Annotated in this window: 38 protein-coding genes and 1 pseudogene; 22 read left to right on the forward strand and 17 right to left on the reverse strand. The window is 66.0% G+C overall.

From position 1 onward, the window contains the following. Together RTU05_RS04360 and RTU05_RS04365 are read right to left on the reverse strand one after the other, a co-directional pair. A partial coding sequence (locus RTU05_RS04360; RefSeq protein ID WP_312596057.1) for a biotin/lipoyl-binding protein occupies nucleotides 1-310 on the reverse strand: 310 nt, incomplete at its 3' end. Then, nucleotides 307-942 carry a TetR/AcrR family transcriptional regulator gene (locus RTU05_RS04365; RefSeq protein ID WP_287105043.1) on the reverse strand — a complete coding sequence of 212 codons (636 nt, stop codon included), beginning with the start codon at nucleotides 940-942 and terminating at the stop codon, nucleotides 307-309. The genes RTU05_RS04360 and RTU05_RS04365, both read right to left, overlap by 4 nt. 237 nt (nucleotides 943-1,179) lie before the next feature. Here RTU05_RS04365 and RTU05_RS04370 point away from each other — a divergent pair, with 237 nt between their 5' ends. Beyond that, nucleotides 1,180-2,553 (forward strand): IS1182 family transposase, encoded by a 1,374-nt coding sequence (locus tag RTU05_RS04370; RefSeq protein ID WP_312596062.1) that lies wholly within the window; start codon nucleotides 1,180-1,182, stop codon nucleotides 2,551-2,553. 250 nt (nucleotides 2,554-2,803) lie between these two features. Further along, on the forward strand, nucleotides 2,804-3,772 hold the full coding sequence (locus RTU05_RS04375; RefSeq protein ID WP_312596064.1) for a caspase family protein: 969 nt from the start codon (nucleotides 2,804-2,806) through the stop codon (nucleotides 3,770-3,772). On the opposite strand, the gene RTU05_RS04380 is transcribed toward RTU05_RS04375, so the two are convergent. After that, nucleotides 3,718-4,965, reverse strand: coding sequence for a hypothetical protein (locus RTU05_RS04380; protein ID WP_312596066.1), 1,248 nt, complete (start codon nucleotides 4,963-4,965; stop codon nucleotides 3,718-3,720). The genes RTU05_RS04375 and RTU05_RS04380 overlap by 55 nt on opposite strands. Nucleotides 4,966-5,857: 892 nt before the next feature. Between RTU05_RS04380 and RTU05_RS04385 the strand changes: the two genes are divergently transcribed. After that, complete coding sequence (locus RTU05_RS04385) at nucleotides 5,858-6,037, forward strand: hypothetical protein (protein WP_312596068.1); 180 nt, start codon at nucleotides 5,858-5,860, stop codon at nucleotides 6,035-6,037. Further along, nucleotides 6,034-6,672 (forward strand): hypothetical protein, encoded by a 639-nt coding sequence (locus RTU05_RS04390; RefSeq protein WP_312596070.1) that lies wholly within the window; start codon nucleotides 6,034-6,036, stop codon nucleotides 6,670-6,672. The genes RTU05_RS04385 and RTU05_RS04390 overlap by 4 nt, the downstream gene beginning before the upstream one ends. A gap of 363 nt (nucleotides 6,673-7,035) precedes the next feature. On the opposite strand, the pseudogene RTU05_RS04395 reads toward RTU05_RS04390, so the two are convergent. The 3 genes and pseudogenes from RTU05_RS04395 to RTU05_RS04405 all read right to left on the reverse strand — a co-directional run. Beyond that, nucleotides 7,036-7,892, reverse strand: a pseudogene (locus RTU05_RS04395) (IS3 family transposase); the annotation flags it as partial. Nucleotides 7,893-7,971: 79 nt separating this feature from the next. Further along, nucleotides 7,972-8,430 (reverse strand): hypothetical protein, encoded by a 459-nt coding sequence (locus RTU05_RS04400; protein WP_312596071.1) that lies wholly within the window; start codon nucleotides 8,428-8,430, stop codon nucleotides 7,972-7,974. A gap of 335 nt (nucleotides 8,431-8,765) precedes the next feature. Next, complete coding sequence (locus tag RTU05_RS04405; protein ID WP_312596073.1) at nucleotides 8,766-8,912, reverse strand: hypothetical protein; 147 nt, start codon at nucleotides 8,910-8,912, stop codon at nucleotides 8,766-8,768. A 147-nt stretch (nucleotides 8,913-9,059) separates the two neighbouring features. On the opposite strand from RTU05_RS04405, the gene RTU05_RS04410 reads away from it, so the two are divergent. Both RTU05_RS04410 and RTU05_RS04415 read left to right on the forward strand, forming a co-directional pair. After that, nucleotides 9,060-9,788 (forward strand): Crp/Fnr family transcriptional regulator, encoded by a 729-nt coding sequence (locus RTU05_RS04410; protein ID WP_312596075.1) that lies wholly within the window; start codon nucleotides 9,060-9,062, stop codon nucleotides 9,786-9,788. A gap of 1 nt (nucleotide 9,789) precedes the next feature. After that, complete coding sequence (locus RTU05_RS04415; protein WP_312596077.1) at nucleotides 9,790-10,011, forward strand: DUF6894 family protein; 222 nt, start codon at nucleotides 9,790-9,792, stop codon at nucleotides 10,009-10,011. Between the two features lie 91 nt (nucleotides 10,012-10,102). On the opposite strand, the gene RTU05_RS04420 is transcribed toward RTU05_RS04415, so the two are convergent. Genes RTU05_RS04420 through RTU05_RS04430 form a run of 3 tightly spaced genes read right to left on the reverse strand, consistent with a single transcriptional unit; the run spans nucleotide 10,103 to nucleotide 12,445 of the window. Beyond that, the gene (locus RTU05_RS04420) at nucleotides 10,103-11,281 is read right to left on the reverse strand and encodes a zinc-dependent alcohol dehydrogenase (RefSeq protein ID WP_312596079.1); all 1,179 of its coding nucleotides are present in this window, start codon (nucleotides 11,279-11,281) and stop codon (nucleotides 10,103-10,105) included. Between the two features lie 18 nt (nucleotides 11,282-11,299). Continuing rightward, nucleotides 11,300-11,866, reverse strand: a complete 567-nt coding sequence (locus tag RTU05_RS04425) for an SRPBCC family protein (RefSeq protein WP_312596081.1) — start codon at nucleotides 11,864-11,866, stop codon at nucleotides 11,300-11,302. 33 nt (nucleotides 11,867-11,899) lie between these two features. After that, nucleotides 11,900-12,445 carry a hemerythrin domain-containing protein gene (locus tag RTU05_RS04430; protein WP_312596083.1) on the reverse strand — a complete coding sequence of 182 codons (546 nt, stop codon included), beginning with the start codon at nucleotides 12,443-12,445 and terminating at the stop codon, nucleotides 11,900-11,902. Nucleotides 12,446-12,639: 194 nt separating this feature from the next. Between RTU05_RS04430 and RTU05_RS04435 the strand changes: the two genes are divergently transcribed. Both RTU05_RS04435 and RTU05_RS04440 read left to right on the forward strand, forming a co-directional pair. Next, the gene (locus RTU05_RS04435) at nucleotides 12,640-13,542 is read left to right on the forward strand and encodes a manganese catalase family protein (RefSeq protein WP_312596085.1); all 903 of its coding nucleotides are present in this window, start codon (nucleotides 12,640-12,642) and stop codon (nucleotides 13,540-13,542) included. A gap of 121 nt (nucleotides 13,543-13,663) precedes the next feature. Further along, nucleotides 13,664-14,332 (forward strand): helix-turn-helix domain-containing protein, encoded by a 669-nt coding sequence (locus RTU05_RS04440; protein WP_312596087.1) that lies wholly within the window; start codon nucleotides 13,664-13,666, stop codon nucleotides 14,330-14,332. 37 nt (nucleotides 14,333-14,369) lie between these two features. Here RTU05_RS04440 and RTU05_RS04445 read toward each other — a convergent pair whose 3' ends face one another. From RTU05_RS04445 to RTU05_RS04465, 5 genes are all read right to left on the reverse strand, one after another. Continuing rightward, nucleotides 14,370-15,617: a hypothetical protein gene (locus tag RTU05_RS04445; RefSeq protein ID WP_312596089.1), complete on the reverse strand. Its 1,248-nt coding sequence runs from the start codon at nucleotides 15,615-15,617 to the stop codon at nucleotides 14,370-14,372. Next, nucleotides 15,566-16,312, reverse strand: coding sequence for a hypothetical protein (locus RTU05_RS04450; protein ID WP_312596091.1), 747 nt, complete (start codon nucleotides 16,310-16,312; stop codon nucleotides 15,566-15,568). Before RTU05_RS04450 ends, RTU05_RS04445 begins: the two co-directional genes overlap by 52 nt. Nucleotides 16,313-16,449: 137 nt before the next feature. Continuing rightward, a complete protein-coding gene (locus RTU05_RS04455) occupies nucleotides 16,450-16,734 on the reverse strand; it encodes a hypothetical protein (protein WP_312596093.1) in 285 nt (94 codons plus the stop codon). After that, the gene (locus RTU05_RS04460) at nucleotides 16,731-17,336 is read right to left on the reverse strand and encodes an isochorismatase family cysteine hydrolase (protein ID WP_312596095.1); all 606 of its coding nucleotides are present in this window, start codon (nucleotides 17,334-17,336) and stop codon (nucleotides 16,731-16,733) included. Before RTU05_RS04460 ends, RTU05_RS04455 begins: the two co-directional genes overlap by 4 nt. A 437-nt stretch (nucleotides 17,337-17,773) precedes the next feature. Beyond that, nucleotides 17,774-18,316, reverse strand: coding sequence for a DUF1826 domain-containing protein (locus RTU05_RS04465; RefSeq protein ID WP_312596097.1), 543 nt, complete (start codon nucleotides 18,314-18,316; stop codon nucleotides 17,774-17,776). 107 nt (nucleotides 18,317-18,423) lie between these two features. On the opposite strand from RTU05_RS04465, the gene zigA reads away from it, so the two are divergent. Continuing rightward, nucleotides 18,424-19,641, forward strand: coding sequence for a zinc metallochaperone GTPase ZigA (gene zigA, locus RTU05_RS04470; protein ID WP_312596099.1), 1,218 nt, complete (start codon nucleotides 18,424-18,426; stop codon nucleotides 19,639-19,641). Between the two features lie 436 nt (nucleotides 19,642-20,077). Here the strand turns inward: zigA and RTU05_RS04475 are convergent, their stop codons facing one another. Together RTU05_RS04475 and RTU05_RS04480 are read right to left on the reverse strand one after the other, a co-directional pair. Beyond that, nucleotides 20,078-24,121, reverse strand: a complete 4,044-nt coding sequence (locus RTU05_RS04475; RefSeq protein ID WP_312596101.1) for a YadA-like family protein — start codon at nucleotides 24,119-24,121, stop codon at nucleotides 20,078-20,080. Nucleotides 24,122-24,444: 323 nt separating this feature from the next. After that, nucleotides 24,445-26,211 carry a PAS domain-containing protein gene (locus RTU05_RS04480; protein ID WP_312596103.1) on the reverse strand — a complete coding sequence of 589 codons (1,767 nt, stop codon included), beginning with the start codon at nucleotides 26,209-26,211 and terminating at the stop codon, nucleotides 24,445-24,447. Between the two features lie 309 nt (nucleotides 26,212-26,520). Here RTU05_RS04480 and RTU05_RS04485 point away from each other — a divergent pair, with 309 nt between their 5' ends. The 13 genes from RTU05_RS04485 to RTU05_RS04545 all read left to right on the forward strand — a co-directional run bounded on the left by RTU05_RS04485 (nucleotide 26,521) and on the right by RTU05_RS04545 (nucleotide 44,439). Next, the gene (locus RTU05_RS04485; RefSeq protein ID WP_312596105.1) at nucleotides 26,521-27,666 is read left to right on the forward strand and encodes a DUF3182 family protein; all 1,146 of its coding nucleotides are present in this window, start codon (nucleotides 26,521-26,523) and stop codon (nucleotides 27,664-27,666) included. After that, a complete protein-coding gene (locus RTU05_RS04490; protein WP_312596107.1) occupies nucleotides 27,663-28,421 on the forward strand; it encodes an alpha/beta fold hydrolase in 759 nt (252 codons plus the stop codon). Before RTU05_RS04485 ends, RTU05_RS04490 begins: the two co-directional genes overlap by 4 nt. 280 nt (nucleotides 28,422-28,701) lie before the next feature. After that, nucleotides 28,702-31,212, forward strand: a complete 2,511-nt coding sequence (locus RTU05_RS04495; protein WP_312596109.1) for a TonB-dependent receptor domain-containing protein — start codon at nucleotides 28,702-28,704, stop codon at nucleotides 31,210-31,212. Between the two features lie 30 nt (nucleotides 31,213-31,242). Continuing rightward, nucleotides 31,243-33,285: a M14 family zinc carboxypeptidase gene (locus tag RTU05_RS04500; protein WP_312596111.1), complete on the forward strand. Its 2,043-nt coding sequence runs from the start codon at nucleotides 31,243-31,245 to the stop codon at nucleotides 33,283-33,285. A gap of 45 nt (nucleotides 33,286-33,330) precedes the next feature. Next, complete coding sequence (locus RTU05_RS04505) at nucleotides 33,331-33,834, forward strand: hypothetical protein (protein WP_312596113.1); 504 nt, start codon at nucleotides 33,331-33,333, stop codon at nucleotides 33,832-33,834. 326 nt (nucleotides 33,835-34,160) lie between these two features. Then, on the forward strand, nucleotides 34,161-35,321 hold the full coding sequence (locus tag RTU05_RS04510; RefSeq protein ID WP_312596115.1) for an aminotransferase: 1,161 nt from the start codon (nucleotides 34,161-34,163) through the stop codon (nucleotides 35,319-35,321). A gap of 307 nt (nucleotides 35,322-35,628) precedes the next feature. After that, complete coding sequence (locus RTU05_RS04515) at nucleotides 35,629-36,564, forward strand: LysR substrate-binding domain-containing protein (RefSeq protein WP_312596117.1); 936 nt, start codon at nucleotides 35,629-35,631, stop codon at nucleotides 36,562-36,564. Continuing rightward, nucleotides 36,561-36,797, forward strand: a complete 237-nt coding sequence (locus tag RTU05_RS04520; RefSeq protein ID WP_312596119.1) for a DUF6356 family protein — start codon at nucleotides 36,561-36,563, stop codon at nucleotides 36,795-36,797. Before RTU05_RS04515 ends, RTU05_RS04520 begins: the two co-directional genes overlap by 4 nt. A gap of 96 nt (nucleotides 36,798-36,893) precedes the next feature. After that, nucleotides 36,894-37,883: an ATP-binding cassette domain-containing protein gene (locus RTU05_RS04525; protein ID WP_312596120.1), complete on the forward strand. Its 990-nt coding sequence runs from the start codon at nucleotides 36,894-36,896 to the stop codon at nucleotides 37,881-37,883. Beyond that, nucleotides 37,883-38,542, forward strand: coding sequence for a methionine ABC transporter permease (locus tag RTU05_RS04530; protein ID WP_312596122.1), 660 nt, complete (start codon nucleotides 37,883-37,885; stop codon nucleotides 38,540-38,542). The genes RTU05_RS04525 and RTU05_RS04530 overlap by 1 nt, the downstream gene beginning before the upstream one ends. Nucleotides 38,543-38,558: 16 nt before the next feature. Continuing rightward, a complete protein-coding gene (locus RTU05_RS04535) occupies nucleotides 38,559-39,353 on the forward strand; it encodes a MetQ/NlpA family ABC transporter substrate-binding protein (protein WP_312596124.1) in 795 nt (264 codons plus the stop codon). A gap of 311 nt (nucleotides 39,354-39,664) precedes the next feature. Beyond that, nucleotides 39,665-41,170 carry a tryptophan halogenase family protein gene (locus tag RTU05_RS04540; RefSeq protein WP_312596126.1) on the forward strand — a complete coding sequence of 502 codons (1,506 nt, stop codon included), beginning with the start codon at nucleotides 39,665-39,667 and terminating at the stop codon, nucleotides 41,168-41,170. Nucleotides 41,171-41,343: 173 nt separating this feature from the next. Beyond that, nucleotides 41,344-44,439: a TonB-dependent receptor gene (locus RTU05_RS04545; RefSeq protein ID WP_312596127.1), complete on the forward strand. Its 3,096-nt coding sequence runs from the start codon at nucleotides 41,344-41,346 to the stop codon at nucleotides 44,437-44,439. Between the two features lie 62 nt (nucleotides 44,440-44,501). On the opposite strand, the gene RTU05_RS04550 is transcribed toward RTU05_RS04545, so the two are convergent. Continuing rightward, on the reverse strand, nucleotides 44,502-45,855 hold a 1,354-nt coding region (locus tag RTU05_RS04550; RefSeq protein WP_312596129.1), incomplete at its 5' end, for a tryptophan 7-halogenase.

Genomic DNA, 45,855 nt, shown 5'->3' on the forward strand with positions numbered 1-45,855 from the left:
TGGGGCCGGCGCGCAGCAGCGCCAGGCGGGCCTCGGCGGCAGACAGGGTGCCTTGCGCCTCCGCCAGTTCGGCATCGACGCTGTCGGCGTCCAGCCGCCCCAGTTCCTGACCCGCCGCGACACGGGCGCCCTCGTCCACGGCCAGGGCCTCGACCCGACCCGGGATTTCGAAGCCGATGGCGGCCTCGCGGATGTCGATGTTGCCGTAAAGCTGAAGGCTCTCGCCGTCGGGGCGCAGCAGCAGCCAGACGCCCCACCCGGCCAGCGCGACGACGAGCACGGCGGCCACGCCGATGAGTCTGCGGTTCACGATCCGGTCTCCCTTGAGATGAGCAGGCCCTGTGTCAGGGTGCGCAGGTGCTCGCGCGCGACCTCGGCGAGGTCGAAGGGCTCCGCGCCGACGGGCACGAAGGTCTCGCGCCACAGGACGCTGAGCATGAACGGCGCGACCAGCTGGGTCGTCAGCAACCGGGCGTTCCCGGCCCGGACCTCGCCGCGCGCCTGGGCCCGTTCGACGGCGGCCTGGAGCAGGGCGAAGGTCGGCTGGACCGCGCTGGCGTACCAGGCCTCGGTCAGATGGGGGAAGTTTCGACCCTCGCTGATGACCATCTTGGCGACCCCGCCGATCGGCGAGGCGGACGCCATGAAGGCGAAGCCGGCGAAGAACCGCTCGATCAGTTCGGCGAAGGGCAGACCGTCGGCCTCCAGCACCCATCGCACCCGGTCCAGCGACGGCGTGATCCGCGTCCGCATCACCTCCGCGAAGAGGGTCTCTTTGTCCGCGAAGTAGAGGTACAGGGTGCCCTTGCTGACGCCCGCGCGCCTGGCGATGTCCTCCAGCCGCGTGGCCGCAAAGCCCTTGTCGACGAACGCCTCAAGCGCCGCCTCGCAGATCTCTTCCGGTCGCGCATCGCTGCGCCTTTGCCATCTGGGCTCGCTCATGACCTACAAATAACTGACCGGTCAGTTAGATGCAAGGGTCAGCGTTGGTCTGCTCAGCGGACGCGGGGACGGCCGAGCTGTTCAACGATGCGAGGCAAAGATGTCGACCAGGGTCCGCTGAGCGCCAGCAACCCAATGTCCGCTAACGGTGGATTTCGTTGAAAAAGGCGGGCTCGGGCAATTGGCATAATGGGACGTCGCTGATTCACTCTGGTTGTTGAGACGGGAGGTTCAGCGATGATGGGCGAGCGGCGGGTCGATCAGTCGGCCCTGTTCTACGAGTTCTCGCTGGAGCGGCATGTGCCGGCGGATCACATGCTGCGCGCGATCGACCGCTTCGTGGAACTGGACGGGCTGCGGGCGCATCTGGCGCCGTTCTACAGCGCCATCGGCCGACCTTCGATCGATCCGGAGCTTCTGATCCGCATGCTGCTGGTCGGCTACTGCTTCGGCATCCGCTCGGAGCGGCGGCTGTGCGAGGAGGTCCACCTCAACCTGGCCTATCGCTGGTTCTGCCGGTTAGGCCTGGACGGCGACGTGCCGGACCACTCGACCTTTTCGAAGAACCGCCACGGGCGTTTCCGCGACAGCGATCTGTTGCGCGAGCTGTTCGAGACGGTGCTACGGCGCTGCATGGCCGAGGGTCTGGTCGGCGGCGAAGGCTTCGCGGTCGACGCCAGCCTGATCAAGGCCGACGCCAACCGACAGCGCTGCGTGCCCGGGGACCAAGGCTTGCCGCGCGAGGCCGCTAGCCGCGCCATCGACGAGTATCTGGCTGTGCTGGACGATGCGGCATTCGGCGGCGCGACCCCGGTGACGCCCAAGTTCATCTCGCCGGCCGATCCGGCCTCACGCTGGACCGGCGCCAACAAGGGCCTGGCTTTCTTCGCCTATGCGACCAACTACCTGATCGACCTGGACCACGCGATCATCGTCGATGTCGAGCCGTCCACGGCGGTGCGTCAGGCCGAGGTGACGGCGGCCCGTACCATGATCGAGCGTGCGCGCGAGCATCATGATCTGTGGCCCGCCCGGCTGGCGGCGGACACGGCCTATGGCTCGGCCGAGATGCTCGACTGGCTGGTTCACGACCAGGGCATCGAGCCGCACATCCCCGTCATCGACAAAGCCGAGCGGATCGACGGGACCTTCTCGCGCAGCGATTTCGCCTATGACCACGCCGCCGACGTCTACCATTGTCCGGGCGGCAAGGAACTGAAGCAGTATCGGCGAGCCTTCCGCGCGGACCATCCCGATACTCCGCCGGACAACACCTATCGGTATCGCGCCAGCAAAATGGATTGCGACGCCTGCGCGCTAAAGAGCCGCTGCTGCCCCAATACCCCGGCGCGGAAAGTGACCCGCTCCATTCACGAAGGCGCACGGGACTTCGCCCGCGACATTGCCAAGACCGACGCCTACGTCGTCTCCCGGCGCGAACGGAAGAAGGTCGAGATGCTGTTTGCCCACCTCAAGCGCATCCTGAAGCTGGACCGACTGCGCCTGCGAGGACCAAACGGCGCCAAAGACGAGTTCCTCCTCGCCGCCACCGCCCAGAACCTGCGCAAACTGGCCAAGCTGATCCCGCCACCAACGCCGGCGACCGCATGAGGCGGGAGCAAACCGCAGCGTCCGATATTGGCGGCGATCTCAGAAGCGGCCTTTTTCAACGAAATCGGCTCAAAGGGGACGTTGAGAAGGTCCGGTCAGCGGAAATAAGCCCGAAGAGCCATGAGACCCTGGTGTTCCCCATCTGCAAGGCCGGTACAGGGCAGTCCCTTTCAGATGGAAGGCCGTGTATCGTTGATTGTGCAGCCGATGCGGCCGCGGCCTTAGGAGGGCACGACAGTTGAAGCGGAGCATGGTGGCGCTGGTGATCGGCAATGGTGCCTACCCGGACGGTGACGATCTCGCCAACCCGCTGAACGATGCGACGGACCTTGGAGCGAAGCTTAACGGCTACGGCTTCGAGGTCATTGTGGCACTCGACTGCACGGCAAAGGAGATGGAGAAGCAGCTCAAGGCCTTCCGGAAGTTGCTCGAATCCCACGAGGTGGGGCTCTTCTTCTTCGCTGGCCACGGCATGCAGATCGAGGGGAGCAACTACCTCTTAGCGCTCGATACCGACATGGACAGCGAGACCGACGCCAAACACAGCTCGCTGTCCCTCGACAAGGTTGTCGACGTGATGGCGAAGTCCCAGGCGTCAACGAAGATCATCATCCTCGACGCCTGCCGCAACAACCCGTGGGAACAAGCTTGGCATCGTGGGCCAGGCACTCGAGGCTTGGCCTCAGTCTACGCGCCGAAGGGCACGATCATCGGTTTCGCGACGTCGCCAGGCGAGGTCGCGTCCGACGGTGCGGGCCGGAACGGGACATACACCGAGGCCCTCCTGCAGCACATAGAAGCGCCCGATTGCTCAATCGAGACGATGTTCAAACGGGTGCGGAACACGGTCGCGGCGGCTACCAAGGGCAAGCAAACCTCCTGGGAGCACACATCGCTGTCGGGCGAATTCTACTTCAACATGAGCCTCGGCAACCTCATCGAGGAGTACGATGGCACGGCCCTGGCCGACAGCCTGTTCGTCATCGACCCGGCGAAAAAGTCGCACCAAGTCATCCAGGGCCTGAAGACTTACGACTGGTATCGCCAAAATCCCGCTGTTGGGCTCCTAGACGCCGCAGCGGTCAACAAGATGGCGAAGAACAGCCTCTTCGTGGTCGGGCGCAACCTCTACCAAGCCGCCTGCGGGTCCTCGAATTCGGCCGCCTACTTCGCTGAAAACTTCATGACGGCGACCTGCCCGCCGTCCGACAGGCGATGACGCAAACGAACGACCAGGCTGAACAGGCGCGGCGTCCGGGCCAGCTCCAGCAGGTCTCCCGGAAGATCGTCGCGCCTGAGGTCCTCGCGGGCGAGACGCTGGTCGAGCTCCCCACCCGGGGACGCATCATAGGCACCAACCTCGATCTCCACGGGCCTCACATGGAGACCCTGAAGTCTGTGGAGACGTTCGGTGAAGTGGAGCGGACGGGTCGTGGCGATCACCCGAATGCGTCCCGCGAAAGCCGGATGCTGGAGGGTCTTCAGCAGAGCGAGCCAATGGACCGAGGGCTCCTGGTTCATGCCGTCAAGCACGAGGGTTAGGACCGGTCCTTCTTCCGGCGGCCGCTGCATCAGGCGATCGAGGCGCAGCCGCCAGTGGTCCCGGTCGCGGCTCTCCGTGATCTCGTACAACCGGTCGCCGATGAAGCGCCTCACGCCCGCCGACGTCATGTCCGCCGGGCCGGCGACGGCGCTCGAGGGCGCGACGATCACGACCGGCTGTCTGTCCGACTCCTGGATGAGCCACTGGACCGCCGCCCAGGTCTTGCCAACGCCTTCGCTTCCGAGAACCAGCGCCGGGGCGTCCTCGGCCGCACGGCCATACCACCAGCCATTGAAGGCCTCCTTCAGCGCCGGCCGGTCGATGGTGGTGGACACCGCACCACCCGCCACGTCCTGTCCAAGGACCGCCTGCGCCGTCCGGGGATCCATCCAGGCCGCGTCGAGATAATCATGGCTCAGCGTCCGCAGCCGGTCGAAGCCGAGGTTCCAAGTCTCCATCTCGCGCTTCAGGCGGGCCAGCGCGGATGCGCCGTCCGACGTCAAAGCACGAGCTAGATCCCCGGCCTCGGTGTTGACCAGGCTGTCGAGGACGTCCGGAGCGCAGGTGCACAAGGCGGCCAGCGCCGGGAAGGTATCCGGCTTCCAGTCGATCACCACGACAGGGAGGCCAAGCTCATCGCTCTTGCCCAGCAGATCCTGTTCCAGCTGTTCGGACGCCTTGCGGGTGGCGGCGAGGAACCAGCCTTCGAGCGCCCTGTCCCGCGTCAGGGCGTGATCGATCTCGCCCAGCAGCTCGCGATTGCTGATGTCCGTCCCGTCCGCATAGCGCTTCGTCTCGATCCGGAACCGTCGTCCCTGACGCCCCGCGGACCCCGCATCCCCTCCGTGCTGGAATCCGCTCTTGGCCATGGCGATGCCGACGTCGAGCAGCTCCGAGATCAGGGCGGCCGCGACCTCCTCGAACGCCTTGGGCGTAACGCCCTGAAGGATGGTCTTCAGCCGGGCGAGGCGGGCGGAAGTATCGGCGGGTATCGTGGCTGGCATTCCAGATCAGATAGGCTCGAGGGCGTCGCCCGGCCAGCCGTCGACGGACGAAGCGGTCAGCGATCAGCAGCTATGTCCTTTTGGGATTCGACCGCACGCGCTCTGGCGCGCGCAGAACGACGTGTACGGGGTCACCAATCCTCGGCCGTATGTCATGGCCGGGTCTACCCTTAGAGCGTCAGACCAAGCGGCGCGTTCGCCGCGGCGGGCGAGCTGACGCCGTATGGGGTCCTCTTCGATACCTCCGTTGAGCCCCTTCTCATACGTGGACTGATCTGCGCGATCCTACACTCGTTTCGGTAGGGAACAGATGATTTCCGGATGTCTGCAACTGTCTCAAGCCGGCGCGCACACGACTTGGAACGCCGGACGTGCTAGGATATTTCGAGATGTTGGAAGCGATCCGCGTTGCTGGCCGTTTCCTTTCTCTGGTGACCATATGGTGACCAATCGCCGCTGAGATTTTTCAAATCCCGGAAAATTTCAGCATTATCAGGATGATAGGGCGAGAATAAGCGGTATCGAATTTCCTTTACTGGGACATAGAGCTCGAACCTTAGGGTTCTTTCCAGTTGCTCGAAATGGCTCAAACGCCCTTGTGGTGGGCAGGTTCAGGGTTCGTCCTTTTGCCGCTGATTTCTCGATTATCCTCCGAAATCCTCCCGGCTGATGACAATGTGGTGACCGCTGAGGAAGCGCGGGAAAGAGCCGCCAGGACAACCTTGTCGGCATTTTCGGCGGCGCCAATCATCTGATCATGGACTACTATCTGAGACAGATCGGCAGTTCCAATCCCACCGTAATCCGCGCGGCGCCGGACGCCCAGCAGATCGCCGATGGGACGTCGGCGGCGGGCCTAGCCCCGGTGGGCACGCTGCTGTCTATCAAGGACGAATATATGAATCTGCACAGCATCAGATTCTGCTGGACGCCTTGACCGTCGGCGCGATCGCTGGCGTCAACGTGGGCGGCGTGGAGGACCTAGTTCTTGGCAACGGTCGGCCGGAAGGGAAGGTGACCGCGTCCCTGACCTGGAATCTGGGGCGTTCGACGTCCGGTTGGTATTCCAGCGACGTCTCCGACTTTTACGACACCAACGCGACCTTCTTAGATTCCGACCGGTACTGGATCGTGGACGGGTGGCTGACCCACAATCTCTGCGTCCAGTACCAACTGCCTCGCAGCGGCCTGTTCGGCGGCACGCGCATTCGCGTCGGCGCACGCAACATCTTCAACGAGGATCCGTCGCTGGCCGACGACCGCTTCGGCTTCTCAGGCAGCGTGCACTCCAACCGGGGGCGCTGGTGGCACGCCAGCATCCGCAAATCCTTCCGATCCAGGCCGTTCGGGGAAGGCGATGAGGAAACGCATAGCGCCTGCGGCGATCGCTGCGGCTCTGCTGGGGGGTGCGACCCCGGTCTGGGCGATGCAGGACGCGGCCGTCGCGCCGGCTCCTGTCCCCGCCGCCGAGCGCGTGACGTTCCGCAGCATGGATACGCCGCGCACGCTGGTCGGGGTGTCCTGCAGCGATCTGTCGGCCTTCTCGCCGGTCACGACGATCTCCTCCAGTGACGTCGTCTGGTCCTGGGACTGGGCGCTCGAGGCCCCGGCGGCGAACAAGGTCAACAGTCCGGCCGCAGCCGAAGTGAGAAGATGTTTACGCGGCATTAAGCCCCCTCCACCAGACGATTTAAGGCGGAGCTAATGATGAAGCGGATGCGAGTCAATCGCATTTGCAAGAGTGCGATGGGGGCGTGGTCAACGACCCCCTCGACCGAGGCCCCGCTTTATTCGCCGCCCCCGATCTCGCCATCCGGCGAGACGTCGATGACGCCCCCGTTTGTGTCCCCGAGCGCATCGATCCCGCGCGATCGGATATCGGGACGGGCCTTCTCCCAAGCCGGAAACCGGCTGATCGTGCGCCGGGTGCAGACGGCTCTCGTTGAAGCCGTTCTGCTGGGGCTTGCCCGGCGCGATGTAATGCCAGCCGACGCCGGTGTCGTCGGCCCAGGCCAGGACAGCGTTCGAGGTGTACTCCATGCCGTTATCGCTGACGATGGTGTCGGGCCGGCCCCGCCCCGCTGCCGGATGACGGCGTCCAACTCCCGCACGACCCTTGCGCCCGACAGCGAGGTATCGGCCGCCAGCGCCAGGCATTCGCGGGTGCAGTTATCGATCACCGTCAAGATGCGGAAGGGCCGCCCGTCCATCATCTGGTCTGAGGCGAAGTCCAATGACCAGCGCTGGTTGGCCACCATCGGCAGGTCCAGTGGTCGCCGCGTGCCCATCGCTCGCTTCCGACCGCCGCGCCGGCGCACCGTCAGTCGCTCCTCGCGATAGATCCGCTGAACCTGCTTCCTGTTGACCGTATGGCCCTCGCGCCGCAGCAGGACGTGCAGGCGGCGATAGCCGAACCGGCGACGCTGCTGGGCCAGGGCCTTCAGCCGGTCGCGCAGGGCGCCGTCGCCCGGGCGCGTCGCCTGATGGCGCACGCTCGTCCGATCAACGCCTAGGATACGGCGTCACCACTTTTTTCCCAGCAGGTCCTTCAGCGCCACGTTGTCCAGCATCGCGTCCGGCAGCATCCGCTTAAGCCGAGCATTCTCATCCTCAAGCGCCTTCAGCCGCCGAGCCTCAGACACGTCGAGCCCGCCGAACTTGGCCTTCCATTTGTAAAAGGTCGCAGAGCTGACCCCGTGACGCCGGCACACCTCCGCCGTTCCCACACCGGCCTCCTGCTCCCGCAGGATCCTGATGATCTGTTTACGGCTGTCGTATACGCCAGCCTTCAATCCGTGAACCTTGATCGCTTCATTCTGTCCGTCCTTCGTTAGGGCGGACTCTAGCTATTCCTGGAGGAGTTTCAGGGGGTCACGTCAGGGCCGAGGCCCTGACCGCCTCCAAATCCGCCAACAGGGTTTGGCGATCCGTCGCGTGGCGGGCCTCCGCCTTTCGTCGCGCTGCATCAAGCGCGGTCTGTTGAGCGTCGAAATCGGCCATCGCCGCCTGGTGGCTCTGGTCCAGATCGGCGAGCGCGGCTTGCAGCGTTTTGATCCTGGCGGCCTTCGCCCTTGACGGCCCGCGCGTCCTGGATCGCCTGGCCTTGCCGATCTTGCCGACATCGATCGCCAGACCGCGCGTGATCACCTCGCCCGGGGCGGCCAGGGCGGCGTCATGGTCGGGACCGCCCGTGAGCGGGCGGGCCAGACCGGTCGCGAAAAGGTCCTGCTTGGAGCCCCAGGCTGCAAGCGCCTTCGGTCGCGACGTCGTGGCGACGGTGAAGGCGTGAAAGCCGTCGGACCAGGTGAAGACCTTCAGCTTAGCGGCCATATCAGGCGATCGCCTCCTTGTCGAAGGCCTGCCCGGCCTCGGCCTTGATCGCGCCAGCGAAGGTGCGTGCGGGTTTCCGGCGCCGCGTCGAGAGCCGCCAGGATGACCGCAAGACCTGTCGTCGGGCGAGCGGCTCTAAGGGCTGGAGGCGGACCCTGGTCCGCGCTTTGATGAGAGTCTTCCGCGTCGCCATCTTCAGTCCTCCGGGCGCCAAGGCTGACACGGCGACGACGGTTTGTGGAGTCGGACGGCGCTTCAACGGGGCGGCCTTCGCGCCGAGCGGCCCCGTGCGGATGCGGCGCGCAAGACGCGTTCGGCGGCGATCCGTCGGGCCGTCAGCCTTGAAGCCGTATCAGCGTATCGACGACCAGGGCCGTCGCGACACCGGCGCAGACCAGCGCGATGAGCCAGGCCGTCAGGCGGTCGAAACGGCCGTTCGAGGACCGCGCGCGTCGAAGTTTCGGGCCGGAGAACATCGCCATTCGACAGGCATGACTCAAGTCCGTCTTCGTCTCACTAACCTGCGTTAAGCTCCGACGCTTTGATGGATCGCCGTTCGGGGGCGCGATCAAAGGTGCAATCCCCGCGTGCCCCGGTTAAGGTCGGGCAGGAACGATGAGGCGAGCCTTATGATCGACCCCTTCATCCGCAAGCTCGAGCACGGCGCAGACCTAACCGAGGACGATCGGGCCGAGCTGCGCGCCGCGGTCCAGGACGTTTGCGCGTTCAAGGCCGGAGAGGATGTGTCGCCGCAAGGCGAGGTCCCCCGCAACGTGCATGTCGTGCTCGAGGGCTGGGGATGCCGCTACAAGCTTCTGGACGGGGGAGAGCGCCAGGTGATGGCGATCTTCGTTCCCGGAGACATGTGCGATCTGCATGTCCAGATCCTGACCGAAATGGATCATGGCATCGGGGTCCTGACCAACGCCAAGGTGGCGCAGATCTCTCCGGCGCGCATCAACCGCCTGACGGACAATCCGAGGATCAATCTCGCCTTCAACTGGGCGACCCTGGCGGACGAGGGCACGCTCCGCGAATGGCTGGTCAACATCGGCCAGCGGCCTGCCGATAAGCGGCTGGCGCATCTGATCTGCAAACTCCACGCCCGTCTTCGCGCCGTCGGCGCCGCGGATGCGGACGGCTTGGACCTGCCGCTGACCCAGACGCAGCTGGCCGACATGACGGCGATGAGCCCGGTCCATGTCAACCGCACGCTCATGGCGTTGCGGGGAGAGGATCTGATCCAGACCGCGGGGCGATACGTAAGAATTCCGAACGTCGAGCGCCTTGCGGCGTTTGCGGGTTTCGACCCGACCTATCTTCACCTTGGAGGCACGAAGCCGAACGCCCAGGTATGAGATGCGGTATTTCTTCGATGCGATCGATCAGGCCGGCGCCCGACACGACCCGATCGGCGTCGACTGTCCGACCGTGAGGGCGGCGCGCCGGTTGGCCCGACAGGCGCTCGCGGAGATGTTTATCGACGCGCGCGATCGCGGCGACGCGACCCTCGTGATCGCTGTCCGCGACGCCGAAGGCGTCCCCGTCTTCGAGGGACGTCTCGTCTACGCCGAACATTGACGACCGCGCCGCCCTTGTCCCGGGTGGCGACGGCGGTGCAGACGCAGGCCGCCCAGGCCGAGTGGAGCTCGGCGGGCGGTCCTGGTGATCGTCAGCCGTGCGGCGTCAGCACGACCTTGGTCCATTCGTTCGGATTGTCGTGAAAATTCTTGTAGGCCTCGGGCGCCTGCTCGAGCGGCAGCCGGTGGCTGATGAGGTCGGTCGTGTCGATCCTGCCGTCCAGGATGAGCTGCAAAAGCGCGGGCAGATATTTCTGAACATGGGTCTGGCCGGTCTTGATGGTCAGGCCCTTCTGCATGAGCGCGCCGATCGGCAGTTTGTCGCCGATGCCGCCGTAGACGCCGGGGATCGAGACACGTCCGCCCTTCCGACAGGCCAACAGGGTTTCGCGCAGCACATGCTGGCGATCGGTGCCCAGTTTGGTCTCCTGCTTGACCGCATCGATGAGGTTGTCGGGGGCGAAGCCGTGCGCCTCCATCCCAACCGCGTCGATGCAGGCGTCCGGTCCGATGCCCGCGGTCATCTCCACCAGGGCTTCGCGCACCTTCACCTCGTGATAGTTGAGGACCTCCGCGCCATTGGCTCGGGCCAGTTCCAGCCGGCGGGGATGGTGGTCGATGGCGATGATCCGGCCTGCGCCCATCAGTCTGGCGCTCTTGATCGCGAACAGGCCGACCGGGCCGCATCCCCAGATCGCCACCGTATCGCCGGGCTCGATCTCGGCGTTCTCCGCCGCCATCCAGCCGGTCGGGAAGATGTCCGACAGGAACAGGACCCGCTCGTCCTCGATCCCCTCCGGCACAACGATCGGGCCGATATCGGAATAGGGAACGCGCACATATTCCGCCTGGCCGCCGGCATAGCCGCCGGTCAGATGGGAGTAGCCGAACAGGCCGGCGGCGGGATAGCCGTAGGCGATCTCCGAGGCGTCGGACTTGTCGGCCGGATTGGAGTTGTCGCAGGCTGAGAACTGCTGCTTGCCGCAGTGGAAACACGATCCACAGGCGATCACGAACGGAACGACCACCTTCTGCCCGACCTGCAGGCGGGTGTTTCCCCGGCCGATCTCGACGACTTCGCCCATGAACTCGTGGCCCAGGATGTCGCCATTGGACATGCCGGGAATGACGCTGTCGTAGAGGTGAAGGTCAGAACCGCAGATGGCCGTCGCCGTGATCTTGATGATCGCGTCGCGGGGGTTGACGATCTGCGGATCGGGAACCGTGTCCACCTGAACATTGTGTTTGCCGTGCCAGGTCAAGGCGCGCATGGGATTTCCTTCCGGGGATCAGAAATGACGGTCGGCGCGCGGCGCCGCGTTGGGGGCCTTGGACGTCGAGATTTCACCCGTCTCCATCAGCTGTTTGAAGCGCCGCAGCTCGCGCCGAGCCTGAACCCGAGGCTCGCGCTGCATCACCTTGGCGACCAGTTTGCCGACGGCGCCGGCGGGCGGATCGTAGCTGATCAGAACACGGACTTCCGTGCCGCGCCCGAAGGCGTTGTCGCGAAACGCGATCCAGCCTTCGTGATCGACGTCGCTGTCCTCGGTCGAGCGCCAGGCGATGTACTCGCCGGGCCGGTCCTCGGTGATCTCGCTGACCAGTTCGATCTCAGCCCCGGCGGGACCGGCGACCGTCCAGGTCGAACGGGCATCGCCCAGCACCTCGACCGCCTTCACGTTTTCCATGAAGCTGGGCAGGTTTCGGAAGTCGCGCCAGTAGTCGTACAGGTCCTGACGCGGCCGGTTGATCATGACGGCGCGGACGCTGGTGGCGTCATAGGCGCCCTCCACCTCGTCCTTGTCGTTGAAGGCCGGCGATTGAACATCGGCGTCGGTCGATAGGGGTTCGGCCATGGTCGATGCCTCCTTTTCGTTGAACAGTCGGAATCAGGCGGCTTGGGACTTCGGCGCGCCGACATAGCGGCCGAACTCCTCGGCGTAGCGGGCTCCTAGACGCGGCTGATGCTCGCCCTTGGCTTTCAGCGTCGGGAACCAATCGCTCTCTTCTTCGAACATGTGGGTCAGGACAGCGCCTTCGATATGCTCCCACTTGTCCAGCCAGGCCTGTTTGGACGGCGCGATGTTCTCAAGCTCGGCCATCTGCGCCTTGGCGGTGGTCTGTTCCAGATAGGCGTGGGCGGCGTGCATCTTTTCGCCGGCCTGACCCATGGCAGGATACAGAACCAACTCCTCGGCCAGCGAATGGCCGTTCAGCACCAGAGCGAGCGCCTTGAACGCCGCCGTGCGATCCGCCGCGCCCGTCGCTGCGCGCCCGGCGGCGAAAGCTGACCGGATTTCGTCATGGTGATCCAGCACCATCGACAGCCAGTCCCCGGGCGAGGCGGCGGCCCGGGCTTCCGCCGTCGCCTGGGCGCGTTTTTCTTCGCTGGGTTGCGGCGTGACGGCGGCGAGCGCCTTGTCGACAATAGACATGGAGACCTCCTCGAAAAGAAGGTTCAAGGCCGCCTTTCGGCGGCCCGTTCCGAGTGTCCAATTCCGTGCATGGCTTATGGGAGCGGCGAACAAGCCTCGCTGTTCAGGGGCTAAAGCCCAACAAGCGACCTTCGGAACAGGCGATCCGAGGCCCGGTTACCTCGACTGAATCGAGAGGACCCTCCCCAATGTTCATGCACAACAAGAAACTGATGTACACCGTCCGCGTCTCCGAGCCGAACCCCGGCCTGGCGACGCTGATGCTCGAACAGTTCGGCGGGCCGCAGGGCGAGCTGGCCGCCGCCATGCGCTATTTCACCCAGGCGCTGGCGGACGAAGATCCCGGCCGCAAGGACATGCTCCTGGACATCGCCACCGAAGAACTCAGCCACCTGGAAGTGATCGGATCGATCGTGTCGATGCTGAACCGAGGCATCAAGGGCCAGCTGGCCGAGGCGGCGATGGAGGAGGCCGATCTCTACGCTTCTCTGAACGCGGGCGGCGAAAGCCACACCACCTCGATCTTCTACGGCGGCGCGCCCGCTCTGGTGAACTCGGCCGGCGTGCCGTGGACGGCGGCCTACATCGACTCCATCGGCGATCCGGCCTGCGACCTGCGCTCCAACATCGCCGCCGAGTCGCGGGCCAAGATCGTCTATGAGCGGCTGATCAACTGCACCGACGATCCCGGGGTGAAGGACGCCCTGGCCTTTCTGATGACCCGCGAGGTCGCCCACCAAAAGTCGTTCGAAAAGGCCCTGTACGCGATGGAGCCGAACTTCCCGGCTGGCAAGCTGGGCGGTCTGCCGGACTTCGCCGACAAATACTATGACATGTCCCAGGGCGAGGGCGATGCGCGCGGCCCCTGGAATCAGGGCGAACAGTGGGAGTTCGTCGACGATCGCGACGCCCAGTCCGCCGTCGACGGCGGAGACGGGTCGGCCAGCGTGGCCTTATCGGCCGCGCAAACCGACAGTGTGACGGCGTTCGCGCTTCGCACCACGTCCGATCCGGACAGCAATCCGGTCACCGGCGCCGATCTGGGGGCCGGGCCGGGCGCGGGGTCCACCACGCGTTTCGAAGACGACGAAGACTGAATGACGTTATTCTGACAAGACGCGGCTTAACGCATGTGAATGCGGCGGTTCGTCAGGGACGTATTGTTGAGGGATGGCCGTTCTCTCGACATCCGACGATACGCCGACCGACTCCCAGCCCTTGCGCGAAGACGTCCTAAGCCTGTGGCGCGCGTTTGAACCCCTGTCGTTCGAACGGCGCAGCCGCGCTCTTCGCCTGGGCGAAATCCGCGCGCCGGGCGCTGGCGATCCGTTCACACCCGACGGTGAGATCGGTGTGGTCCTGTCCGGTTGTCTGCTGCTGCGAGTGGATCAGAGCAGGGTCAACGCCGGGGTCGCGGCGGCGGGTGATCTGGTTGACCTGGGCGGCGGCGCGTCCGGGCGCTGGTTGACGGGGGGAACGCTGTATCGGGCGCCGCTCGTCGGCTTCCTGCGAGAGGCGGGCGACGAGGGGCTGCGGTTCCTGCTGTCCGCAGGCGTTCGGCGAACGCGCATCCTGGAGAGGCGCCTGGCCTGCGCCATGGCGCATCCGGCCGTATCGCGTGTGGCCAGCCTGCTGCTGGAAATGGATGCCGCCTGCGATGGGGCCGATGTGCCCCTGTGTCAGGCCGATGTCGGCCAAATGCTGAGCCTGCGCCGAAGCAGCGTCAACGGCGCGTGCCAGACCCTGCGGACGGCGGGCGCGATCCGCACGGTGCGCGGCCGAACCATTGTGCTGGATCGCACCGTGCTGGCTGCCCACGCCTGCTGCTTGCGGCACGCGCCGGAGGTCGAGGGGGAGGCGGTCTCGACGTCCTCCAGGGCGGCCTGAGGGGATCGCGGCCGTCGGGGCCTCCCTGTCCTGCCGGTCAGAGCGAGGTGAGGGTGGCCCGCGCCCCATGCTCGGCGTTCAGGCGAACGCATCGGTCGCCCAGCCATATCCGCTCAATCGTGATGGCCTTCCAGCCCGACGGCAATATGGCGGCCCGCGTCGGCCAGGCCGTCGGCTCGCCTCGCGCCTCCAGGCCCGTCAGACCATAGATCAGCCCCATCAGCATGCCGCCCAGATTGGCGAAAAAGGGGCCTGCCGCCGTTTCGCTGTCCGGATGGTCCGGACGGTATTCCAGGCATTGGTGGAAACGGCCGGCGTCATAGGCGGCGTATCCGGCTTCGAACAGCTCAAGGGCCGACGCCCGGTCCCCCGCCATCGCGGCCCAGGCGGCATAGAGCGCCGGGAACATCGGCGCGCCGACATAGGCCTGCCAGTGAGACAGATAGAGTTCGAGCGTCCGGCGCGCCGTCGCTGGCTCGGCTCGGTGTCCGTCGGGAAACAGACCCGCCAACGGCGAGGGCGTCGCGCCCTTGGGCTCGTCGACGCGGAAGTCGTCGTGGGCCGCGATCGCTCCGTCCGACCGGATCGGAAGATACAGGTTTTCGCGAATGGCTTGCCATGATGCGGGCGGGGTTCGTCCCAGGGACCGCGCGGCGTCGATGGCTCGCGACAGCACATCGTCGGCCAACATCAAGGTGAAGGCGTCGTTGTCCGGTGGATCGGAAACCTCCGCCGGTCCCGTGGCGCGTTTCAGTTCGTAGCCGCGGCCCGTCAGGGTCAATCGACTGACGATCCAGTCCCCGACGCCTTCCAACACGGGCCAGGCCTGTTCGCGCAAGAAGGCCTCGTCCCCGGTGGCGTCGGCGAACAGGCCGAAGGCGCGCGCCACGTGTAGAGAGCCGTGATCCTCATGCGCGGCCCCCGAACCGCCGCCGGGCGTCGCCTCCTGCCCCGTCAAAGGCGCCGCTTCCCACGGGGACTGAAGACCCTGACGACCGGACAGCCGCGCATTAGACGCCGCCGCCGCTAGGCCGCGCGATCGAAAGTCCAGCAAGGCGCGCGCCGCATCAGGTTGGCTCAGGATCAAAGGCGGCACGCAGAAGGCGTCGATGTCCCACATCACATGGCCGAAATAGTAGGAGTAGTCGCGCCAGGCGGCCAGGCCGAAGATCGAGGTCGCGGCGGGCGAGGCGGCGTGGACCGAGCTGTTCAGATAGAAGAAGGCCGCGTCGATCAGGGCTGATGCGTCGGCTCTGCGCCCGTCACGACGATCCGAGCCCGCCACAGCTCACGCCAGGCGTTGCGGTTGCGGGAACGCAGCAGCTCGAACCCGGTCTGCGCCGCGCGCGAGACCCGACGCACCGCCTCTTCGTCGGGTCGCGCATGGATCAGGGATGGAACCAGGGCCGCCATCTGCCGCAGGCGCGCGCCGAGCTTGCCTACCCGGCCCAAATCGTAGGTGGTTTGCAGCGGGCCTGACGCATCCCAGCGCGTCACGTCACGTCCGGCCGCCGGCTCCGCCTCCGTCCACAGCGCGATCCCGCAGGTCGACAGGTCGCCTTCGGTCGACCACAGCAGAGAGCCGTCGCAGGCGGGTTCTGTCTCTCCGGGCGTGTCGGTTCGGCGCCGAACAATCCGCCCTCGCAGATCAGCGGTCGAGGTTCGGGCGCGCAGGCGGATGTGGCATGGCGCGTCTGGCCGCACGGAGACCTCCTGCATGACCACGGCCGGCGCCGTGCGGCTGGCGAAGGTGACGACCTCGATATCGGCGATCACGCCGGCCATATGGGCGCGCCAGCGGCTGGTCAGTTCGGCGGTCGCGAAATCATAGGTTTGGCGCAGGTCGCCCACGCACCAGGGCTGGTCCGACAGCCAGACGCCATTGATGCAAACATCGGCTTCCAGCGGATAGGGGACGGGCGCGCCGGCCTCGATACGGCGTTCCGGGTCTTCGCCGACGACGCCGTTGACAATGGTCATGCCCGGGGCGAGCGCCATCTCCCGTACGCGCAATCCGATCATGCCGTTGGCCACATAGGCGGGAAGTGCGCCATCTCGGGCGCCGCGCTCTTCCGGCGGACTGATCGGTCGCCAGTCCGGAACGGATTTGCCGGTCGTCATTCCCGCCGCGCTTGCGCTGGGGCGGGGAAGACATCGACTCCCGCCTCGACTAGCTGGGCGATAAGGTCGGATGGTCCGTCATTGACCGAGGCGGTCGTTGAAGGCGGGCATTCAGCGATCAGCACACCGTCGCGCCACAGGGCGAGGGCCGCGCCATTAAGTTCGGCGCGCTGGCGGGCTTGGTGCATGGCGTCGGTGATGTCGGCCGCGATCAGCGTCTCGGGATCCTCGCCCTCAACGTAGCGAATCTGGTAGCCGAGAATGGACGGGCCGGACTTCATCCGCGCCAGCTCGACAGCACCTCTTGGCTGTCCGCAGTTTCCACCTGCTGGCTGAATCGGTCGCTGTAGAGGGCGAGCAGGTTGTCGTGCGGCCCATCGGCCGAACTGCAAACTGCATCCGTGATCACGACCACGCGATAGCCGAGATCGACGGCCCCCAGCACGGCGGCGAGAACGCACACATCGGTTTCGGCGCCGGTGATCAGGATCGTGTCGACGCCGGCGTGCTGCAATTTTTCGTGCAGCGCGGCACCGAACCAGGGCGAATAGGCGCGCTTGTCCACCACACGCTCGTGCCGCGCAAATCGCTGAAGGGGCGGGGCGAGGTCGATCAGGCCCGGGTCAAGCGCTTCGAGCGTCATCGACGACCAGTGTTCCCAGTAGCCGACCCATGCGCCGACGGCGTCGGCTGGGTTGGCGGCGGGAATGAAGCGGGTGAACCAGACGCGATCCGGTCGGGCTTCGCAAAGCTCGACAATGACCGGCAGAATGCATTCCGCCCACGGCGCTCGCCATTCTGTGGTTTCCACGAACAGTCGCTGCATATCGATACAGAGATGCGCGGCGTTGGAAGGTATCGGTTTTTTCAGACCGGCGGTCATGATCGCAAATTGTCGGGGCAGGGCGGTTCACCGGAGTGGTGTTCGATCGCGCCGTTTTCGACCTCCGCGCGAGAAAACACTTCTTCCTGACCGTCTTCGAGAAGTTCGTCCTCCAAGCCTCCCAAGCCCCCTTGGGCCAAGCTGCGTCGAGAGTCGGCTTTGATCGGGCGGGCAGGCGGATTCGAGGTCATGATCCAAGTCTCGCGGCGAGCGTCGATGTGATGAAAACCGCAACGCCAAGTCGCGGTTTCCTGTGTCCGTTTCCGGCCTCAAGGTTGCGGAGCGTTGATCCATGTGAAAGCGGCCGCCGGCCAGGCGTCGCTGGAAGCGAAGGCGCTTCTTTGGATCGCCCATTCTAGCGCGGGCGAAATCCTCACCCTGATTGATATTCCGCCTAAGTGGAGGCGACGAAGCTCACTCTGACACCACCGAAGCCGCTAACCCTCAGGCTGCAAGACGTCGATGGTCAGCACCCGCCGGATCGCCTTGCGGCTGGCCGGCGGGGAGCGATGCAGCACGACAGGAAACTCGGGCCAGCACTCCCAGCCTGGCGCCGAACCTTTCAGGATGGCGATATCGCCGGGGTGCAGGGTGCGGATACGACCCCGTGTTTCGGCGCGGCGGGCGTCCATATCCTCGCCGAGATCGCTAGCGAAAGCCCATTCCGTGCCCGGTCCTTCGTAGGTCGCGATCAGTCGCACGGAGATCGCATCCTGGTGAAACCGGGGGCAGACGCGCGTGGTCGCCGTGCCGAAGCGCGCCCGCCATGTCCGGCCGCCGCTGACGGCGGACAGGATGTCGCCCAGCCCCAGGATGTCGTTCATCAGCCAGCCGGGCGCCGGTCCCGACGAAGCGATCCGCAGGCCGTTCCACACGGCCTCGAAGTCGTCCGGTCCGTCGACCTCGGCTGGCGCCGGACGAGACCAGACCGCCATCCTGACCTGGGGTTCGACCAGGGTGGTGAAGACCGTGGGACTCATCCCCTGAACGACAGCGCCAACCGCCATAAAAACCTTGATGTCTATATATGTTATAACATAACATTCGCTTCTAGCCGCCTCGCTGTCAGGCTTCAAGAGAGATCGTCATGTCCGCCTTTCCCAAATTGCCCGTCACAGTCCTGTCCGGCTTTCTCGGGGCCGGGAAGACGACCCTGTTGAACCACGTGCTGGCCAATCGCGACGGCTTGAGGGTCGCGGTGATCGTCAACGACATGAGCGAGGTGAACATCGACGCGGCCCTGGTGCGCGACGGCGGCGGCGCGGACCTGTCGCGCACCGAGGAGCGGCTGGTGGAGATGTCGAACGGCTGCATTTGCTGCACCCTGCGCGAGGATCTGCTGATCGAGGTGGGTAAGCTGGCGCGCGAGAGGCGGTTCGACCACCTGCTTATCGAATCCACCGGAATCTCCGAGCCGATGCCGGTCGCCGCCACCTTCGACTTCCGCGACGAGGGCGGCTTCAGCCTGTCGGATCTGGCGCGGATCGACACCATGGCGACGGTGGTGGACGCCTTCAACTTCCACCGCGACTATCCCTCCACCGACCGGCTGAAGGCCCGCGGCGAACACATGGGCGAGGACGACGAGCGCACGGTCGCCAATCTGCTGATCGACCAGATCGAGTTCGCCGACGTCATCGTGCTGAACAAGGTCGACCTGCTGGACGAGACGCAGAAGGGCGTGCTGCGGGCCATGCTGGGCCAGTTCAACCCCCGCGCCCGGATCGTAGAGGCGGTGCGCGGCGCCGTCCCGTTGAGGGCGGTGATCGGTACGGGCCTGTTCGACATGGCGCGCGCCGAACAGGCGGCCGGCTGGTCTCAGGCCCTGCGCGGGGAGGTCACGCCCGAGACCCAGGAATATGGCGTCTCCACCTTTGTCTATCGGGCGCGCAGGCCCTTCCACCCGCGCCGTTTCCATGACCTTCTGCACCGGGAATGGCCGGGCGTCTGGCGCTCCAAGGGCTTCTTCTGGCTGGCCAGCCGCATGGATTATGTGGGGTCCTGGAGTCAGGCCGGCGCCGTGACCGAACATGAGTGGGGCGGCCTGTGGTGGGCCTCGGCGCCGCGCGACCGCTGGCCCGACGACGACGCGGACTGGTTGAAATCGATCGAAGCGATCTGGCGCCGCCCCTATGGCGACCGGCGTCAGGAGATCGTGCTGATCGGCAAGGACATGAATCGCGACCTGCTGACCTCGATGTTCGACGCGGCCCTTCTGACCCGGTTCGAGATGGAGCGCGGGCCCAAGGGCTGGGCCAAGTTCGACGACCCCTTCCCCCACTGGGGACCGCGCGCCGCCGCTTGATAAAAGCCCCGGTCGTGCCGTTGCCGCTCTCGTCGGCGGATCGGCAGGTGAAAGTTCCCAGCCCGATTGTTTCCGCTTCGGAGCGGTCGTTTTCGTCTTCTGGATCTGGGGCATCTCGCAGATCGGGATCGCCGCCGCGAGACATCGTCGGCCGTCAGAAGGTCCGAGGTTCAGCTGCGATCCGATCTCGGTCAGAGGAGCCAAACGACGGCTGATGTCTGCGACCGGTCCGGCGTTGCCTGAGCATCTCATGGTAGCAGTCAGCCAGTTCCAGGAGCTGAAGATCTGTCAGCCTGTCGCCTGCCGCAATGAAGCGGACCTTCATCGCTGCGAAATCGTCGTCGTTCATCGCGGAAAAGCGAGGGGATGCGTGCTGTCTCTAATCCGTTGCGTTGACGAAAAGGAGCGGGGGAAGCCTCCATTTCCCCGCCCCGTGTCAGAACCGCCAGCCGACGCCGGCGTTGGCGCCGACGTGGTTCTGGGTGTCGAAGGTGGCGCCGGCCCGGAAGACCATGGAGCCGTCGCCCAGGGCGCGGGAATAGCCCATGGCCATGGCCGACTGGCCCTCGTAGGTTCCGTAGCCGACCGCGAACATCGACTTTCCGCGCTCGGCGATCTGCGGCATCCCGGCCGCCGCCAGGGCGCCCGCCGTGCCGGCGAAGGCCAGCTTGCGAACTTCCTGAACGTTGTAGTTGACCGCCGCCAGCCGCATGTCGGTGTAGGTGTTCGACTGCTGGATCGCTTCGTTCATGCTCTCCCGCAGTTGGAGCACATTGACGGCGTCGGTGTCGACGACCCCAGCCGCGACGTTGCTTACGGTGACGGCAGGTCCGTTGCTGCGGCCCAGGACGACACGGGTCTGGCCTTGATCGGCGTACTGAAGCGAGTTCTGACCCAGAGCGAGCGCGTTGTCGGCCGTCGTCTGGGCCGTCGCGACGGCCTGGTTGGTCTGGAAAAGCTGTGATCCGTTGATCGCCTCTGTAGAGGTGGCTGTAACCGCGCCGGCCGCGACATTGTTTAGCGTCACCGGGGCGGTGGCGTCGCCGCCCTGGAAGGTGATGCTGTTCGTGCGACCGCCGTTCGCGTCGGTGTCGTACTGGACCGCATTGGTCGCCGCGAAGGCCAGTTGATAGATTTGGCCGCCGTTGACGGCGTCGGTGGAGCCGGCGGCGATACGGCCGTTGGCGACATTATGCAGGCCCACCGCGCCGCCGCTGGCGCCGACCAGGGTCAGGTCGTCGGAGCGGACGCCGCCGTTCGGCGTCTCGGGATCATCGCCGTCGCTATATTGCACGGGGCCCAGGCCGCCGTTGGCGATGTTGTTGGTCAGATTGGTGATCGCCGTGGTGTTGAGCGCGACCTGCGTGTTGGTGGCGTGCAGTTGCGATCCGTTGACCGCGTCCGTCGAGGTCGCGTTGACCTGCCCTGCGGCGACATTGGTGATGGTCGTGCCGTTGGCCCCTGCAAGGGTCAGGGTGTCGCGGGTGGTCGTGTCGTAGGACACGGCGGTCCCCGCCAAGGCATCTACGCGGTTCGAGACGCCTTGAAGTTGGGCGACATTGACCGCATCGGTCGCCGCCGTGCCCGCGGCGACGTTGGTCAGCTGCCGTTCGGCGCCCGCCGAGCCGAACGACACCGACCCGACCGAGGATTGCAAGCCCGTGACACCCAGGGCGACGTAATCGGTCTGGGCGGTGCGATCCGCAAGGCTGCCTGCGCCAAGAGCGATGCTGTTGTCGGCGACAGCCTGGGCTTCAGGGCCGACGGCGACGCCGTCCTGACCTTGAGCAGTCGCCGGAGCCAGGTTGGAGTTGACGGCCAGATAGGCGCTGGAGCCGCCGCCGACCGGAGCCGCCGACAGGGCGTTCAGGAAGGCCTGGATGCTGGCGTATCGGACGCCTTGGTAGGTGATGGCGACGTCCAGGGTGTTGGTCAGCGGATTGAAGGCGGAGCCGCCGCCGAAGCCGGTGGCGAGGCTCTGGCCGAGCGCGAAGGCCTGGCCTCCGTTCACCGCATCGGTTGACCCGGTCGCAATCAGGCCGGCCGCGACGTTATGCAGGCCCACCGGACCGGTCAGGGCGCCGACGAGCGTTACGTCGTTGGTGGCGACGCCGCCGTTCGGAACCGTCGGATCGGCGGCGTTCGAATACTGCACCACGCCGACCGCGCCATTGTTCAGATTGTTGGTGATCGTCGTGATGGCGGTCGTATTGGTGACGATGTCGGCGGTGTTGTCCGCCACCTGGGCGTTGGTCGCGAACAGCTGGGCGCCGTTGACCGCTTCGGTCGAGGCCGCGCTGAGCTCGCCGGCCGCCACGTTGCTGATAGTGGTGCCGGCGGCGCCGGCCAGCGTCAGGGTGTCGAAGCTGGGATCGTCGTAGACGACCGCCAATGCCGACACCGCGGCGATATTTGCGATGGCGTCGGTATTCAGGGCCACCTGGGTGTTTGTGGCGAACAGTTGGGCGCCGTTGACGGCCTCGTCGGAGTTGGCGTCCAGGGCGCCTGCGGCGACATTGGCGAGCACGGTCCCGTTGACGCCGGCCAAGGTCACGCGACCGGCAAGTAGGTCGTCATACATCACGGCCGTGTCGGACAGGGAGCCGAGATTGGTGGTCAGATTGGTGATGGCGCTCGTATTGATGTCGACCTGGGCGTTGGTGGCGAACAGTTGGGCGCCGTTCACGGCCTCGTCGGAGTTGGCGTTCAGCGCGCCGGCTGCGACATTGGCGAGAACCGTGCCGTTGACGCCGGCCAGGGTCACGCGACCGGCCAGCAGGTCGTCATACATCACAGCCGTGTCGGACAGGGCGCTGAGATCCGTCCCTATATTGCTGATGGCCGTGGTGTTCAGCGACACCTGGGCGTTGGTGGCGAACAGTTGGGCGCCGTTGACGGCCTCGGTCGAGGTCGCGTTCAGGGCGCCGGCTGCGACATTGGCGAGAACCGTGCCGTTGACGCCGGCCAGGGTCACGCGACCGGCCAGCAGGTCGTCATACATCACAGCCGTGTCGGACAGGGCGCTGAGATCCGTCCCTAGATTGGTGATGGCCGTGGTGTTCAGCGAAACCTGGGTGTTGGTCGCGAACAGCTGGGCGCCGTTGACGGCCTGGGTGGAGCCGGCGGCGAGGTCGCCCGCCGACACATTGGAAATGACCGTGCCCCCGACGCCGGCCAACGTCAGGCTGGCCGCCGTGGGATCGTCATAGGCGACGGCGATGTCGGCCAAGACCTGCAGGTCGTTCGAGACGCCAAGCAGCTGGCCGACATTCACCGCGTCTGTCAGCTCTGAGCCGGCCGCGACATGCGTTAGCTGACGCTCCGAACCGACGCCGCCAAGCGACACTTCGCCAGCGGAGGTCTGTAGCGCATTGAGACCAAGGGCGGCATAGCCAGCCAGGGCCCCGCGATCGGCGAGGCTGGCGGCGCCCAGGGCCACGCTGTTGTCGGCGGCGGCAGAGGCGGCCGGTCCGACGGCTGTGGCGTTGACGCCCGCGGCAAGCGCCCCGCCCAGGGCGGAGTTGACCGCCAGGAAGGGCGTTCCGCCGCCGGGCGCGGCGAGGATTGCATCAAGCGCCTGTTGCACCGTGCTGTAGACCACGCCGTCGTAGGTCAGGCCGATGTTGATCGTGCTCGTCGCGGGATCGAAGGCGGTGCTTCCGCCGATTTCCGCGGCCAAGCTGGATCCCAGGCCGAACAATTGGCCGCCCGTCACGGCGTCGGTCGAGCCGGCGGCCAGCTGGCCCAGCGTCAGATTGGTGATCCGCGTTCCGCCAAGCCCCCCAAGCGTCAGGACCGAGGCGCTGAGATCGTCATAGGTGACAGCCAAGTCGGCCAGAGCCTGAAGGTTGGTCGACACCCCACGCAACTGGCCGACGTTGACCGCATCTGTGTCGTCTGAGCCGGCGGCGATGTTGGTAAGCTGACGTTCCGCCCCGGCCGCGCCGAAAGACACCTCGCCGACCGAGGTCTGAAGCGTGGACAGTCCCGTCGCCGCATAGTCGGCGAGTGCGCCCCTCAGGGCGGCGCTGCTGGCGCCCAGCGCCAGGCTGTTGGACACGCCGACAGAGGCGTCGGCGCCCAGGGCGACGGACCGCCCCGCATTAGCGAGCACGCGCGCCGTGCGACCCAGGGCGATTGCGTCGGCCGAAGTGGCCGCAGTGCGAGAGCCGTTGCCGAAGGCGATGGAGTTGAGCTCGCCGGCGATGGCGACCGCGCCGCCAGAGCCCAGCCCGGTGATCCGGTTGCCGCCGATGGAAATCCCCGCCTCGTTGGAGAGGGTGAAGGCGTCGGCCTGGTTAATGCAGCTATTGGCTGCATCGACGACATTGCCGTTCACGTCGAGCACGCGCAACGTGATGTCCCGCCCGCGGGCGGCGTCGTCGAGCAGCGTGGTCGCGTTGAGCGCCAGGCGCGGGGCCAAAACCGACAATAGGCCGTTGACGCTGTTTTCGATGGGGCTGGCGATGCCCGTGATCACAGGGCGTATAACGTCGGTGACCGCGGACCTTGGGAGCGCGACGCCCGTGCAGATGTCCACGATGCTTGTCTGCGCCCGTGCCGGCGCGGCGGCGAATACGCCAAGAGGCAAGACTGCGCCCAAGGCGTAGAGGGCGGCGACCAGCAGCCGCGTCGCCAAGTTTGCGCCCCTCAATGTCGGCAGTCTGTCGAGCGTCGAATGAGTTTGCATTCCTAACCTCCCAGCGTCGGAAGGCGCAGAGGCGGCTCCCGACTGGAGAGGCTAATGCCCGCTCGGACACAATCGTGACGTGTTTTCGAATCCCTAGATGTCGCGCGAGGGTTCTACTTTCGAACAGTCTTCGATTTGATCGGGTAGGGCCGTTCCGGCGTGAAAAGGTCTGTCGCCTGGCTGACCGTGCGCAGTCCCAGTTTGTCCAAAGCCTTTCCGCGATGATAGTCGACCGTCCTGGGACTAAGCTTTAATGCGCGCCCGATCGTCTTGGACGTACCGCCCCCGACGGCCAGGGACAGGATCTCCTGCTCGCGGTCCGAAAGCCTGGAAATCGCCTCCCTGGCAGCTCTACTAGGCAGGTCGTCGAGCGCGTTGAAATCGTGATATTTTTCGGTGTGTTTCAGGATCGCCGAGACGTTGCTGTCGTCATTATCCGAATAGGACATCAGATCGGTCACTCCGGCTTGATGCAGGGTGATGATGGCGCTCGGCGACGCCGCAGGATCTCCGAGTACGACCAGCGGAACGGGGGGCCATGTCCGCTTGACGCGGTCAGCCATCTCCAGGATGTCCGCGACGGTCGAGGACGAGCAGTAGAGGATCGCGTTCGTCGTCTTTCGGGTGCGGGGTGCGGATGGAAGGCTCACAACCGTCTGGACTGTGATCCCGGCATCTTGCAAGCGACGCGCGAGCGGCTGGCCGCGATCCGTAGGGTCGATCATGAGGATTTCGGTGCGGGGAAGCGCTCGGATCGCGCTTTCACCGACGAACATCCGGATTGCGCCATCGCCTTGGATCACCGGATGGGCCACATCGTCGACGGCGAGAACATCCCCGTTTCGGGCGAGAACGCGGTAGCTCAACGCCATGGGCTGACCGGCTTGAAGCATCCGACGCGCCGACTCGTAAGCGGGGCGATCCACTTCGAAAACGGCGGCGAGCTGATCGGACCAGGTCACGCGAGCGCTCCGTTCATCCGGCCAGCCCGCCTGAGCATTCGCACCGAGGTAGTCGCGTGCGCCATCGGCGGCGTCGGCGGTCCAGAGGAAACGCCGCGGTGAGGGCGAAGATGTCGCCTCGAGCAGTTCCGTGGCCGCTGAGTGCCATTCGGTCAGCGCTCTCGATTCGTCGAACTGGGGCGACGCCCGGATATCGAACCATCGGTAGTCGCCGGCGACGTCCCTCAGGCGGTGCCGGCTTTCGAAGGGCTCGGCGAGGGCGACCGATCTGCCCCAGGTCGCCACCACCTGGTCGCGCTCTGTCGGGTGGAGCCAGCCGACCCATCCTTGCGCCTTGGCCTGCGCCAGACCCACGCCGAGATAGGTTTGTGCGCGGGTGTTCATCCAGCGGACGACGCCACGGGCGTCCAGACGCCAGAGAAAGAGCGGCGCAATATCCGCCAGGGATTGGAGGCGGCTTTCCGCTGTGTTCAGTCGCGCGCGCAGAGACCTTTCCTCGGTCACGTCGCGACAGACGCCGAGAAGGGCGAGGGGTTTGCCGCCGCGAGAGACCGGCGTGATCGCTACGGTCAACCAGGTTTCTTGAGCGCCGCCTGGACGATCGACGTGAAGGTGGAGATCGGTCGCCGATGTCTGCTCGTCCGCCCATCCCCGTTCGAATGCGGCGGAAAGCTGTGCGGCGAGAGACGGCGCGACGTCCTCAACCTTCGCGCCCTGAATGGCGGATGGGGAGAGCAGGAGGTCCCGGAAGCCCGCATTGAAGTAGGTCGCTTCACCGCGCCCGACGACGATGAAGGTTGGAAAGGCTTGCCGGAGCAGCAGTTCGACCGATCGGATCAGCCAACTTTGCTCGTCGGGGTTCGGACCGTCGGTCCTGCCGGCCGCCTGTTCGAATCCTTCCGCCATCGCGTTTATCATTCGCCGTCTCCGTGGATCAGCGTTACCCATGTTATTGTGCAACTTGAGGTAATCGACGTCCGGCCGACAAGTTCCTGCGCGGCGTCACAGCGGCGGGATCGATGTCGAACGTGCCGAAACGTAATCCGACACCGGTACGATATCGAACATCGCCCCCGCCCGTCCGCCTGCCGTCGGCCCGCTTGAGCGACTATCCAGCCGCGTGCTGCCAGAGGCTGATCAGTTTCAGCGTCCACAAAAAGAATGGTCCGGCGTTCTGAACCGTTGAGGCGTGTTCGGGTTGACCTTCGACAGGAGGCGCCAACCGCCATGACCTTCGTCGATTCGCTCGGCATCGCCCCGATGCCTTCCTTCACGAACGCCGCGGCGCTTGCGGCCATCGCGCTCTTCGATCCGGCTGGGCACAATCCGGGAAACCTGCACGACCAGGCGTCGAGACAGATGCTTGTCTCACGCCTCGCGGCCCTTCTGCGGCTCCCTGTCGTCGACCTCGTTTCGGAGGCCGAAGACATCGGCCCCGACGTCCTGCTGGTTCCACGTGACACCTTGATCGGCGAGGACATGGCGTCGCGGACCGCCTTCACATCGGCCAATCTGCTGGGGGGCAAGGTCCCTCTTAGGTTTATCGCCACCAAGGCGATCACGCATGGTCTGATCCACCGGGACGCGGCTTGCCCGGCGGGTTGGTCCGCCGCCATGGCCGATCGTCTGGGCGACGCTGCTTTGGACGGCTACACCGCCTTCACCGCCGCGGACGCGATGGAAGCTGGCCGCCGCCTTCTGGAGACCGGACCCGTCCGCATCAAGGACGTGCTGGCCAAGGCCGGTCTGGGCCAGACCGTCGTGGAGACCCCGCAGGCGCTCGCCTCTGTCATCGCCGAACAGGACGAAGCGCAGATCGGCGCCTTCGGCGTCGTGCTCGAGGAAAACCTGGTCGGCGCGGAGACCTACAGCGTTGGAACCCTCTCAGTCGGCGGATTGCGCATCAGCTACGTGGGCGACCAACGCGAAACCACGGACCACAAGGGACGCGAGGTTTACGGCGGGTCCAGGCTCAAATGCGTCAGAGGCGATCTCGACCGTCTGACCCACCTCGGATTGTCGCGTGAAGCGGTCGAAGCGGTGCGTTGCGCGGCCGTGTTCGACGACGCGGCCCAGCGCGCCTATCCGGATCTGATCCTGACCCGGCGGAACTACGACGTCCTCGCCGGCAAGGACGCGCGAGGCCGCAGGCGCGTCGGCGTGCTTGAGCAGTCCTGGCGTGTCGGCGGCGCGACCGGCGCCGAGATCGCCGCCCTTGAAGCCTTTGCGGCCTCCCCGGAACTTACGGCGGTCGAAACCGCAACGGTGGAGGTCTATGGCCTCGAAGAGGTCGGCCCGGACGATGTGATCTATTTCCGGGGGGTCGATCCAAAGGTCGGGCCGATGACGAAATATGTGACGAGGACAGCGTGATCGCGCCTGAAGAGGTCGATGAAGGGCGCGTTCGACTTTCGGTCGACGGACAGCGGTTGACGGGCACGCTCCTGACGCCCGAAGCGCCCGTGCCGGGCTTTCTGTTCGTCCACGGATGGGGCGGCGACCAGGATGAAGACCTCGGCCTCGCCGAGGAACTCGCGCGCCTGGGCTGCATCTGTTTCACATTCGACCTCAGGGGCCATGCCGACAGCGATGCGAGCCGAGACGAGGTCACTCGGCAGAATGGTCTGGACGACGTGACGGCCGCCTATGATTATCTGGCTTCTCGGCCGCTGATCGATCCGGGCGCGATCGGCGTGATCGGCACAAGCTACGGGGGCTATCTGTCGACTCTGCTGACGAAGACGAGGGCGGTGCGTTGGTTGGCGCTGCGTGTCCCGGCCCTCTATCCGGATCAGCACTGGAACGTGCCCAAGGCCAAGCTCGATAAGGCGGCGGTGCGCGCCTACAGACAACAGCGCCGGACTCCGGGAGAAGACAGGGCGCTCGCCGCCTGCGCGGCGTTCCAGGGCGATGTCCTGATCGTGCAGTCGGGCAAGGATGATCGTATTCCGCCAGAAGTGATCGCGTCCTACCAGGCCGCTTTCAAGGACGTGAATTCCTTCAGCCACAGGATCATGCCCGATGCCACCCATGCGATGCGGGACCCGGCCGATCAGCGGTTGTACGCCACCCTGCTGATCAACTGGGTGGAGGAAATGGTGCGCGCGAGCCGCAGGTCATACCGGTGAGTATGGCGCCACCCTTCTGACGAGAGTGGGTCAACGCCAGGTAGAGACGCCTGTGTCGTTTTGAATTTCTAACGTTCAGTCAGCCGAACTCACAGGGCTTGCGGCGAAAATACGGCTTAGGTCGCGGTCCCTCCGCAGCTTCTCACATAGTCTCTACATGTCGAAATACGCCACGGCGCTTCTCTCCAGCGCCGCGATCCTAGGTTTGCCCGCGCTTGCGCATGCTCAGTCCGCTGCTCCCGCTCAGGCGACCACTGAAAGTGCGACTGTGGCCGATGTCGTGGTCACTGGATCCAACATCAGACGCGCGGCGGCGGAGGGCATAAATCCTGTGCAGGTCATCGGGCGTGAGGAACTGGACACGTCCGGCAAGGTCACGGTCGCCGATCTGCTGCGTTCGATCTCGGCCAACACCGGCAACTCGTCGAACGAGACCAGCAATAGCGGCTGGGCCTCGGGTTCGGCGGGCATCGGTTTGCGCGGCCTGTCGCAGAAGAACACCCTGGTGCTGCTGAACGGCCGCCGGGTGGCCAACTACGGCTTTCCATCAGGCGGCCTTTCGGACACCTTCGTCAATCTGAACGCCCTGCCCATGGTCGCAACCCAGAGGCTTGAGGTGCTGAAGGACGGGGCCTCGGCGGTCTATGGTTCTGACGCGGTGGCCGGGGTGGTCAATGTCATCACCCGCCAGGACTTCCAGGGACTGGAAGTCGGCGGCAGTTATGGCACGTCCGACGCCGGGGGGCTGGACACCTGGCAGGGCAAGATCGTCGGCGGCTATGGCGATCTGGAGGACGATGGTTTCAATGTTCTGGTGAGCCTGGAAGCCTATACCCGCCAGCGGCTGGATCAGGACGAACGGGATCTGACCCGGTCGGGCGTCTATTCCGGCCCCGGCGGCCGCTGGAACGGCTGGAGCGCCAAGGGCACGCGCTTCCTTATCAACGGCGCATCCGTTCCGTTCGTCGATCCCGAGGGCGCCTGCCCGCAGGGCATGGTCCTGACCGCCAGCGCGCCCATCGATGGCCTGGCGGGGAACACCTGCGCCATCAATCTGGCGCCCTATACGACACTGATCCCGTCGACCGACCGCTATCAGGCCTACGTCCATGCGACCGCCCGTGTCGCGCCGGGAATCGAGGCCTTCGGCGAACTGCTCTACAGCCATATCGAGGGGACATCGATATTCGGCTCCAGTCCCTATTTCACGCTGGAGGCCGGGCGGTTCGCGCTGAACGCCCGGACCGGTCTGGCCGAGCCGGTTTCGAACCTGCTGCCGGCGAACAACCTCTACAATCCTTATGGCCGCGCCGTGCCGATCGAATACACCTTCTTCGACCTGGGTCAGTCGTTGAAGACCAATACGTCGCAGGCCTATCGCGCATTGGGCGGTTTGCGCGGGACCGGCGACCGCTTCGATTGGGAGGTGGCCGTCTTCGCCAGCGCCAGCCGCGAACGTGGGCGCGTCGCGGCCGGTTTCGCCAATCGTTTCACCTTGGCCGACTCGCTGGCGGACGGCACGCTGAACCTGTGGGAGCCAAACGCGACGCCGCAGGCCGTCCTGGACGGCATCCGATTGAGCACCCTGCGTCCGGCGGATTCGACGCTCTATGGGGCGGACTTCAAGATTTCAGGCGAGGTGTTGGCGTTGCCGGCTGGCCCAATCGGCTATGCGGCGGGGATCGAGTACCGGCACGAATCTCTGGAATCGCGCAATCCGCGCGAGATCGACGCAGGCCTTCAGGTGCGCCCTGCGATTGCGGCGGTGGATGGCGAACGCGATGTGGCGGCCGTCTATGTCGAGGCCAACGTTCCCGTGCTGTCGAACCTGGACGTCCAGATCGCGGGTCGTGGCGACCATTACAGCGACTTCGGCGAGGCCTTCTCGCCCAAGGTCGGGTTGCGCTGGCGGGCGCATGACGCCGTGTTGGTGCGCGCCTCCGCGTCGCGGGGTTTCCGGGCGCCTTCGCTGTCGGAGAACTCGGCCTCGACCAACATCTCCTATGGTTCGGTCGTCGACCCGTTCGATCCCGACATTCCCGGCTCGCGCCAAAGCCCGACCTTCTTCACCGTCGGCAACACTGATCTGGAGCCGGAAAAGACGCGGTCCTTCAACATCGGCGTGGTGTTCACGCCGACGCGCGACACCATCCTGAGCGTGGACTGGTATCTGGTCGAGCTGGACCATCTTGTCGGGACCAACAACACCACCAGCATCGTTCAGGCCAACAATCCCGCCGATGTCGTTCGTGATGGGCGCGGCAAGCTGGTGGCGGTTTACAACCGCTATCAGAACCTGAGCGAACTGAAGACCTCGGGCGTTGATGTCGAGTTTAGCCAGCGCTGGCGCACCGACCGTTGGGGCGATTTCGCCCTGCAGACGGCCTATACCCATGTCATCGACTATCGCCGTCCGGTCACCGTCGGCGGGCCGCTGGTCGACTATGCGGGCACGAACCGGGGCGCCAGCCTGCCCGCGGACAAGGCCACGACCCGCGCCGGATGGTCCAGGGGTGATCTGGAAGCGGATCTGACCTGGTACTACACCAGCGGCTATGACCTGGTTCCGGTCGTGGCGGGCCAGTCCAGCGTCGACGCCTATAATCAGTTCGACCTCTACCTCTGCTGGTCCGGGCTCGAGAACGCCAAGCTCTACCTCAAGGTCGAGAACATCGCCGACGAACAGCCGCCTTATGACGGCTCATTCCCCGGTATTCGTGCGCCCTACGACTTCAGCCAGTACGACCTGCGCGGCCGCCAATTCCGTATCGGCTTCGACTACCGGTTCTGATCGTCTCTCATTTTTTCTTTATAGGTTCTCATGTTGAAAGCCCTGATGGGCGGCGTCGCCTCGGTGGTTCTGGCCGGTGTCGTCCTGTCTGCTGTTCCGGCGCCGGTCCTGGCCCAGTCCGACTATTACTTCCCGGCCGTCTCTTCTGCGGATCTGGATCAAGCCATCCCCAGCCCGGAGCAGTTTCTCGGCTATCCGATCGGCTCGCGCTATACGCGGCACGACCGGGTGGTCGAGTATCTGCGCGAACTCGACCGCCTGTCCGACCGGATCACGGTGCGCGAGATCGGTCGGTCTTATGAGGATCGGCCGCTGTTGGAGGTTATTGTCACCTCGGAGGCCAATCAGGCCCGGATCGAGACCCTGAAGGCCGCGCACGCGCGTGCGGCGGATCCCTCAGCGGCGCCGGATGCGACTGCGCCGGTGGTGGTCGGCCTCTATTACGGCGTCCACGGCAACGAGACCTCCAGCGGGGAGGCGGCGCTGCTTACGGCCTATTTTCTGGTTGCGGGGCGAAGTGCGGAGACGCGGGATTGGCTCGACAAGGCCGTCATCCTGATCGATCCGGTGCAGAACCCGGATGGTCGCGACCGCGCCGCCAACTGGCACAATGCCTGGGCCAGCAATCCGCCGGTCAGCGACCCCGCCGACAAGGAGCATGTCGAGCCGTTCCCGGCAGGCCGGACCAACCACTATTTCACAGATCTGAACCGCGACTGGCTGGCGGTCACCCAGCGTGAGACGGCGGCCAAGCTGGAGGTGTTTCACCAGTGGCTGCCCAACGTCCAGATCGACTTTCACGAGATGGGCGCCGGCAGCACCTATTATTTCGAACCCTCGCCGGCCAGCATGGAAAGCCCGCTGCTGCCCCGCGCGTCGTATGAGGCCAATGTGGTGTTGGCCCGGTATCACGCCCAGGCGCTGGATCGCCTAGGGTCGCTCTACTACACCAAGGAGAATTTCGACAATTTCTCCCCGGTGTACGGTTCGACCTACCCCGACTTCCATGGCGGGGTCGGGGTCACGGTCGAGCAGGCCAGTTCGCGCGGCCTGGTGCAGGACACCGACAACGGCCCGCTGGCGTTCCGCTTCACCATCCGCAACCAGACCGCCGTCGGCCTGGCCGCCATCCGCGGCGCGGTCGAGCAGCGCGACTATCTGCGCAACCTTCAACGCGACTTCTTCCGCTCGGCGGTGGAGCAGGGGCGCAGGCACGATCACGCGGCCTTCGTCTTCGGCGATCCCGCCAATCTTGGGCTTACCGCGCAGACGCTGGAGCTGCTGCAGCGGCACCGGATCCGAGTCTATCGTCTGGCCTCGGCGGTGAACCTGGATGGCCGCACCTTCCGGCCCGACAGCGCCTACGTCGTGCCTTCGGCCCAGTCGCAGTTTCGCCTGATCCATTCGATCTTCGAGCCGACGCCGGAGGTGAAGGGCGGCGTCTACGGCAGCACCTCTTACGGCATCGCCGACGCCTATGGTCTGGTGGTCGGACGTGCGCGCCGGGCGCCAGCCCTGGGCGAACAGGTCGCGGCGATCCCGCGCCACGTCGGCGGGGTGAAAGGGGCGGAGGCGGCCTATGCCTACGCCATCGACTGGCGCGACCTGAATGCGCCCGCCGTCCTGTCGGCCCTCCTGCGACAGGGGGTGTCGGTGCGCGCCGCCTTCCAGCCCTTCACCGCGCGTACGGCCGAAGGCGAGACGACCTTCGAGCGCGGCAGCCTGGTGGTGACCACGACAGGTCAGGAAAAGGACGCCGCGACCCTGAGGTCTCTGGTCGATGCGGCGTCGCGTCAGGCCGGCGTCGACGCCTGGAGCCTGGCGACCGGTCAGAGCCTTTCGGGTGTCGATCTGGGCAGCGACAGCGTGCGCCGCATTCGCACGCCGAAGATCGCCTTGATCATGGGTCAGGGTGTGAATGCGACCGAGATCGGCTCGACCTGGTTCGCGCTCAGCGAACGCCTGGCCTGGCCGGCGACCCGCCTGGACCCGTCGCAGATCGGCGGGGTCCCGCTTGACGATTATACGAGCATCGTCCTGGCCGGCGGTTCCTATGACGACTGGAGCGATTAGCGCATCGCCGCTCTCAAGGCCTGGGTCGAGGGTGGCGGGTCGCTGGTGACCTACGGCTCGGCCTCGGCCTGGGCTGTCGACAAGGGACTGGTCAAGACGAGGCCGAAGCCAGAAGCGGGCGCCCCGGCGGCCGCGACCCCGGCCGACCGTCTCAGCTTCGCCGATCAGCGCGACTGTCTGTCGGAGCAACGCACGTCCGGCAACGCCCTGTCGGCCGATGTGGACGTGACCCTTCCGCTCGCCTTCGGTCTGGCCGGCCGGTCGCTGGTGGTGAACAAGGAGACGGACGTCGTCTTGCGGCCGGTCGATGATCCCTTCGCCAACGTCGTGCGCATCGACGATCAGCCGCGCGTGAACGGCTATCTGGCCGAGGGTCTGCGCCGCGCAGTCGCTGGGTCGGTCTGGGCCCAGACGGTGCGCGCCGGGCGGGGCAATGTCGTGCTGTTCGCCGACGATCCGGCTCATCGCAAATATTGGTTGGGCACCGAGCGTCTTCTGATCAACGCCCTGTTCCTGTCCAACTATCTGACCCCCGCCGAGCGGCGGTGAGGCGCGCCGCCCGGACCGTCTATCGGTCCGGGCGGGTTGTCGTCTCGATTCGCCGGGGCTTATGGATCGTCCAACCGCCATGCGGCGCGCAGGCCGCGGCGACGCGCACACGGTCGAACGACACGGCGCCGCTGGAACGAGGGGACGGGCCGAAAGGCTTGGCGGACATGAGGGGCTCCTGTGACGTACCCACCCCGGCATCAGGCGCGCGCGGCGGTCGCCTCGCAATCCAGATCGACTGAAGCGGGCGGCAGGAAACCTAAAGCGTCGCTTTGCTTCGACGGGTCGGACTTGTCACCCCGTCCACGACAGGCTTGGGTGACGTCATGAGCGCTCATACCGTCTTCGCCGGCATGCCGGTCACCGTCTTCGAGACCATGTCGGGGCTTGCCCGCCAACACGGGGCGATCAATCAGGGGCAGGGGTTTCCGGACGCGCCCGGACCCGAGGCGCTGCGGCGCCTTGCAGCCGAAGCGGTGCTGAACGGGTCGAACCAGTATCCGCCGTCGCGCGGCGATCCAATTTTGCGCGAGGCTGTGATCGAGCATTATCGGCGCCTGCAGGGCGTGGACTTGGCGTTGGACGGCGTGGTCATAACCTCGGGCGCCACCGAGGCCCTGGCCGCGACTTTGCTGGCCCATGTCCGGCCCGGCGACGAGGTGATCATCTTGGAGCCGGCCTATGACGCCTATCGCCCCCTGATCGTGCGGGCGGGCGGGGTGGTGCGGGCCGTGACGCTGCAGCCGCCGGCGTGGCGGTTGACCGAGGCCGCGCTGGAGGCGGCGGTGGGCCCTCGCACGCGAATGGTGCTTGTCAACAACCCCCTGAACCCGGCTGCGCGGGTTTTCGACGCCGAGGAGATCGCGGCCCTGGCCCGCGTCTGCGTGCGGCGGGATCTGGTCGTCGTCAGCGATGAGGTGTGGGAGCATGTCGTCTTCGACGGGCGGCTTCATCGGCCGCTGCTCGCCGCGCCCGGTATGGCGGACCGGGTCGTCAAGATTGGCTCGGCAGGCAAGATGTTCGGCCTGACCGGATGGAAGGTCGGATTCGCTTGCGGTTCGCCCGACCTGATCGCGCCCTTGGCCAAGGCGCACCAGTTTTTGACCTTCTCCACCCCTCCCAATCTTCAGACCGCCGTGGCGGCGGGACTGGCCTGGCCACGGTCGTGGTTCGAGGACATGCGGGCCGGCCTGGGACGGTCGCGCGACCGGCTTTCGGCGGTCCTGACAGCCGAGGGCTATGTCGTCACGCCCAGCGAGGGCGCCTATTTCCTGTGTCTGGACCTGGCGGCGCCAGGGCTGGCGCTCGACGACACGGTTTTCTGTCGGCGGATCGTCGAGGAGTTCGGCGTCGCGGCCATTCCGTTGTCCGCTTTCGAGAATGAGCCCGTGACCCGCACCGTGACGCGCTTGTGTTTCGCCAAGGGCGACGCCGTGCTGGATGAAGCCGCCGAACGATTGGGGCGGGCAAGACGCGCCCTTCTCTGAATAGAAATTCTGGGCAGCGCGGCAATCGTTCTGCGATGGACGACGGACGGCCGGGCGCTATGACGGGGGCGTGGGCGCCTCGCAGCCGCACATTCTCGCACTAGGCCGCGCCCTTTTATCCCGGGGCGCGGTCTTTTTGATTTCAGGGGTCTGTCGCTGATAGCTGATCTTTACTCCAGGTCTTTGTCGGATCGGAAGAGCTTAGAGACTTCTCATTCGGTCGTAGTTTTTCTACAGGTTCGTCCATGGCGAACCCCTTTCTTTTCCCGCTCCCCGCGCGCACCGTGTCGGCGCCATCGAGCGCGTCATGAACCCGGCGTCCGACACCCGGCGTCTGCCGCCGCTGAATGCGCTGAAAGCCTTCGAGGCGGTGGCCAGGCTGTCCAGCGTATCGCTGGCCGCTCAGGAGTTGGGCGTCACGCCGGGGGCCGTCAGCCAGCAGGTCCGTTTGCTCGAGGATCACGCGGGCGCGCCCCTTATCCGTCGCGAGGCCGGGGGTCTCGCCCTGACCGATCTGGGCGAGCGGCTTCTGCCGGACTTGCGCGACGCCTTCGAACATCTGAAGCGCGCGGCGGATGTGGTCTATGGGCCGATGCAGCGGCAGTCCTTGGCGGTCAGCGTGCCGCCGTCCTTCGCCGTGCGCTGGCTGGTGCCGCGCATGGCGCGGTTCTCGGCCGAACACCCAGAGATCGAAATCTGGATATCGGCGGACATGAAACTGGCCGACATCGCCGGGGGACGCGCTGACGTCGCCGTGCGCTACGGACGGGGCGACTATGCGGGCGTGCGCAGCGAAGTTCTCATTGAAGCCGGGGTGATTCCGGTCTGCAGTCCCGCTCTGCTGGGGACCCTGCGCGGTCCCGCTGATTTGGCCAACCATACGCTGATCCATGTCGGACAAGGAACGCTGGAGGAGCCGCGGCCGGATTGGGCGGCCTGGCTGAAGTCGCGGCGGCTGGACCGGATCATCGACGCCGCGGCCGGCCCGCGCTTCGACCAGACGGCCTTCGCCATCGAGGACGCCGCGCGCGGGCGTGGGCTGGCCCTGGCGCCGCGCGCCTTCGTGGCCGAGGATCTGGCGTCTGGTCGGCTCGTGGCGCCATTCGCCGACGGCTATCTGGCGACAGACATGGCCTATTGGCTGGTCACGCGACGGGGTGTCCTGCGCTCCGAAGCTCAGGCTTTTATCGGCTGGTTGCGCGCAGAGGCCCGCGCCGACGCCGTGGTGGCGGACGAACTATGAGGGCCCGTCTGCTGTCGCTCTTCCTCCGTCATCCGGCCGAGCGTGACGAGACCTATTTGCAGCACTTCAAGGTCGCGGTCTCGATCGGCGGTCCCATGGTGCTGGCGGGTCTGGCCTGTGTTGTTCATGCGGTCCTTCCGTTCTGGTTCAAGACCACGGCGAGCCGAACCCTCGTGGTGCTCGCCGACAGGGTCCGGCGCGTGTCGCGGCCGACGTCTGTCGAGCGGGAATAGCCTCGCTGATCGATGCCAGCGCCTTGCGTCAGGCGCATTGTCCTTGCCTCTTATCCCGCCGCATCGCACTAGAACGCCCCAATGTCAGACCGATCCATGATCCAACTTGAAGGCGTCACCCGGCGCTTCCGCAGCGCCGTCGGAGATCGAACGGCTCTGGACGCCGTCGATCTGACCGTGGGGGAGGGCGAGGTGTTCGGCGTCGTCGGTCGGTCCGGGGCCGGCAAATCGACCCTTGTGCGGACCATCAATCTGCTGGAACGACCCGACGCCGGTCGGGTGTGGGTGGATGATCGCGACCTGATGGGACTGAAGCCTGCCGCGCTGCGCGCCGCGCGTCGCCGGATCGGCATGATCTTTCAGCATTTCAACCTGCTGCACAGCCGCACCATCCGTGACAACATCGCCCTGCCTCTGGCGCTGGAGGGGCGTTCTCGCCCGGAGATCGCGAGACGGGTCGACGAGTTGATGGCGCGGCTGGGCCTGTCCGAACACGCTCGCAAACATCCGGCGCAGTTGTCCGGCGGTCAAAAGCAGAGGGTCGGCATCGCTCGCGCCCTGGCCTGCGAACCGTCCATCCTGCTGTGCGACGAGGCGACCAGCGCGCTCGATCCCGAGACGACCGAAGACATCCTGTCCCTGCTGGACCAGCTGAACCGCGATCTGGGCCTGACCATGGTGTTGATCACCCACGAGATGGAGGTGGTGCGCCGGGTCTGCGACCGGGTGGCGGTGATGGAGGCGGGGCGGATCGTCGAGACCGGTGCGACCGCCGATGTCTTCCTGAACCCGCGGACGGCCGCCACACGAAGCCTGCTGGCCGAGGGCGAGAGCCATGCGGCGACCCCGCCTCCGGTTGGCGGCTTGGTGGCTCGCCTCGTGTTCCGGGGCGCGCGGACTTTCGAACCGGTGTTGAGCCGGATTTCGCGCGAAACCGGCGTCGATCACGCCATCCTGGCTGGCCGCATCGGTCGGTTCCGCGACCAGCCGTATGGCCAACTCGAGATTACGTTGGTGGGCGGCGATCCGCAGACGGCTCTCGCCCGACTGCGGGCGGCCGGCGTCGAAGTGGAGGTCGTATCCTGATGTTCGGATCAAACATCGACTGGACCATCGTGGGCGAGGCCGCGAGCGACACCCTGCTGATGCTCTTCGCCTCCCTCGTCATCACCGTCATCCTGGGCCTGCCGCTGGGCGTGGCGCTTTATGCGACAGGACGCGGGCGAATCCTCGAGAACCGCCTCGGCCATGCCCTGCTGTCCTTCGTGGTCAATGTGCTGCGCTCGGTCCCGTTCATCATCCTTCTGATCGTCATGCTGCCGGTGACCGTGCTGCTGGTCGGCACGTCCCTGGGCGTGGCCGGCGCCATTCCGCCGCTGGTCGTGGGGGCGGCGCCCTTCTATGCGCGGCTTGTTGAGACGGCCCTGCGCGAAGTCGAGCGCGGCATGATCGAGGCGACCCAGGCCATGGGCGGCTCGACCTGGCAGATCGTGCGGCGTGTCCTGCTTCCTGAAGCCCTGCCGGGGCTGATCGCCGGCGCCACCGTCACCGCCATCGCCTTGGTCGGCTATACGGCCATGGCCGGAGTGGTGGGGGCGGGCGGTCTGGGCGACCTGGCCATCCGGTTCGGTTATCAGAGGTTCCAAACCGACGTCATGGCGGTGACCGTAGTTCTGCTGCTCGTGATCGTACAAATTCTGCAAGCGCTCGGCGACCTCTGGGTGGCTAGGGTCTCCCACCGTTAAGTCGAAGGTTCTCTCCATGCTGCGTCGCGCGTTTCTCGCTTCCGCCCTCGTTCTCGCCCTGGCCGCCTGCGGCCGTCAGGCGCAGCAGAGTGAAGGGTCGCTGAAGGTCGGCGCGACCGCCGTGCCTCACGCAGAAATCCTTGAACAGGTGAAGCCGATCCTGGCTGCGGAGGGGATCGATCTGCAGATCATCGTCTTCAACGACTATGTTCAGCCTAACACCCAACTGGCCGAGAAGCGTCTGGACGCCAACTATTTCCAGACCAAGCCCTATCTGGACGAGTTCAACGCCGGGCGGGGTACATCCCTGGTCACCGTCGCCAGCGTCCATGTCGAGCCGCTGGGCGCCTATTCCCGCAAGTACAAGGCTCTTGCCGCCCTGCCGAACGGGGCCGAGATCGCCCTGCCGAACGACGCCTCCAACACCGGCCGCTCGCTCCTGCTGTTGCAGAGCGCCGGCCTCATCACCTTGAAGAAGGCCGCCGATCCGGTGCAGACGGTTGCCGACATTGCGGGAAATCCGCGCGGCTTCCGCTTCCGCGAACTCGAGGCCGCCACCCTGCCGCGCGTGCTGGATCAGGTCGATCTGGCGGTGATCAACACAAACTATGCGCTCGACGCTCGTCTGAGCCCGCGCAGCGACGCTCTCGCGCTGGAAGGTGGCGACAGCCCGTATGTGAACTACCTCGTCACGCGCACCGACAATCGCGACGACCCGCGCATCAGGGCCTTGGCCGCCGCCCTGACCAGCCAGACGATCAAGGACTACATCAGCCGGACCTATGGAGGGGCCGTCGTCCCGGCCAGATAGCGCCGAAAGTGGATCGGACGTCCGTCAATGTGCCGATCCAGACCACCTCGCCGGCGCAGCGGCGGGCCGTAACCAAAATGATGCGCGGCAATCCGGCGGGATTTTCCCGCACGCGGCGGGCGCACTCACCGGATACATTCCCTAAAACTGGGGCCGACGGCGTCGCATGGGTTGGAATGACAAGCTAAGCTTGCTTCAAACTTGCATGACGATGCGCAAGCAGGGCAGATCAATGACTTGCGTGGTCGTTGTCAGGTTGTCCCGACACCGCCCTGCAGCTTGTCCACCGCACCGCAGGGAGGATTGCGTTGATGCAGTCGTCGCAGGCCATCGATCGCATCGTCATTGTCGGCGGGGGGACCGCCGGCTGGATGGCGGCGGCGGCGCTGGCGCATGTGTTCGAAGGCGCCGGCAAGTCGGTGACGCTGGTCGAGTCCGAGGCCATCGGAATCATCGGCGTGGGCGAGGCGACGATCCCCGAGATCCTGAAGTTCAACGCCCGGCTCGGCATCGACGAGGCGGATTTCCTGCGCGAGACCAAGGCCACCTTCAAGCTGGGGATCGAATTCGACGGCTGGCGGCGCGAGGGCGAGCGCTACTTCCATCCGTTCGGCGCCTTCGGCGTCGATATGGAGGGGATCGCCTTTCATCACTTCTGGCTGAAGGCCTGCGCCAAGGGTCAGGCCGATCCGCTGGAAACCTATTCCATGGCCTGGCAGGCCGCGCGGCGGGGGCGGTTCGTCCATCCGCAGGGCGGGCCGCAGTCGCCCCTGTCCAGCCTGGGCTACGCCTATCATTTCGACGCCGCCCTCTATGCCGGCTTCCTGCGTCGCTATGCCGAGGCGCGGGGCGTCGTGCGGTGCGAGGGGCGGGTGGTCGAGGTCCGGCAAACGCAGACGGGGGACGTCTCGGGCGTGGTGCTGGAGGATGGTCGCCTCGTGGCGGGCGACTTCTTCATCGACTGCACCGGCTTCATCGGCCTGCTGATCGAAAAGACCTTGAAGGCCGGTTACGACGACTGGTCGGCCTGGCTGCCGTGCGACAGCGCGGTCGCCGTGCCGTGCGAGCGGGTCGAGCCGTTGTCGCCCTATACCCGTTCCACCGCGCGCGAGGCGGGCTGGCAGTGGCGCATCCCCCTGCAGCACCGCGTGGGCAACGGCTATGTCTATTCGTCCAGCCATCTGTCGCATCAGGATGCGGAGGACGCCCTGATGGCGCGGCTGGAGGGGCCGGCGCAGGCCCAGCCGCGTCGCCTGCGGTTCGCCACCGGGCGCCGCCGCGAATGCTGGAAGCGAAACTGCGTGGCGGTCGGCCTGTCCAGCGGCTTCCTGGAGCCGCTGGAATCGACCAGCATTCACCTGATCCAGAGCGCCATCACCAAGCTGATCACCCTGTTCCCTTCGCAGACGACCGACGAGGGGCTGCGGCGCGAGTTCAACGCCCTGATGGAAGAGGAGTTCGTCACCGTCCGCGACTTCCTGATCCTGCACTACAAGGTCACCCAGCGCGACGGGCCGTTCTGGGAACAGGTCCGCGCCATGCCGATCCCGGACCGGCTGGCCGACAAGATCGCCCTGTTCGAGCAGACGGGGCGCATCGTCAGGCGCGATCACGACATCTTCTCGGAGTCCAGCTGGCTGGCGGTGGCGGTGGGCCAGGGGCTGACGCCGCGCGACCGTCACCCGATCTCGGATGTCCTCGGCCGCGATGAAAATCGGGCGCGGCTGGCGGCGATCCGCGACAGCATATGGCGCACCGCCGACGCCCTGCCGTCGCACGCGGATGCCCTGGCGGCGACGATGAGCCGTCGCGCCTGACAGGCGCAAGGACAGACCACTCGACGGCGCGATGCTGAAGAAAAAGCCGCGCAACGCTGTCGTGGAGCATTGACATCGCTGTCAATCGGTAGTCCATACGCTTTGCGGACGGTCGATAAGGCTGCCGAAATTCTTGCGACGGGCAGCACCGTCGGACCTCGGGGGAAACCAAGATGAAGTCAGACCTCTTCCATTCCGGACGTGCGCCCGCCGCGCGCGGCCTGCGCCGTTCCGTGTCCGCCCTGGCCTTGACGGTCGCTGTCGTCGGCGCGACCGCCGCCCATGCCCAGTCGACGCCGGCTCCGCAGACGACGGCGCCCGCCACGGACGACGCGACCCAGGTCGACGACATCGTCGTCACCGGCATCCGCGCGCGCATCGCCTCGTCCCAGGCGATCAAGCGTGATTCCGACACCTTCGTCGACGCCGTGACCGCCGACGACATCGGCGCCCTGCCGGACAAGTCCGTCAACGAGGTGCTGCAACGCATCCCGGGCGTGAACATCAACCGCTTCCAGGGCCCGACCGACCCCGACCACTTCTCGGTCGAAGGCTCCAACGTCATCATTCGCGGCCTGTCCTACGTCCGCTCCGAGTTCAACGGCCGTGACGCCTTCAGCGTCAACACCGGCCGCGCCCTGGGCTTCAACGACGTCTCGCCCGAACTGCTGTCCAGCGTTCAGGTCTTCAAGAACGCCACGGCCGACCGCATCGAGGGCGGCATCGCCGGCGTGGTCGATCTGCGCACCCGCAAACCCTTCGACAGCCGCAAGTTCGTCTTCGGCGCCACGGCCGAGGGCTCCTACGGCGATCTGCGCGAAAAGACCGGCCTGGGCTATTCGGCCCTGATCAGCAATGTCTGGGACACCCAGCACGGCGCGTTCGGCGCCCTGTTGAGCTATGGCGAATCCGACCTCTATTCCGAAGCCTACGGCACTCACCTGACGGACTTCGTCTATCGCCCCGACCTGTCGAACGGCGAGGACCGCCGCTATGTCCCGCGCGGCGGCGCTGTGCGGACCCAGCAGTTCGACCGCTCGCGCTCGACCCTGGACGGCTCGCTGCAGTGGGAATCCAATGACGGCCGCGCCAAGCTGACCGGCGAATACATCCGCGCCGACTCGCGTTCCGGCTGGACCGAGCGTGTGATCGAGGTCGATCTGGGCAGCGGCGGCGATCCCACCCCGACCGCCGGAAATCCGTTCACCTATGGCTCCAACGGCGTCTTCACCAGCGGGCTTCTGGTCAACAACGCCCCGAACCTGCAGGTGGCGCCCAAGCGCGAGCGCGATCTCCAGACCCTGACGGAAGACTTCTCGCTGGCGGCGGAGTTCCACCCGACCGACCGCCTGTCGATCTGGCTGGACGCCCAGTACAGCAAGGCCTCGGCCGACGACGTGGACATGAGCGTCTACGGCGCGATCACGCCGGTCTACACCCTGATCGGCGAAGGTCGTCACGGCGTGCCGGACATCCAGTTCGTCGACGCTTCAGGCCAGCCCTCTGCCCTGACCAACGATCCGGCCAACTTCTACTACCGCGCGGCCATGGATCACGTCGAACAGTCCGAGGGCGAGCAGAAGGCGTTCAAGGCCGACCTGAAATACGACTTCGACAATTCCTTCCTGCGCGCCATCCGCATGGGGGCGCGCTATTCGGATCGCGAGCAGACGCGCCGATACAGCGCCTATAACTGGGGCGCGATTTCGGAAAGCTGGGCCGGCGGCATTTCGCCCTTCCAAACGACGGGCCCGCTGGCTGTCGAACAGTTCGACTTCCCCAACTTCCAGCGCGGCCATAACCCGTCGCCGATCAACGCCTATTATCCGACCGTCGGCCTGGCCTCGGCCTATCGCGACGGAACCTTGCAGGCGGCTTTGGCGGGGGTTCGCAGGGAGGAAGGCACGTGGAGGCCGTTAGACAAGCGTGACGGCGTTGTGTCTGGCACGCCATTCCTGCCCGGTGAGACGAACATTTCGTCGGAACAGACGAAATCCGCCTATGTCAGGTTCGACTTCGGTCGCGACGACATCTTCGGCGCAGACACGGCGCTTTCGGGCAACATCGGCCTGCGTTACGCCAAGACCGACTTCCAGACGCAGGGCTTCATCACCACCCCGAATGTGGGTGAGCAGTTCGGTGACGCCGACAGGAATGACCCGAGATTCCCGGGTCAGGGTATTCGTGTCACCCAGGCCAATGCAGCCGCCATTGCGCGTTATCGTTGCGGGCTGATTCAGCCTGGCCAGTCCGGGCCGGGATATTGCCTGCTCTCAGATGCCCGGTTGAACGACCTGATCGCCTTCAGCGACGGCAGCACCCAGCCCGTGGAGCGGACCAACAGCTATGACGACTGGCTGCCCAGCCTGAACGTCAACCTGAAGTACAAGGAATGGGTCTTCCGCGGCGCCGTCTCGCGCGCCATGACCCGTCCGGACTTCGGCGTGACCGCCTTCTCGGCCGGCCTGTTCTACACCGACATGAATCAAATCCGGGCGAACGGCGGCGACGTCAATACGGCGCCCCTGCTCACCACCAACGGCGGCGGTTCGTTGCTCACGGGCGTCCGCGCCTGGAACTACGACCTGGGCGTGGAGTGGTATTTCAAGCCGGGCAGCTCGCTGACCTTCAACGCCTTCTACAAGGACCTGACGGACATCCTGGCGAGCGGCTCGTTCGTGCAGCCGTTCAGCAACGCCCAGGGCGTCTCGACCGATGTTCTGGTCAACCAGCAGGTCAACATCGGCTCGGGCTGGATCAAGGGCTTCGAGGTCGGCTATCAGCAGACCTACACCTTCCTGCCGGGTCTGCTCAGCGGGCTGGGGATCGAGGCCAACTATACCTTCGTCGAGCCTTCGACCTTCCCCAATGAGGTGAACGAGCCTCGCTATGCAGGGCTGGAGCTGCCGCTGCAGCAACTGTCGCGCCACACCTATAACGTCTCGGTCTTCTATGAGCGGGATCGTCTGTCGGCGCGTCTGGCCTACAACTGGCGCAACGGCTTCCTGTTGACGCCGCGCGACGAGGTGAACCCCTTCTCGCCGATCTTCAACGCCTCGACCGGACAGTTGGACGGGTCGATCTTCTACACCCTGAACGACAACTGGAAGATCGGTCTGTACGGCGCGAACCTGCTGGACGAGGTCACGGTCACGGAGCAGCAGACGTCCTACCCGCTCAACGGCGTGAACCAGGCCGGCCCGCTGGCCCCGCGCTCCTACTTCCGCAGCGACCGCCGCGTGACGCTGAGCCTGCGCTACACCTTCTAAGACCTTCTCTGAGCCGAAGGCCTGGGGCGTCGATCACTGATCGACGCCCCTTTTCTTATGGATCAGCCGGCGCCGTGCAGCTCGGCCATGACCGTATCGTGCGTCGGCAGGGCCGCCAGCGTCTGGTCGAAGGCCACCACCATGCGTCCCAGCGCGCCCATGGCCGCCGACAGGTCCAGCCGGTCGGCCTGCACGTCATGGCGGCGGGGCGTCAGGCCAAGGCCCGCCATCAGCATCGCCCAGTGCTGGGCGTCATACGGATCGCCGTCCAGCCGGACCGCGCCGTTACGCGACAGGAACTGGCCGACCCGCCGTTCCAGATCCGGCCCGAACGGCGCCAGAGCCGCGCCCCTCGGACCCTGCCGCAGGATCAGATGCAGCCGGTCGGCGCGGTGGCCCAGGTCCCTGACGGTCGCCGTCGTATAGGCGGCGGCGCAGGCCGGTATCTGTTCGGGCGCGCCGGGCAGGCAGGCGGCCAGCGTCTTCAACTGCTGACCGAGCACGATGTCGTCCAGCCCCAGGGCCGGGCCGAAGCGAGCGGCCGCCGGCCCCAGCAACAGTCTGTCGCCGACCCAGGGCGTTCGAAGGAAGCCGGGGGCGGCGCTGGCTTCGGATTGGCTGACGATCTCGACGTCTCCAAGGGCGGCCAGCAGGCTACGCCTCGCCTGATCCGGCGAGGTCTGCCGCTCGGCGTAGCCAAGGCTGGCCACGCCGGCGCCATGCAACGGCGTCAGGGTCAGCAGACCTTCGGCCAGCGCCCGCACGGCGACATGGGGTGGTTGATCGCCGCCGCCATAGCGGACGGTCAGGCGGCGATCATGGCCCAGCCGGTCGCGCCAGTCGTCGTCGCCCTGGAAGGCGGGGGCGCGGGTGTCCAGGGTCATGAAGGGCGTCGAACCCTCGGTCTCGCCCGCCGCAACAGACCGGGCGCCGTCGCGCAGGGCCGCCGACTTCAAACGCGCCGTCAGGACCGCGCGGTCCAGCAGAAGCCGGGGTCTCAGCAGCGAGCGCGGCGACTGCCGGTCGGCGCTGGGGTGGGCGTATCTGCCCGCCGACATGACCCGCGCCTGAAACTGAAGCGGCTCCAGCAGGGCGGCGTAATCGTGCCCGCCCGGCGATCGTTGCGCCGCGCGCAGCACCACGTCCTGAACGGCGACGCCGTCGAGGGCGGGCAGGGGCTCCTGCTCGACCACCGCCACGTCCCGCCCCTCGCGCCAGCCGCGCAGCACCACGCCCAGGCAGAAGCCGCCCTGGGTCCGAACCATCACCGCGTCGTCGCCATCCGCCAACTGCAGGAGGAGGCCGTCCGGCTCCACCAGAACGGGCTGCAGATCGTCGGCCTCCGGCTCGGGGCCTTCCTCGACCGTCACCGCATGGCCGTCCGGCACGGCGCGGGCCAGCAGGGCGGCCGCCCTG

It is taken from the genome of Brevundimonas sp., assembly GCF_032017145.1.
Taxonomy (GTDB): Bacteria; Pseudomonadota; Alphaproteobacteria; order Caulobacterales; family Caulobacteraceae; genus Brevundimonas.

What these genes read in the sequence shown, in the direction of transcription:
- RTU05_RS04365 (WP_287105043.1), bottom strand. Translation starts at nt 942, where the DNA reads ATGAGCGAGCCCAGATGGCAAAGGCGCAGCGATGCGCGACCGGAAGAG.
- RTU05_RS04370 (WP_312596062.1), top strand. Translation starts at nt 1,180, where the DNA reads ATGATGGGCGAGCGGCGGGTCGATCAGTCGGCCCTGTTCTACGAGTTC.
- RTU05_RS04375 (WP_312596064.1), top strand. Translation starts at nt 2,804, where the DNA reads ATGGTGGCGCTGGTGATCGGCAATGGTGCCTACCCGGACGGTGACGAT.
- RTU05_RS04380 (WP_312596066.1), bottom strand. Translation starts at nt 4,965, where the DNA reads ATGGCCAAGAGCGGATTCCAGCACGGAGGGGATGCGGGGTCCGCGGGG.
- RTU05_RS04385 (WP_312596068.1), top strand. Translation starts at nt 5,858, where the DNA reads ATGGACTACTATCTGAGACAGATCGGCAGTTCCAATCCCACCGTAATC.
- RTU05_RS04400 (WP_312596071.1), bottom strand. Translation starts at nt 8,430, where the DNA reads ATGGCCGCTAAGCTGAAGGTCTTCACCTGGTCCGACGGCTTTCACGCC.
- RTU05_RS04405 (WP_312596073.1), bottom strand. Translation starts at nt 8,912, where the DNA reads ATGGCGATGTTCTCCGGCCCGAAACTTCGACGCGCGCGGTCCTCGAAC.
- RTU05_RS04410 (WP_312596075.1), top strand. Translation starts at nt 9,060, where the DNA reads ATGATCGACCCCTTCATCCGCAAGCTCGAGCACGGCGCAGACCTAACC.
- RTU05_RS04415 (WP_312596077.1), top strand. Translation starts at nt 9,790, where the DNA reads ATGCGGTATTTCTTCGATGCGATCGATCAGGCCGGCGCCCGACACGAC.
- RTU05_RS04420 (WP_312596079.1), bottom strand. Translation starts at nt 11,281, where the DNA reads ATGCGCGCCTTGACCTGGCACGGCAAACACAATGTTCAGGTGGACACG.
- RTU05_RS04425 (WP_312596081.1), bottom strand. Translation starts at nt 11,866, where the DNA reads ATGGCCGAACCCCTATCGACCGACGCCGATGTTCAATCGCCGGCCTTC.
- RTU05_RS04430 (WP_312596083.1), bottom strand. Translation starts at nt 12,445, where the DNA reads ATGTCTATTGTCGACAAGGCGCTCGCCGCCGTCACGCCGCAACCCAGC.
- RTU05_RS04435 (WP_312596085.1), top strand. Translation starts at nt 12,640, where the DNA reads ATGCACAACAAGAAACTGATGTACACCGTCCGCGTCTCCGAGCCGAAC.
- RTU05_RS04450 (WP_312596091.1), bottom strand. Translation starts at nt 16,312, where the DNA reads ATGACCATTGTCAACGGCGTCGTCGGCGAAGACCCGGAACGCCGTATC.
- RTU05_RS04455 (WP_312596093.1), bottom strand. Translation starts at nt 16,734, where the DNA reads ATGAAGTCCGGCCCGTCCATTCTCGGCTACCAGATTCGCTACGTTGAG.
- RTU05_RS04460 (WP_312596095.1), bottom strand. Translation starts at nt 17,336, where the DNA reads ATGACCGCCGGTCTGAAAAAACCGATACCTTCCAACGCCGCGCATCTC.
- RTU05_RS04465 (WP_312596097.1), bottom strand. Translation starts at nt 18,316, where the DNA reads ATGAGTCCCACGGTCTTCACCACCCTGGTCGAACCCCAGGTCAGGATG.
- zigA (WP_312596099.1), top strand. Translation starts at nt 18,424, where the DNA reads ATGTCCGCCTTTCCCAAATTGCCCGTCACAGTCCTGTCCGGCTTTCTC.
- RTU05_RS04480 (WP_312596103.1), bottom strand. Translation starts at nt 26,211, where the DNA reads ATGATAAACGCGATGGCGGAAGGATTCGAACAGGCGGCCGGCAGGACC.
- RTU05_RS04485 (WP_312596105.1), top strand. Translation starts at nt 26,521, where the DNA reads ATGACCTTCGTCGATTCGCTCGGCATCGCCCCGATGCCTTCCTTCACG.
- RTU05_RS04500 (WP_312596111.1), top strand. Translation starts at nt 31,243, where the DNA reads ATGTTGAAAGCCCTGATGGGCGGCGTCGCCTCGGTGGTTCTGGCCGGT.
- RTU05_RS04510 (WP_312596115.1), top strand. Translation starts at nt 34,161, where the DNA reads ATGAGCGCTCATACCGTCTTCGCCGGCATGCCGGTCACCGTCTTCGAG.
- RTU05_RS04515 (WP_312596117.1), top strand. Translation starts at nt 35,629, where the DNA reads ATGAACCCGGCGTCCGACACCCGGCGTCTGCCGCCGCTGAATGCGCTG.
- RTU05_RS04520 (WP_312596119.1), top strand. Translation starts at nt 36,561, where the DNA reads ATGAGGGCCCGTCTGCTGTCGCTCTTCCTCCGTCATCCGGCCGAGCGT.
- RTU05_RS04525 (WP_312596120.1), top strand. Translation starts at nt 36,894, where the DNA reads ATGATCCAACTTGAAGGCGTCACCCGGCGCTTCCGCAGCGCCGTCGGA.
- RTU05_RS04530 (WP_312596122.1), top strand. Translation starts at nt 37,883, where the DNA reads ATGTTCGGATCAAACATCGACTGGACCATCGTGGGCGAGGCCGCGAGC.
- RTU05_RS04535 (WP_312596124.1), top strand. Translation starts at nt 38,559, where the DNA reads ATGCTGCGTCGCGCGTTTCTCGCTTCCGCCCTCGTTCTCGCCCTGGCC.
- RTU05_RS04540 (WP_312596126.1), top strand. Translation starts at nt 39,665, where the DNA reads ATGCAGTCGTCGCAGGCCATCGATCGCATCGTCATTGTCGGCGGGGGG.
- RTU05_RS04545 (WP_312596127.1), top strand. Translation starts at nt 41,344, where the DNA reads ATGAAGTCAGACCTCTTCCATTCCGGACGTGCGCCCGCCGCGCGCGGC.